The organism is Cytobacillus praedii, assembly GCF_001439605.1.
Taxonomy (GTDB): domain Bacteria; phylum Bacillota; class Bacilli; order Bacillales; family Cytobacillaceae; genus Cytobacillus; species Cytobacillus praedii.
On record NZ_LMBX01000017.1, the window covers coordinates 1 to 53,634 of the forward strand.

56 protein-coding genes and 2 pseudogenes are annotated in these 53,634 nt (G+C 35.5%); 14 read left to right on the top strand and 44 right to left on the bottom strand.

All coding sequences use genetic code 11. From position 1 onward, the window contains the following. Positions 1-96: 96 nt before the first annotated feature. From pssA to ASU02_RS17085, 10 genes are all read right to left on the bottom strand, one after another. Positions 97-786 carry a CDP-diacylglycerol--serine O-phosphatidyltransferase gene (gene pssA / locus ASU02_RS17045; RefSeq protein WP_057765800.1) on the bottom strand — a complete coding sequence of 230 codons (690 nt, stop codon included), beginning with the start codon at positions 784-786 and terminating at the stop codon, positions 97-99. Positions 787-1,200: 414 nt separating this feature from the next. Beyond that, positions 1,201-1,977, bottom strand: coding sequence for an alpha/beta fold hydrolase (locus ASU02_RS17050; protein ID WP_057765802.1), 777 nt, complete (start codon positions 1,975-1,977; stop codon positions 1,201-1,203). Between the two features lie 30 nt (positions 1,978-2,007). Then, positions 2,008-2,463: a MarR family winged helix-turn-helix transcriptional regulator gene (locus ASU02_RS17055; RefSeq protein WP_057765805.1), complete on the bottom strand. Its 456-nt coding sequence runs from the start codon at positions 2,461-2,463 to the stop codon at positions 2,008-2,010. A gap of 117 nt (positions 2,464-2,580) precedes the next feature. After that, complete coding sequence (locus tag ASU02_RS17060; RefSeq protein ID WP_057765808.1) at positions 2,581-3,684, bottom strand: CaiB/BaiF CoA transferase family protein; 1,104 nt, start codon at positions 3,682-3,684, stop codon at positions 2,581-2,583. Between the two features lie 75 nt (positions 3,685-3,759). Beyond that, a complete protein-coding gene (locus ASU02_RS17065) occupies positions 3,760-5,328 on the bottom strand; it encodes a fatty acid--CoA ligase (RefSeq protein WP_057765810.1) in 1,569 nt (522 codons plus the stop codon). 186 nt (positions 5,329-5,514) lie between these two features. Further along, positions 5,515-6,666 carry a thiolase family protein gene (locus ASU02_RS17070; RefSeq protein WP_057765812.1) on the bottom strand — a complete coding sequence of 384 codons (1,152 nt, stop codon included), beginning with the start codon at positions 6,664-6,666 and terminating at the stop codon, positions 5,515-5,517. A 14-nt stretch (positions 6,667-6,680) separates the two neighbouring features. Then, on the bottom strand, positions 6,681-7,826 hold the full coding sequence (locus ASU02_RS17075; RefSeq protein WP_057765814.1) for an acyl-CoA dehydrogenase family protein: 1,146 nt from the start codon (positions 7,824-7,826) through the stop codon (positions 6,681-6,683). A gap of 141 nt (positions 7,827-7,967) precedes the next feature. Beyond that, positions 7,968-8,132 (bottom strand): hypothetical protein, encoded by a 165-nt coding sequence (locus ASU02_RS26465; RefSeq protein WP_157684525.1) that lies wholly within the window; start codon positions 8,130-8,132, stop codon positions 7,968-7,970. Between the two features lie 224 nt (positions 8,133-8,356). Then, positions 8,357-8,572, bottom strand: coding sequence for a DUF5316 family protein (locus ASU02_RS17080; RefSeq protein WP_057765816.1), 216 nt, complete (start codon positions 8,570-8,572; stop codon positions 8,357-8,359). Between the two features lie 72 nt (positions 8,573-8,644). Then, the gene (locus tag ASU02_RS17085) at positions 8,645-9,304 is read right to left on the bottom strand and encodes a Type 1 glutamine amidotransferase-like domain-containing protein (protein ID WP_332307647.1); all 660 of its coding nucleotides are present in this window, start codon (positions 9,302-9,304) and stop codon (positions 8,645-8,647) included. Positions 9,305-9,458: 154 nt separating this feature from the next. On the opposite strand from ASU02_RS17085, the gene ASU02_RS17090 reads away from it, so the two are divergent. Both ASU02_RS17090 and ASU02_RS17095 read left to right on the top strand, forming a co-directional pair. After that, entirely contained in the window at positions 9,459-10,349 is an 891-nt protein-coding gene (locus ASU02_RS17090) for an aminoglycoside phosphotransferase family protein (RefSeq protein ID WP_057765820.1), read from the top strand. Positions 10,350-10,438: 89 nt separating this feature from the next. Further along, positions 10,439-11,314 (top strand): AraC family transcriptional regulator, encoded by an 876-nt coding sequence (locus tag ASU02_RS17095; RefSeq protein ID WP_057765822.1) that lies wholly within the window; start codon positions 10,439-10,441, stop codon positions 11,312-11,314. A gap of 91 nt (positions 11,315-11,405) precedes the next feature. On the opposite strand, the gene ASU02_RS17100 is transcribed toward ASU02_RS17095, so the two are convergent. Beyond that, positions 11,406-12,347: a DUF2268 domain-containing putative Zn-dependent protease gene (locus tag ASU02_RS17100; protein ID WP_057766039.1), complete on the bottom strand. Its 942-nt coding sequence runs from the start codon at positions 12,345-12,347 to the stop codon at positions 11,406-11,408. 97 nt (positions 12,348-12,444) lie between these two features. Continuing rightward, positions 12,445-13,062: an HAD-IA family hydrolase gene (locus ASU02_RS17105; protein ID WP_082631853.1), complete on the bottom strand. Its 618-nt coding sequence runs from the start codon at positions 13,060-13,062 to the stop codon at positions 12,445-12,447. Positions 13,063-13,519: 457 nt separating this feature from the next. Here ASU02_RS17105 and ASU02_RS17110 point away from each other — a divergent pair, with 457 nt between their 5' ends. After that, positions 13,520-14,077 (top strand): isochorismatase family protein, encoded by a 558-nt coding sequence (locus ASU02_RS17110; protein WP_057765826.1) that lies wholly within the window; start codon positions 13,520-13,522, stop codon positions 14,075-14,077. Positions 14,078-14,401: 324 nt separating this feature from the next. Here ASU02_RS17110 and ASU02_RS17115 read toward each other — a convergent pair whose 3' ends face one another. The 7 genes and pseudogenes from ASU02_RS17115 to ASU02_RS17140 form a co-directional block, all read right to left on the bottom strand. Then, on the bottom strand, positions 14,402-14,857 hold the full coding sequence (locus tag ASU02_RS17115) for a GNAT family N-acetyltransferase (protein WP_082631848.1): 456 nt from the start codon (positions 14,855-14,857) through the stop codon (positions 14,402-14,404). A gap of 48 nt (positions 14,858-14,905) precedes the next feature. Then, positions 14,906-15,559 (bottom strand): HAD family hydrolase, encoded by a 654-nt coding sequence (locus ASU02_RS17120; RefSeq protein ID WP_057765829.1) that lies wholly within the window; start codon positions 15,557-15,559, stop codon positions 14,906-14,908. A 61-nt stretch (positions 15,560-15,620) separates the two neighbouring features. Beyond that, on the bottom strand, positions 15,621-16,388 hold the full coding sequence (locus ASU02_RS17125) for a 3-hydroxyacyl-CoA dehydrogenase (RefSeq protein ID WP_057765831.1): 768 nt from the start codon (positions 16,386-16,388) through the stop codon (positions 15,621-15,623). An 852-nt stretch (positions 16,389-17,240) separates the two neighbouring features. Continuing rightward, positions 17,241-17,732, bottom strand: coding sequence for a hypothetical protein (locus tag ASU02_RS17130; protein WP_057765833.1), 492 nt, complete (start codon positions 17,730-17,732; stop codon positions 17,241-17,243). Between the two features lie 44 nt (positions 17,733-17,776). Next, positions 17,777-17,953, bottom strand: a pseudogene (locus ASU02_RS27020) (DUF2187 family protein); the annotation flags it as partial. Positions 17,954-18,461: 508 nt separating this feature from the next. After that, positions 18,462-19,565, bottom strand: a complete 1,104-nt coding sequence (locus ASU02_RS17135) for an ABC transporter permease (protein WP_232426278.1) — start codon at positions 19,563-19,565, stop codon at positions 18,462-18,464. A 46-nt stretch (positions 19,566-19,611) separates the two neighbouring features. After that, on the bottom strand, positions 19,612-20,361 hold the full coding sequence (locus tag ASU02_RS17140; protein WP_057765838.1) for an ATP-binding cassette domain-containing protein: 750 nt from the start codon (positions 20,359-20,361) through the stop codon (positions 19,612-19,614). Positions 20,362-20,532: 171 nt separating this feature from the next. Between ASU02_RS17140 and ASU02_RS17145 the strand changes: the two genes are divergently transcribed. After that, on the top strand, positions 20,533-21,234 hold the full coding sequence (locus ASU02_RS17145; protein ID WP_057765840.1) for a LytR/AlgR family response regulator transcription factor: 702 nt from the start codon (positions 20,533-20,535) through the stop codon (positions 21,232-21,234). Positions 21,235-21,244: 10 nt separating this feature from the next. Then, complete coding sequence (locus ASU02_RS17150; RefSeq protein WP_057765842.1) at positions 21,245-22,168, top strand: sensor histidine kinase; 924 nt, start codon at positions 21,245-21,247, stop codon at positions 22,166-22,168. 625 nt (positions 22,169-22,793) lie between these two features. Here ASU02_RS17150 and ASU02_RS17155 read toward each other — a convergent pair. Further along, on the bottom strand, positions 22,794-23,021 hold the full coding sequence (locus ASU02_RS17155) for a hypothetical protein (RefSeq protein WP_057765844.1): 228 nt from the start codon (positions 23,019-23,021) through the stop codon (positions 22,794-22,796). Positions 23,022-23,249: 228 nt separating this feature from the next. Between ASU02_RS17155 and ASU02_RS17160 the strand changes: the two genes are divergently transcribed. Further along, a complete protein-coding gene (locus ASU02_RS17160) occupies positions 23,250-24,380 on the top strand; it encodes an AI-2E family transporter (protein ID WP_057765846.1) in 1,131 nt (376 codons plus the stop codon). Between the two features lie 206 nt (positions 24,381-24,586). On the opposite strand, the pseudogene ASU02_RS17165 reads toward ASU02_RS17160, so the two are convergent. The 3 genes and pseudogenes from ASU02_RS17165 to ASU02_RS17180 form a co-directional block, all read right to left on the bottom strand. Continuing rightward, positions 24,587-25,060, bottom strand: a pseudogene (locus ASU02_RS17165) (DUF523 domain-containing protein). 561 nt (positions 25,061-25,621) lie between these two features. After that, positions 25,622-25,897 (bottom strand): nuclear transport factor 2 family protein, encoded by a 276-nt coding sequence (locus ASU02_RS17175; RefSeq protein WP_157684526.1) that lies wholly within the window; start codon positions 25,895-25,897, stop codon positions 25,622-25,624. 442 nt (positions 25,898-26,339) lie between these two features. Further along, the gene (locus ASU02_RS17180) at positions 26,340-27,512 is read right to left on the bottom strand and encodes an MFS transporter (protein WP_057765848.1); all 1,173 of its coding nucleotides are present in this window, start codon (positions 27,510-27,512) and stop codon (positions 26,340-26,342) included. Positions 27,513-28,134: 622 nt separating this feature from the next. Between ASU02_RS17180 and ASU02_RS17185 the strand changes: the two genes are divergently transcribed. Together ASU02_RS17185 and ASU02_RS17190 are read left to right on the top strand one after the other, a co-directional pair. Next, positions 28,135-29,001: a LysR family transcriptional regulator gene (locus ASU02_RS17185; RefSeq protein WP_057765850.1), complete on the top strand. Its 867-nt coding sequence runs from the start codon at positions 28,135-28,137 to the stop codon at positions 28,999-29,001. Between the two features lie 660 nt (positions 29,002-29,661). Then, complete coding sequence (locus ASU02_RS17190) at positions 29,662-29,997, top strand: 2Fe-2S iron-sulfur cluster-binding protein (RefSeq protein ID WP_057765852.1); 336 nt, start codon at positions 29,662-29,664, stop codon at positions 29,995-29,997. Between the two features lie 324 nt (positions 29,998-30,321). On the opposite strand, the gene ASU02_RS17195 is transcribed toward ASU02_RS17190, so the two are convergent. Next, complete coding sequence (locus tag ASU02_RS17195) at positions 30,322-30,864, bottom strand: NADPH-dependent FMN reductase (protein WP_057765854.1); 543 nt, start codon at positions 30,862-30,864, stop codon at positions 30,322-30,324. A gap of 641 nt (positions 30,865-31,505) precedes the next feature. Then, entirely contained in the window at positions 31,506-32,891 is a 1,386-nt protein-coding gene (locus ASU02_RS17200; protein ID WP_408607284.1) for an MFS transporter, read from the bottom strand. 276 nt (positions 32,892-33,167) lie between these two features. Between ASU02_RS17200 and ASU02_RS17205 the strand changes: the two genes are divergently transcribed. From ASU02_RS17205 to ASU02_RS17215, 3 genes are all read left to right on the top strand, one after another. After that, a complete protein-coding gene (locus ASU02_RS17205) occupies positions 33,168-33,614 on the top strand; it encodes a MarR family winged helix-turn-helix transcriptional regulator (protein WP_057765858.1) in 447 nt (148 codons plus the stop codon). A 234-nt stretch (positions 33,615-33,848) separates the two neighbouring features. After that, positions 33,849-34,238: a hypothetical protein gene (locus tag ASU02_RS17210; RefSeq protein WP_057765860.1), complete on the top strand. Its 390-nt coding sequence runs from the start codon at positions 33,849-33,851 to the stop codon at positions 34,236-34,238. Between the two features lie 171 nt (positions 34,239-34,409). Then, positions 34,410-34,877 carry a hypothetical protein gene (locus tag ASU02_RS17215; protein WP_057765862.1) on the top strand — a complete coding sequence of 156 codons (468 nt, stop codon included), beginning with the start codon at positions 34,410-34,412 and terminating at the stop codon, positions 34,875-34,877. Positions 34,878-35,023: 146 nt separating this feature from the next. Here ASU02_RS17215 and ASU02_RS17220 read toward each other — a convergent pair whose 3' ends face one another. From ASU02_RS17220 to ASU02_RS26470, 10 genes are all read right to left on the bottom strand, one after another. Then, positions 35,024-35,590 (bottom strand): NADPH-dependent FMN reductase, encoded by a 567-nt coding sequence (locus tag ASU02_RS17220; protein ID WP_057765864.1) that lies wholly within the window; start codon positions 35,588-35,590, stop codon positions 35,024-35,026. 227 nt (positions 35,591-35,817) lie between these two features. Continuing rightward, positions 35,818-36,873 carry an LLM class flavin-dependent oxidoreductase gene (locus tag ASU02_RS17225; protein WP_057765866.1) on the bottom strand — a complete coding sequence of 352 codons (1,056 nt, stop codon included), beginning with the start codon at positions 36,871-36,873 and terminating at the stop codon, positions 35,818-35,820. Positions 36,874-36,876: 3 nt separating this feature from the next. Beyond that, positions 36,877-37,821, bottom strand: coding sequence for a ring-cleaving dioxygenase (locus ASU02_RS17230; RefSeq protein WP_057765868.1), 945 nt, complete (start codon positions 37,819-37,821; stop codon positions 36,877-36,879). A gap of 52 nt (positions 37,822-37,873) precedes the next feature. Beyond that, entirely contained in the window at positions 37,874-38,317 is a 444-nt protein-coding gene (locus ASU02_RS17235; RefSeq protein WP_057765870.1) for a MarR family winged helix-turn-helix transcriptional regulator, read from the bottom strand. A 469-nt stretch (positions 38,318-38,786) separates the two neighbouring features. Then, complete coding sequence (locus ASU02_RS17245) at positions 38,787-39,338, bottom strand: TVP38/TMEM64 family protein (protein ID WP_057765874.1); 552 nt, start codon at positions 39,336-39,338, stop codon at positions 38,787-38,789. Between the two features lie 62 nt (positions 39,339-39,400). Then, positions 39,401-40,237, bottom strand: a complete 837-nt coding sequence (locus ASU02_RS17250; protein ID WP_057765876.1) for a C39 family peptidase — start codon at positions 40,235-40,237, stop codon at positions 39,401-39,403. Positions 40,238-40,414: 177 nt separating this feature from the next. Further along, the gene (locus ASU02_RS17255) at positions 40,415-41,518 is read right to left on the bottom strand and encodes a DUF4179 domain-containing protein (RefSeq protein WP_057765878.1); all 1,104 of its coding nucleotides are present in this window, start codon (positions 41,516-41,518) and stop codon (positions 40,415-40,417) included. Then, the gene (locus ASU02_RS17260; protein WP_057765881.1) at positions 41,515-42,081 is read right to left on the bottom strand and encodes a sigma-70 family RNA polymerase sigma factor; all 567 of its coding nucleotides are present in this window, start codon (positions 42,079-42,081) and stop codon (positions 41,515-41,517) included. The genes ASU02_RS17255 and ASU02_RS17260 overlap by 4 nt, the downstream gene beginning before the upstream one ends. Positions 42,082-42,395: 314 nt before the next feature. After that, positions 42,396-42,806 (bottom strand): phosphate-starvation-inducible protein PsiE, encoded by a 411-nt coding sequence (psiE, locus tag ASU02_RS17265; protein WP_057765883.1) that lies wholly within the window; start codon positions 42,804-42,806, stop codon positions 42,396-42,398. A 150-nt stretch (positions 42,807-42,956) separates the two neighbouring features. Further along, on the bottom strand, positions 42,957-43,127 hold the full coding sequence (locus tag ASU02_RS26470; protein ID WP_157684527.1) for a hypothetical protein: 171 nt from the start codon (positions 43,125-43,127) through the stop codon (positions 42,957-42,959). 451 nt (positions 43,128-43,578) lie between these two features. Here ASU02_RS26470 and ASU02_RS17270 point away from each other — a divergent pair, with 451 nt between their 5' ends. Together ASU02_RS17270 and ASU02_RS17275 are read left to right on the top strand one after the other, a co-directional pair. Further along, positions 43,579-44,076 carry a DUF6985 domain-containing protein gene (locus ASU02_RS17270; protein ID WP_057765885.1) on the top strand — a complete coding sequence of 166 codons (498 nt, stop codon included), beginning with the start codon at positions 43,579-43,581 and terminating at the stop codon, positions 44,074-44,076. Between the two features lie 172 nt (positions 44,077-44,248). Next, the gene (locus ASU02_RS17275; RefSeq protein WP_057765887.1) at positions 44,249-45,622 is read left to right on the top strand and encodes an MDR family MFS transporter; all 1,374 of its coding nucleotides are present in this window, start codon (positions 44,249-44,251) and stop codon (positions 45,620-45,622) included. A gap of 85 nt (positions 45,623-45,707) precedes the next feature. Here the strand turns inward: ASU02_RS17275 and ASU02_RS17280 are convergent, their stop codons facing one another. From ASU02_RS17280 to ASU02_RS17295, 4 genes are all read right to left on the bottom strand, one after another. Beyond that, positions 45,708-46,148 carry a PH domain-containing protein gene (locus tag ASU02_RS17280; RefSeq protein ID WP_057765889.1) on the bottom strand — a complete coding sequence of 147 codons (441 nt, stop codon included), beginning with the start codon at positions 46,146-46,148 and terminating at the stop codon, positions 45,708-45,710. 70 nt (positions 46,149-46,218) lie between these two features. Next, positions 46,219-46,470, bottom strand: a complete 252-nt coding sequence (locus ASU02_RS17285; protein ID WP_057765891.1) for a hypothetical protein — start codon at positions 46,468-46,470, stop codon at positions 46,219-46,221. Beyond that, positions 46,451-46,966 (bottom strand): RNA polymerase sigma factor, encoded by a 516-nt coding sequence (locus ASU02_RS17290; protein WP_057766043.1) that lies wholly within the window; start codon positions 46,964-46,966, stop codon positions 46,451-46,453. The genes ASU02_RS17285 and ASU02_RS17290 overlap by 20 nt, the downstream gene beginning before the upstream one ends. Before the next feature lie 16 nt (positions 46,967-46,982). Then, on the bottom strand, positions 46,983-47,354 hold the full coding sequence (locus ASU02_RS17295; RefSeq protein WP_057765893.1) for a hypothetical protein: 372 nt from the start codon (positions 47,352-47,354) through the stop codon (positions 46,983-46,985). A gap of 917 nt (positions 47,355-48,271) precedes the next feature. Here ASU02_RS17295 and ASU02_RS17305 point away from each other — a divergent pair. Continuing rightward, the gene (locus tag ASU02_RS17305; protein WP_057765897.1) at positions 48,272-49,219 is read left to right on the top strand and encodes an SDR family NAD(P)-dependent oxidoreductase; all 948 of its coding nucleotides are present in this window, start codon (positions 48,272-48,274) and stop codon (positions 49,217-49,219) included. Between the two features lie 86 nt (positions 49,220-49,305). On the opposite strand, the gene ASU02_RS17310 is transcribed toward ASU02_RS17305, so the two are convergent. The 5 genes from ASU02_RS17310 to ASU02_RS17330 all read right to left on the bottom strand — a co-directional run bounded on the left by ASU02_RS17310 (position 49,306) and on the right by ASU02_RS17330 (position 52,908). Next, positions 49,306-49,644 (bottom strand): DnaJ family domain-containing protein, encoded by a 339-nt coding sequence (locus tag ASU02_RS17310; RefSeq protein WP_057765899.1) that lies wholly within the window; start codon positions 49,642-49,644, stop codon positions 49,306-49,308. A gap of 66 nt (positions 49,645-49,710) precedes the next feature. Further along, positions 49,711-50,412, bottom strand: coding sequence for a hypothetical protein (locus ASU02_RS17315; protein ID WP_057765901.1), 702 nt, complete (start codon positions 50,410-50,412; stop codon positions 49,711-49,713). A gap of 244 nt (positions 50,413-50,656) precedes the next feature. Beyond that, a complete protein-coding gene (locus ASU02_RS17320; protein WP_057765903.1) occupies positions 50,657-51,202 on the bottom strand; it encodes a GNAT family N-acetyltransferase in 546 nt (181 codons plus the stop codon). 414 nt (positions 51,203-51,616) lie between these two features. Continuing rightward, positions 51,617-52,198: an ATP-dependent Clp endopeptidase proteolytic subunit ClpP gene (gene clpP / locus ASU02_RS17325; RefSeq protein ID WP_057765905.1), complete on the bottom strand. Its 582-nt coding sequence runs from the start codon at positions 52,196-52,198 to the stop codon at positions 51,617-51,619. A 17-nt stretch (positions 52,199-52,215) separates the two neighbouring features. Continuing rightward, the gene (locus ASU02_RS17330; RefSeq protein WP_057765907.1) at positions 52,216-52,908 is read right to left on the bottom strand and encodes a sigma-70 family RNA polymerase sigma factor; all 693 of its coding nucleotides are present in this window, start codon (positions 52,906-52,908) and stop codon (positions 52,216-52,218) included. Positions 52,909-53,634: the final 726 nt, after the last annotated feature.

Consider the following 53,634-nt stretch of genomic DNA (forward strand, 5'->3'; position numbering starts at 1 on the left):
TTGTTCTATTTCTATTTTAAAACAAAAAAGACTGTAGGCAAACTCGATTTTCATCGAGTTTGTCTACAGTCTGAAAGGAGGCTCTGCCTCCTTTTTTTATTCTTTATCTTTTTTTCCTTTCACAAAACGATATGCAAGGTATGCAATATATAATGGAGTGGCGATATAGATCAAATAAGGAAATTGGCCATGAGTTCCCTTGACTATAATAAATAGAACGCAGCCAAGAAAAATGGTTACAATTGTACCGTATTTTGGAAGAGGCACTTCTTTTAAGCTGGGAATACGGATTTTACTCACCATTAAAAAGCACATGCCTGTAAAAACAACTGTCGTAATAATTTGCGGAATGATATGGCCAAATAATGTAAGTATGGCTAATATTCCACCTGCAGCTGTTATAGGAACACCAACAAAATAGTTCATCGATGTTTTCCCTGAGCTAATATTAAATCTAGCTAATCGATAAGCACCGAACAATGGAAATAGACCAGCAACAACGAAACCTAACATGCCAAATTGATAAAAATATGTATAATAGACTAAAAATGATGGCGCAACTCCAAATGTAACGATATCTGCAAGGGAATCCAACTCTTTTCCTAAAGTACTATCAGCATTTAACATTCGCGCAAGTCTTCCATCCATACTGTCGAGCATCATCCCAATTAAGATTAAAATCGCTGCATTCTTAAAACCCCCATTTGCAGCGAAACCAATAGACAAAAAACCACAATATAAATTTCCTAATGTTACCATATTAGGAATTGCTTTAGTAAATCTCACGAGGGTGTATCACTCCTTTTTTTGTTATTTTATGTAAGAAACTATTATTTCACACAAATGATTACCAACCATTAGAATTATAACATTATATTCCTTTTGTTAAAGGATTATATATAAAATAATGGCAATCGGGAAAAAGTGTGAAAAGAGTGGAAAAGCACCCTCTCCATAGTTTAGTCCGTCCAGAAATTTTTGCACCATTGATTATTTCACACACTCATTCATAACCGGTCGTCTCCATAGATCTTTTCATTAAAGTTCATTACACTTTATGCAGATTGCGTAGTTCCTCAATACAAGTTGACTTTCTGGTTTCAATATCCTAGTAATGTTCCATTTCCCTTTTGTTACCTTTTACGAGAGAAATGCCTTTAAATTTATTTAAAAGGAATCTTAAAATAATGGTTTTTCTAACTAATTTATTATTTTTCCATCTGGAATCTTCCCGTCAATAATCCATTTCTCTACCATTTGATTAAAAAACTGCGGCTCAGCTAATGATACACCATGCCCAACGCCAGGTAAAATGACCCCTTTACAATTCGGATTTTTCTTCACGATATCGGCTGCTGATTTTTTCATAATCGTTCTTTCTTTATCGCCTACAGTTACTAATATTTTTCCTTTTGCTTGACTAAATTTTCCTGGTAATTCAAATGCCATATTTTCTTTTAATACGCTAATAAGAGTATCTCGTCTCATGTTAGAACTTTCTTCATAATATTTTTCAAAGTAGTCTTTGCCTATATAAAGAGTTTTTGCTTGGACTTTTGAAAATAGTTTATTTTTGATTAAAGGATATGTTAGTTTAACAGAAGAGCTAATAAAATAGCTTGAAAATGGAATAGGTCTTACTAATGCACTATTAATGATTGCATAATCAATTAAATGCGGCTTTTTACTCACCATTTGGATAGCCACTTGTGCACCTAGCGAAAAGCCAATAATAATTACTTTTTTACCTTTTGCTTTTTTTTCAATTAACTTGAGCAATTGTTCTGCACTATTTCCTATAGAAAATCCCTCAAATCCCATCTTCTTATCTTGCTTTAATAAGTCCGGTACAACACAATGAAAATCAGTAAAGTATTGAACTTGTTTATCCCACATCCATCCACTTACTCCTCCACCATGTATAAAAAGCATCAATGGACCGGACTTATCACCATATTCTTGAAAATATATAGCCAAATTATTCACCTCAATATAATAGAACTGTTTTTACTTTTTCTTATCGTACGAGTTTGATTGGTTACTATCAGTTGCAATAATTTGTAATTTTTCTAAAATATCCTTTAGTTGTTTCAAGTCATGTGTTGATAACCTTCCATAAATTTCTTTATTGATTTGCTTTTTCAAAACAGCTAATTCTTTGAAATATTGATGGGCTTTATCAGCAAGGTATAAGATAATTTCACGTCGGTTTTGAGGATTATATTTTCTCTCGATATATCCTCTGTCTTCTAATTTATTGAGTATTTGACTTACCGCACTAGTAGAAACATTTAATTTATCTGCGATATCTTTCGTTGAAGTAACTCCTTCCTTGATTAATTCTAACAATAGTACTTGCTTTGCAGTTAATTGATTATCTAGTTTTTTTTCAAATTTTTTTGCTACTAAGATATTAAAGTCGTTTTGTAGAATATTTATTTGATGAATATATTCATCTTTCACTATATACACCTCTTTAATTAAGCTATCTTAATTATAAAGATACCTTAACTATTTTACAAATAAACATGAGGTTTTCTCCATATATCTGAAATCGAAAATAATTAAGTAAAGCACCGGTTATTCCGATGCTTTACTTAATATTTTTGTTGCAATTTCTTCTGTATGTTCACCTAATAAAGGTGATGATGCCCCGTTCTGTTTTTGATCTCCGTGCATTTTTACAGATAGACTTCCGGTGTGAGTTTTGTATATTATTTCCATTTTATTAAAAAGTTCAAATGAATACAATTCATTTGGTTCTAGAACAGGTGCTAGACAGCAATCTATTTTCTTTCCGAATTCTATCCATTCTGCTAAATTTCGGCTTCGAAACAAATCACTTACCTGCATATATACTGGATTGTTCATTTCTGCCTTAGAAAAATGAGCATTCATCCATTCTTCTCTTCCAAGTGCCTGACAGAAATTGACCCAAAATTTTGGTTCAAGTGCACCTAATGTCACATAACGGAGATCTTTCGTTTCATAGATTGCGTAGGAGACAAACTTCCCATTTATTTCTTTTATTCCCGTTTGATCACCTGTTTCTTGCTCGATGAGAAGGTGATTTCCCATGATTGAAGCCACTGTCTCTGCAATAGAGATGCAGTGATAGCTTCCCTTGCCAGTTAGTCTCTTAGAAACAATCCCCGCTAATATACGTTCGCTCGCAGCCATCCCTCCCAGATAATCTGCGATTTGTATCGATGGGTGGACTAGCTTCCCATACTCATCCTTTAATTGAGAAAGAACCCCGCTAACAGCAATAAAATTGATATCATGGCCTCCAAGATGAGAGAATGTGCCAGCATTCCCGTAACCAGTCAAGGAGCAGTAAACAATATCTTCTTTATGTGTAATCACTGTTTCATAATCAAGACCAAGCTTTTTCATAACACCTGGGCGAAAGCTTTCTAGGACAGCATCCGCTGTCTTGATTAGCTGCAGCGCCTGCTCTCTTCCCTCTATTTCTTTTAGATTAAGGGTGATACTTTTCTTCTGGCGGTTGTTAGCTAAGAAAACAATGCCAGTATCATCTTTTTTGACTCCAAACTCCCTTGCTAGGTCCCCTTTGATGGGCTCTATCTTAATTACTTCAGCACCAAGCTCTGCTAGTCTCATCGTTGCATAAGGTCCCGGAAGATAATTAGTAAAGTCGATGATTCTTATCCCATCTAACATCGAATCATCCTTTCATAGCTAGAGTTGAGTATTTAAAAAAGTATCTTTTCTTTTAATACGATTAAAATAGTGGCCTTACAGTCCGTTCATCTGAGATAAGTCCTCAAGCCGTTTTCGCAGCATAAATTTTTGAATCTTCCCGCTGGCATTTCTCGGCAACGCGTCACAAAAAATATATTGCCGCGGGCGTTTATAGTTCGCAAGTTCTTCACTGTTTTTACAAACTTCATCAAGCATCTCTTCTGTAAGAGACAAATCCTTTCTAACGATAAAAGCAGTTACCGTTTCACCCCAGCGATCATCAGGCTGACCAATGACTGCCACATCAAGGACATCGCTATGCGTATACAAAACATCCTCTACCTCACGAGGATAAATATTCTCCCCGCCACTGATAATCATGTCATCCACACGATCCTTTACAAATAGATACCCTTCTTCATCCAGATAACCAATATCACCAGAATGGTACCAACCCTTATATAAGGAACTAGCAGAGGCTTCTTCATTATTATAATACCCGCTCATCATACACGGTCCCTGAACGATGATCTCACCTGTTTCACCAGCCGGGACTGTATCATCTGGATCTGATGGACCATACTCATTCGGGCGGACAATTCTTATTTCATGATTCAGGCATGCTTGCCCTGCTGATCCAGCTTTTCGAATTTGATCTTCATCGAATAAAAAGGTAATCGCAGGACCCATTTCTGTCATGCCATATGCTTGAACGAGGGCTATTCCTAATTTATCTTTACATGCATATACAAGTGTTGGCGCCATTGGTGCAGCACCGTAAAGCCCTAATTTTAGGCTATCCAGCTGATACTCTTTGAGATTTTCCTGCAGCAGCATATTCCACATTGTTGGTGCAGCAAACAACTTGGTGATCTTTTCATCAGTGATTAATTGGAGTACTTGCTTTGGATCGAAATGATGGAGAATAGTATTTTTTGCACCGACATGCACACGGGGAAGGAAGGCACAATGAAGTTCAGCGCAATGGAACATTGGTGCGGTTACGAGGCCATTATCATTGGTGTCTAGTTTTGTTGCGCTAATGACAATTAAACTCTGTTCAACAATTTCCCTGTGCCGATGAAGAACACCCTTTGGTCTTCCGGTCGTTCCGCTCGTATACATAATGGCATATACATCATTTTCATCAATAGCAGCTTTAACCTTGGATCTTGGTGCAGAAGCCACCTTTACTTTGTAGCTTGCTGCATAAGCCGGAGCATCTTCATCTATATACCAGAACGCAGTTTGCGGGAAACGATTAGCGATGGGACCAATACCAGATTCAAGCATTTTTTCGAACAGGACAACCTTTGGGTTTGCATCTGATAAGATATATGCTACTTCTTCAGACATTAAACGAAAATTAATAGGATTGAAAATCGCCCCTATTTTGGCACAGGCGAAAAAGGCAGTTGCAAGTTCTTCTGTATTAAATAGATAGACTGAAACAATATCCCCTTTTTTCACTCCCTCTTGTAATAAAGCATTAGCTAGCTTATCAATTTCTAGACTCCACTCTTTATAAGTGAGACGCAAGTTTTTTCTGACATCAAAAAGAGCTTCCTTGTTTGGATATTTCCCAACCGTTAGATCAAATATTTTCCCAATTGTTGTCGCCATATAAACTTTCCTCCTTTTTTTATAATGCCTTTTCGTTCCCTACATATATATTTTTTAATGACAACGGCACACTCTCCCACTTATTCGCAATCATCTGTTTCTTTTGTTTCACGACTGCCATGTATTTTACATTTCTTTGTAGAGGGATACTGGTTTTCTAAAAAGCAGCTGCCCTCCACATTGCAATTAATTTAATCGTTCAATGATTGTTGCATTGGCCATTCCATGACCTTCACACATTGTTTGTAGCCCATATCTACCACTTGTTCGTTCAAGCTCATGCATCATGGTTACCATTAATCGGGCACCGCTCCCGCCAAGTGGATGACCAAGTGCAATCGCCCCGCCGTTAGGATTTAGCTTTGCAGGATCTGCTCCAGTATCCTTCAACCAAGCTAGCGGGACAGGTGCAAAGGCTTCATTGACCTCGAAAATATCAATTTCATCGATAGACAAACCTGCCTTCTTTAATACCTTTTCTGTTGCTGGAATCGGTCCCGTTAGCATAAGTGTTGGATCTGATCCGACTACAGAACGGGCGAGGATGCGAAATCTTGGCTTCAATCCTAATTCCTCTGCTTTTTCACGGGACATGATTAATAAAGCAGCTGCCCCATCACTAATTTGGCTGGCATTCCCTGCATGAATCACGCCACCTTCCTTAAAAACTGTCTTTAGCGAACCCAGCTTTTCAACAGTAGTCTCCTTCCGCGGACCAGCATCTTCGGTGACGATAAATGTCTCCCCATCTGGTAACGTTACTTCAATTGGAGTAATTTCTCTATCAAAATAACCGTACTCCTGTGCTTTCAAAGCCTTCTGATGACTTTCATATGAAAACTGATCCAATTCTTCCCGAGAAAACCCATATTTTTCAGCAATTCTCTCAGCGGATAACCCTTGATGAATGATCTCATACTGGTTTGTTAATTTTTCGCTATAAGGAACACCTTGATAACTTGACCCAATCGGAACTCTTGACATGCTTTCGACTCCACCTGCGATGACAACATCCATATCACCAGAGAGTATCGCTTGTGCGGCAAAATGAACTGCCTGCTGGCTTGATCCGCATTGACGATCAATTGTCGTACCTGGAACTTCTATAGGCAGTCCCGCAATTAGGGCTGCAACCCTTGCAATATCCCCGCTTTGCTCACCAATCTGTGATACACATCCCATAATGACATCTTCAATGATTTCTGGGTCGATTCCTGCTTTCTCTACTAATGCCTTTAAACAATATCCAGCTAGATCATCTGCCCGAATATCCTTTAAATAGCCATTTTTTCTCCCTACCGGCGTTCTGATTCCTTCGACAATGACTGCTTCTCGCATATTTCTCTCCCTCTCTACAAACCGATATTTTTCGCGATAATAACCTTCATAATTTCATTCGTTCCTGCATAAATACTGGCTACTGGTATATCCCGATATCTCCTTGCAATCTCGTATTCTTCCATATAGCCGTACCCCCCATGAAGCTGCATACATTCTGCAGCTATTTTCCTTGCATTCTCTGTTAACTTCCACTTTGCCATCGATACTTTTGTAACGACATCCTTGCCAAGCATATGCTCGGTTATCAGCAGATCAAGAAAGGCTCTTCCCATTTCAATGTCTGTCGCCATTTCAGCAATTTTAAATTGTGTATTTTGAAAACGGCTAATTGATTTTCCAAACGCTTCTCTCGCTTTAACATAATCAATCGTCATTTTTAGCATTTCCTCAGCAGCAATCTGCGCAGCGATCGCTACAACAAGCCGTTCCTGCTGTAATTTTTCCATTAAGTAAAGGAAGCCTTTTCCTTCTTCACCAATTAAATTTTCCTTAGGTACAATGCAATCCTCGAAAATCAGCTCGGCCGTATCCTGGCAGTGCAGTCCAATTTTGTTTAGCTTTCTTCCTCTCGTTAAACCAGGTGAATCTCTTTCAATCGCAAGCAGGCTGATGCCTTTATGAGCTGGGACTGCATCAGGATTTGTTTTACATGCAACAATAATTAAATCAGAATGGATCCCATTCGTGATGAAAGTTTTCTGTCCATTTACAACATAATGTTCTCCCTCAAGTCGTGCGGTTGTTTTGATTCCGGCTAGGTCAGAGCCTGTACCTGGTTCAGTCATCGCAATCGCTGTGATCATATCACCAGTTGCACAGGACGGCAGCCATTTCTGCTTTTGCTCCTTAGTTCCGTAACTAGTTAAATATGGAACGACAATATCATTGTGTAGACCGATACCAACTAAGCCAGATCCAACTCGCTCTAGCTCTTCATTAATAACAACAGCAAAGCCCCAATCAACCTCACTGCCGCCATACTGCTCATCAATGGTTGGGCATAGAAACCCCTGCTCGCCCATTTTCAGCCAGAATTCTCTAGGAATGATACGGTCCGCTTCCCACTGTTCATAATATGGATACGCTTCCTTTTCTAAAAACTTTCGCAATGATTTCCGAAAGATTTCATGTTCGTCCTTTATATATGGAGCTGTCATATCGTTCTCCTTTCAACTGCTATTTTTTTTATTGTACCTTAATTATGTTTTTTTGAACATTCAGAATTCATAACTTGAAAAATATTTACTGTAAGCCACACAATACAAATGGAGTCCAATTTTTTATATAAATTGAACTCCTCATTTTTTATTATTTTTCTGCAGATTATCTATTTTTGCTTCCAACCTTTTTAATTGTTCATTTCTTTTTTTGGATGAGCGCACAATAAAGAAAATCATAATGATCAGTGCCACCGGTATTAATATCGCAAACATTTGATAGATAACATCAGTTATATTAATCACAAGTATCTGCCCCTCTCTATGAATATGCTAATTTAAACTTTTAATAATAATACAAATGCAGTGATGTTTTTGTAAGATCTCTAAATCAGATAGGGCAAGGGTATCCAGTGAAACAAAACCCATGCTCTATACCATGTACCAAAGTTCTGCAACATCTTCGTTTAGAACATTAAGCAAAGGCTTATCAGAAGCAATAAAACAATATTGACTCATCTATTATCTCCTTAGATCGTTGTGAAGAAATACCACATACCGGCTGCTATTAATGAAACAATCCCTCCTATTCCAGAATACAAAGATATTTTAGTTCTAGTATTTTTTTTCGGATCTATTTCAGAATAGATATTTCCTCTCTCTCTTTCTCCATCCGTCCAAGCACCGATAGAAATACCTGAGATTAGGATGCCAACTGCCCCTATGATGAGTAAAAATTGAACCATTAAGAGTCCCCCTTTTACGCAGATATTTACTATTTAGCCCTGCTAAATCAATCGAAAATTTCTATACATTTATTAATCTCCTAAAAACGCTGTTTCTATCTCAGTTTCCACAAGTTCGTCATTCTCATTTTGCACGGCATAAGCCTTTGCTTCCGGTCTCGAACTTACAGTCCTAATTAAAGCTTCATCAATAAAATGCAGCGCTGCCCCATCATCTACCCCATATCCTTCTTTCATTTCTCCTTTTAAGATTAAATGATGATAGGCTGGCTTTCTTTTATTTTCTCCTCCATAATGAGGACAATTGCTTCCCTTTATTAAATCTAACCCTATTATTTTATGTAATGGTGCATTTATTGGGTCTGTTAGCCCCTCTTCAAACCAACAGATGGCCCCCGCGCTCATTCCACAAAGAATCGTTCCATTTTCATACGCTTTTTTCATAGCAGTGTCTAATCCTGAGTCCTTCCATAACAAAAGCATATTCCTTGTGTTGCCGCCGCCGACATATATGATATCCTGGTTAAGTATAAAGTTTTCTAAGTCATCGAAGTTTGGTTCGAACAATGATATATGAGTTGGCTGACAAGGCAATTTATTAAATGCCTCATAAAATGCTTCAATATAATTTGCTTGATCTCCACTTGCGGTTGGAACAAAGCATATTTTCGGCAGTTCCTTATTTACCTGATCTAAGACATATTGGTCAAGCAGCAGATTTTCTGGTTCCATAGAGAAACCGCCTCCACCCATCGCTTATAATTTGTCTCATATTCCCAATCCTTCCAAAATAGTATGCTTTAATTATACTTTAAGCTAACATTGAGTAGCACCCGCATTCTACAGTATTGCTATGGTAAACTAAATAAAAAGGGGGCCTTCTTCCGTGTTAGGAGAAAAACAGTTATCGCTTGTTAAAAAGACATTTCCGCATTTAGAAATAAATGAAGTACAAATTAATAATAATGGCTGGGATCATGACATTTTAATCATAAATAATGAAATCGTCTTCAGGTTCCCAAAATCTCAGCACATTTTAACAAAAGTAATAGATGAAATGCATATACTCGATCGTTTAGCATTGAAAAGGCCGATTATCAAAATACCAAAATATGAACCTGTATATTGGAATAATAAATTTATTGCTGTTACATATGCCTTTCTCAAAGGACAGTCTTTAAGTGACTATATTGATTTTCCTATAAATGAGGATCCTGTAAATGCAAAGTTAATTAGTGATTTTCTGACTAAACTGCATAGCATTGATATTTCAGATATGAATGATACCAATTTAGAAACGATTCACACACTTCATTATTGGGAAAAGTTATATGCTTCAGTTAAAAAGAATGTTTTCCCTTTTTTAAATACGTACCAGCAAAATGAGATCAGCGAAGTATTTATTCCTTTTATAAATAACTACACAACCATTACCGATAAAAAAACACTAATACACGGAGATTTAACCGCTTCAAACATTATTTTTAATAAAACCAGAAACCAAATATATGGAATTATTGACTTTACTGACGCTCAATTCGGGGATCCAGCATTTGATTTTGCAGGATTGTATTGGACATTTGGTCCTGATTTCACCCAAAAGGTCCTATCTGGGTATAGCAGTACTGAATGCACCGCCTCCATTTTTAATAGAGTGCGTGTATTTTATGGCTTACAGCCTGTTTTTCATGAATTATTACATGCTGTGAAAAATGGGCAAAAGATTAATTGGGAATCTGCCCTTAACAGATTCTCTCAGCTTAAATCTTTAATATAGACTATATCCAAACCCCGCAAAATCGTGCACGAAAAGTCGGATCCGATTTTTGTGCACCTGCTATTCTATTGATGAAGGAGGTCATATTGATGGATTTGCTTAAACACATGAATGAGGCACTCAAGTATATTGAAAATAATCTAACCAATGAAATTGACTATCAAGAAGTCGCTCAGATTGCATTATGCTCAGAATACCATTTTAAAAGAATGTTTTCTTTCCTATCAGGCATTACACTTGCAGAATATATTCGTCATAGACGCCTTACCCTTGCAGCATTTGAGGTTAAGGAAAGCAATGTAAAAGTCATAGACCTTGCGATGAAATATGGGTATACCTCACCTGATTCATTTACAAGAGCTTTCCAGCAAATGCATGGAATGACACCATCAGAAGCAAGACATACTGCCCATTCACTTAAAGCTTATCCTCCAATGACCTTCCATTTATCAATTAAAGGGGGAAATGAAATGAACTATCGTATTGTTGAGAAAGAGGCATTTCACATTGTTGGTCTAAAGAAAAGAGTACCTATCATTTTTAATGGAGTAAACCCGGAGATCGCCTCTATGTGGGAAAGTCTAAATAGTGACACGATCACTGAACTTAAAAATCTATCTAATGTTGAACCGATCGGACTTCTTAGTGCATCTACGAACTTTTCAGAAGGGAGAATGGAAGAAAAGGGCGAGCTTGATCACTATATTGGAGTTGCTTCAACGAAGGAATGTCCTCCTAGCTTAACACTGCTTGAAGTCTCTGCGTCCACTTGGGCAGTTTTTGAAGCAGTTGGTCCATTTCCAGATACATTGCAAAATGTGTGGGGAAGAATTTATTCTGAATGGTTTCCATCCTCTCATTATGAACAAGTAGAAGGTCCAGAAATCTTATGGAATAAAGATAAGGATGTAACCTCACCTGCTTTTGTTAGTGAAATATGGATCCCCATTAAGAAAAAGAAATAAAGTATAGTTACTTTTGGACCTATATAGCACTCTCTATAACCTGAATAATATCCTTCATAAGGACATTATTCAGGTTTTCTTGTTTTATACTTCACTTATATTTTTCTGCGTATTTCCCTTTTTGGAATATGTCCTTTCCACTCATGGCTGTCCATTCTTCAATTGTTGCATTTGGGTTCAAATCTAAGTATGATTTAACCATTTTGTATCCTTCACTATATCCGTATAAAGGTGGAAGCTCCTTTCCACCCATAATAATTTCAAATGATCGATTAATATCATATATATCAAAGTCAGGCTCAATTTTCGACCAATATGCCTTATTGTAATCCATATTTATAGGAGTAAAGGAGATTTCTGGATAAACTAATTTTTCAAACATGACTGCCTTCCCTTCAAAAATAACATTATCTAATACAGACAAGGGTAAAGCTTTTCTTAAATACTTTTCTGTCCAAACACTGTGGTGGTATTCATGAGCAATTCCTGCCTGTATTTTCCCATCAGTATAATACATATCATATAAAACGATTATTTTCCCAACACCAACATTTATCATTGCATAATTCGATTTTGCAGCAGGAAATACACATACTGTTGTTTCATTGTCAGAAGGCAAATAGGATGCGGATTTTTCTAATGCTTCTTTGATTATTTTATTTGTATCTTCTTTTTCAAGCTTTTTGATTATTTTTTTCAATTCAGTATAACGGCTTGGTGCCTCATTAAGGAGAGATTCTGCCATATGAATATATTCTGCATCTTGAAAACAATCATTGTAAATCGGATCAAGTACTTCTTTTTTATATGTATCAATCTGAGAAGCTTCTGGATTTTTTTCCATGACATCTATGTAATTAGAAAACAGCTTATACACATTAACTATTTTATCCGTTTGACCTGTTTGTGAATTATTAAATGATTCAAACAGTTCTTCAGAAATCTGCTGTTCTTTCATTTCTTTTTGATCATTAATCGAGGAAGTCTCCTTTTGTTCACAAGAAGCCAACATAGTAACGGTTAGCAAAATCATACTTATATAGATATAGAATGAAATATTTGTAAGATACTTCACCACTTCCCCCTCCTATTTTGCGAGCTTTCTCTATAAATGAAATATCTCTATAAGTTCAAATTAATTGCATAATCTCTGCCGGTGATGATGCCTTGTAATCAGGTTCTTCCGCTTGGACAACCTCAATAGAATCATAGCCCCATTCAACCCAAATAATCTTAATTCCTGTTTTTTTACAGGCAATAATATCTCTTTGCTCATCCCCTACGTAAATAACCTCATCTGCATCTAGCTGTTTCAGTTTTAAAAATCTTGATAACAGCTTGTCCTTTCCAAATATATGGCTTGAACAGATTATATCTTTAACACTTTCTATATTGTTTCTTTTAAGGAACAGCTGAATATTCTCCTCTGAATTAGAGGAAATAATTGCCGTGTTAACGCCCTTTTTATTCAGTTCGGTTAATACATCCTTAATCCCATCAAATAATTCTAAATCATTAATTGACTGACGATATAACTTATACAGCTGTGGAATGATGATTGGCAATTTATACATTGGAAAATTCAGCATTTTACAGCGTTCTTTTATTGTCAATTTTTTTATATTTTCTAATTCAGTTAACTTCATTTTTTCGAAATGATATTTTTCAGCAATTTTATTCCACGCTGAGATAAACACGATTTTTGAATCAGCAATTGTCCCATCAAAATCAAATATGACATATTTCACCAACGGTTAATCCTCCAATCAATAATCATTAACATTTTTTTATCATCTTAATTAAATAAAAGATTTGTGAAATCAAGACTGACTAAAATCATTCCGAAGATAAAAACTACTTCTTCTGTAGAATTGCCTCCCATATTACTGCCCCTAAAATCATTAAAAGAATGACTAATCATTAGTTAGAAAGAAAATGGTAATGTACTTTGACAGTTGCCTCACACCTGGACCACTTAAAAACCCTAATAAACCTATCATTCTAGGTGAATATTAAGCTTCGCAACAGTTATTTACATCTTCCATTTTTTCCATTTTATCACATACACAAAGATTCTCCCTAATCTTGTAATTTAATTATTTTTAAGAACAGCTTCCTCCACTTATTTTTATGGAATTAAAGGATTTTATCCCCTCAATGACGAAAAAAGTATGGCACAAACTTAAATGAAAAGAGGTCATGCTTTTGAAGCAAGCACTGTTAGTTATCGATGCCCAACAAGAATTAATTGATGGGAATGAAAAAGAAGAAAGTGTTTTTAATAAAGAAAATCTATTAAAAAATATCAATAGTACCGTTGAAAAAGCGTTAGAATCAGAGGCGATGATTATTTTTATTAGAGATACTGATGTCGCTAATGGCGAAGGAGCAGGATTTCAAATCCATCAAGAAATTAAGATCCCTACAATTGCCCAAATATTTGATAAGAAAGCTACAAATTCTTTTTACGGCACCCCATTATTGAATTTTTTAAAGGAAAACCAGATTGGACATCTTGTTGTGATGGGCTGTAAAACAGAACATTGTATAGACACAGCTGTCAGGACGGCAACTGTAAATCATTTTGATGTCACATTAGTTGGAGATGGTCATTCTACAACTAATTCTTCCATTCTAACATCCGAGCAGATCATTAATCATCATAATAAAATACTTCATGGTCATTATAATGTTGATCATTTTTCTATGGTCAGAAATACTGAAGAGGACTTGTTTAAACCAACTCATAATGACTACCGTTGAGTGAACTTTGTGGAAGACCACGAAAAAACAGGTGAAAATAGGAAACGGGAAAGATGCTGAACAATGTTTGGAGTAAGTTAAACAGCCGAGGATGAGAAGAGAGTACAATTGATATCAGCAAAGATCACAGGAAATTTTAAAAGAGGAAATGAGCATTTCTGAACAGCTTAGAAGACCATTGTAAAAATCGTTAGAGAGAAGGAATGTTTTGCTCCTGCTCCCTAACGATCATACAAAGTGAATTTGTACCACTAACCCATAATCTTTTTTACCTCAACAAATCCTGTTAAAAATATAGAAGCTCCCCATAAATAAATTTAGTTCTTATTTAATTTCATAAAATAACCATTCAGATAAATTTCCACCCAACTTCTTGTAAAGAGCTTGAGCTGCAATATTATCTTTTGCTGTTTCCCAAGTCATAGATGAAAAGTCATTTTCACGAATGTAGTCAACATTCCTTTGAAATAACCGTTCTCCAATCTTTTTGCCTCTAGCATGGGGAGCAACAAATAAATCATTGAGTATTGCTTGTCTTTTGACCTTTAAGGTACTAAATGTAAAATAAAGCGTAGAAAATCCAAGTAACTCACCATTTTCTTCTGCGATAAACTGTAAACCTACTGACGGGTTTTCCAGCAGATGAGTAATTAATCCCTTTAATTCATTTTCATTCGGTTCAGACTGTTTGTAAAAATCGACGATGTATTGCATCATTAGTATATAAAGCTCATTTACGTCTTGATTCGATGCAGGCCTAATATCAATTGATTGATTCAATTTGTTTCACTCCTAAACAAGGATCATATTCTTTCAGTTTTTAATTAATCATAGGAGTATTTTCTTTTTTACTAGTACATCCTTGAATTTTGATACACTATAAAAGGTGAAGTTAGGTTGGAATGAGAAAAATGAAGTTTGATAATTTGGCAGCCATTGCACACCGATTGTAAAAACATTTGCTTGAATTCCCGCTTGAATATCAGCATCACTGTCACCTAGGAAAATAGCTTCACTAGCCGAAATTCCAAGGTGCTCAAGTGCCTTTATGATTCCTTCAGGATGAGGTTTTGGTATGCTTACATCATCGCCAGTTATAATGACATCAAACATATTTTCCATATTAAGATAATTCAATGAAATATTTAAACTTCTTCTAGCTTTCCCTGTTACGATTCCTAATTTGTAGCCTTCCTTCTTTAGATACTGCAATAAATCATTAATTTCTTCATTGCTGTAATTATTATTGCTATGTCCCTCATCATACTTTTTATAAAAATGTTCAATAGCCTGATAATGATTTTTATTTTGCAGATTTTTAATAATAATACCGGTCTCCGACGGTCCAAACATCGCTTTAATTTCATCATTCGTACATTCCATGTTGTCAAAATCCTTAAATACTGCTTGAAATGCATAAAAACAAACTGGTAGAGTATCTGCAATTGTTCCATCAAAATCAAAGATTATAGCTTTTAGCATGTATACACCCCGAATAATTTATTGTTTTCAATTGATCATACATTAGCTTTTCTCCATCTGTTTACCTTGGCTGCATCCGAATCCCGCCATCCAATCGAATCGTTTCCCCATTCAGCATCGGGTTCGTTATAATGCTCTCTGTCAGCATGGCATATTCTACTGGTAATCCTAATCTAGACGGGAATGGCACCATCTTCCCAAGTGAGTTTCTTGCTTCCACTGGAAGTGAATCGAACATTGGAGTATGGAATAACCCTGGAGCAATCGTCATGACTCGAATGCCATATGCAGCAAGTTCCCTTGCAATTGGCAAAGTCATACTGACAACGCCACCTTTTGATGCACTGTATGCCGCCTGCCCGATTTGCCCTTCGAATGCAGCAACGGAAGCCGTATTAATAATGACCCCTCTTTCGCCATGTTCATTCGCTTCATTTTGAACCATTTGATCCGCTGCCAGCCGAATCACGTTAAAAGTTCCAATCAAATTAACCGAAATTACTTTAGTAAACATCTCTAGTTCATGAACGCCTTTACGCCCTAGAAGTTTTGCAGCATTTCCAATACCAGCACAATTTATCACTGTGTTGATGTACCCTAATTGTTCATACCCATAGTCAATTGCATCTTTTACTTCTTCTTCATTTGTTACATCCGTTATTTTGTAAAGAACAGGATCTCCAAGCTCCATTTTAAGCTTTTTTGCGTGTTCTTCTGATACATCAAGAATAACTGCTTTGCCTCCATTTTTCACAATATTCCTAACGGTTGCTTCTCCTAGCCCTGAAGCACCTCCAGTTACAATTGCCCGACAATCTTTTATGTTCATTTAATAACCTCCAAATAAATTGCTTTCTTACAGTTTTCCATACCTAATGTGTATTCTCCTGCAATAATATTAGAATTTTAAGACCTATAAATTCCCACAGTTTGTTATGTTGTTATGCCATATTAAATGTGGAAGATTATTTATGTATTTTGATGAGATCCTGTGATGGATATTTTAAACTAGCTAACGATGTTAGATTTGATGAACGACCTTTTAATTGTATTCAGAACCTGTTTGGGAGTTCATTCTTTTGATAAAGGGGTCTCATCTTGCTTTTTGATTTCTTTGATGAAGGACCTTCTTCTTGCTTTCTGACCATTTTAGGACTTTCATTCCTTTGATGAAGGACCTTCCTCCTGTTATCTGACCATTTTAGGGCTTTCATTTCTTTGATGAAGGACCCTCTTCTTGCTTTCTGACCATTTTAGGGCTTTCATTCCTTTGATGAAGGACCTTTCTTTTGCTTTCAGACCATTTTAGGGCTTTCATTCCTTTGATGAAGGACCTTTCTCTAGCTTTCTGACCATTTTAGGGCTTTCATTCCTTTGATGAAGGACCTTCCTCTTGATTTCTGACCCAATATATACGAATCATTTAATGTTTCGAATCAATAAAATGAATCCGGACCGAAAAACGAACGCACTATCGCAACATAGAGTCAAAAGCGGGCGGTTTAAGGAGGTCCAATCGAACCGACAAAGAAAAAATATGAATTCTAGTGCTTTATACCAGGAGAGAGATATGCTGAGGAATGCTGCCAAGTGTAGATATATTCTATCGAGGTCTACTTTGTAATATATATGAGAGGGTTGTTCTTTCATCTATGGCGATTTCTTCCCCCTCTGGAGCGGATTACAAAGGATCAATTGCTAATTTATTCTCTCCTTTTTGTAGATGATTAACCAGGAATCGTGCCCACCGGAAAAAGGAGCGGGACCTTACCTTCGGTAGCATCTTATCTGGTAGTTCTTTTTTCAATTGATTAAGGTCCCTTTCGTTTAAATACACATGTATGGATTTAATATTAGTTATGGGGCTAAAAAATTCGATACTTATTACCACTCTACTTTCTTCGTTTTTTATCGTTCTGATTTCTTCTAATGAATATGTCCAATATGTATGAGCCAATATCGCTCGAATTAATTCTTCTTTTTCTATTTCTTCTATCTCAAGCGAATTATTATCCAGCTGATGAACGGTAAGTAACTCTACATCAAATGAAGCAGCATTCGAATGCCTTATTAGATCGATTAAAATTCTTTGAACTTTTGTTAGAGATTTCTGTAGGTATAGTTTATTTTGGCAGTCATTCAATTCAATTGAATGTAAGAATTCTTGAATCATTTTTACTTACTCACTAGGGAGTATTCCACCCCTTTCTTCATTTTTTAGAGCCTAAAACCCCTATACAATGTTTTATTCTTTTTTAATAGCAAAGTATAGTTTTTATGAGCAACCACTGTTTTATTGTTCTCTAAATTTAAAATCGCAGTGTCCTCTTGAGATATTTCAACTAAAACGCTATTATCTCGCGTAAAATATACAACGCCTATTGTAGGATGATCCTTCTTTTGGAATTAAATTGTATCTCCGATACCTGCTTTTTTTGACATATTAGTAACCTCCTTAGATTCCTTTGAAAAAACAAAAAGGCACCGAATAGAAGGGACTCCCCTTCCATTCAGTGCTTCTGAATATTCATATTTTACCATTCTAGTAGATAATATTCAATGGTTGTTAGCGTTATCAACTATCATGTTGTATAGAGATAACAAAGTTGTTAAATTTACATAATCAAGACCAAAACCAAAAAAAGTCTTAAAAAGGAGCGATACATATTTAAAGTATCCAATTTATTCCCCTTATAATAATAGCAATTATCGTAATTCATATTAACGACATTATATATTTCTTTATAAAACCCAACATTCTTTTTCTAATTTTGTAATCTACAAGATATTCAATGATTGCTATATCATAGGTTGTGTTGGAATAATCCTGCAAAGCATACAATTCTTTCAATACTCTTTTCTCTGCTAATAGTTCATTATCCAGGTACATTGATAAAACCTTTTATTTCGCAAGTACCCATTTATCTTTTAAGAATAGTATTCGTCCGATTATAAAGATGACAAGAGATACTATTAAATTTGAAGCAATAGTTATAATTATATGTTCTGCATTGACGATACCTAAGAATAGTTCTTTAAAGACGGTGAAAATATTCATCACAGGTACGGTGAAATGTGTATATGTTAACTCATTCATACCTACATTTATCATGTACATTGCAGGTAGCATGGCGATCATTGTAATCGGAGTGCCATAGCTTTGGGCTTCTTTTACGGTTTTTGCTAAAATGCTTGTCATCATTAACGCTGAGGCCATAATTGCTGAATAGCTAATAATAACCAATAAAGAAACTATCGCAATTGGTATAGCGTTATTGCCAAATGAGATACCAGCTTTTAATGTTTCCGTAAAGAATTGAATTTCAACAAATACAATGGCTAATGTAATAATACCTGTCATACTTGCAATGATGACCATTGTTAACCATTTTGCAGATAACAACGAACTACGGTTTACAGGTGTCATAAGTAAGGCTTCCATCGTACGACGTTCCTTTTCACCAGCTATTAAATCAGTTGCAGCAGGTGATATACCTATACCGACAGCGATGGTTAGCATTAAAGGTACTAAAAAGGCAATCATCATCATTGAATCATCCCCTTCAACTATTTGTACTTGTTCAAGAGTAAATGGAGTTAGAACAGATGAGTCAACATTATTTTTTGCTAAACGTTCTTTTACAATGACTTGACTATATTGCATAAAAGCAGCTTCGATTAAATTCGTTGCAAGGACACTATTTTGACTATACGTATCATTTAAAATTTGTACTAATGGTGTCGCTCCATCTAATAATTGCTTTTCAAAATCAGAGGGAAGGATAATACCCGCTACAGCCTTCCCTTCTTCAATAGCCTCTTTAATGTTGTCATTAACAGACAAGTGTAAGTTTTCATTTTGTGCTATTAGCTTTTGTACAAGATTAAATTGTGCGTCCTGCACGACAATTTCATACGTTTCTTCTTCATGCGATGATAGTAAATTCTCGTAGAAGAAAATTAAGGCTGACATTAATATAAGTGGTAATAGTACTGTTAGTAGCAACGTACGTCGATCGCGTAAACTGTCCTTTAGTTCCTTTTTTAGTATATTAAGCATACTCATTTCCCCCTTGCACTAATTTGCTCATAAAAATGTAGTTTAAGTCGGTTGAAGCTTCTTCTTCATATAACTTTTCAAGTGTTCCTTCATAAACAAGCTCACCCTGGTGAATCATCGCCACACGGTCACACAGCAGTGTCACTTCTTCAACGATATGACTTGAGAAAATAATTGTTTTGCCTTCGCGCTTTAGCTGATGCACAAGCTGACGGAATACGTTTGAGGAAGTGATATCAAGGCCTGTTGTTGGTTCATCGAATAAAATAATTTCAGGATCATGTAATATCGTGCGGGCAATTGCCACCTTTTGACGCATTCCTTTTGAAAAACCGCTAACACGACGGTCTAAATAGTCCCGCATACCAAACATTTTTGCAAGCTTTTCAATTCGCACCTTCGTTTCATGCTTGCCTAAACCGTAAAGTGAAGCAAAGTACTCTAAGTTCTCACGTGCAGTTAAGCGATCGTAAAGGCCTGTTTCACTCCCGAATAATACGCCCAGTCGCTTTTTTACTTCTGCTGACTGTTGTACCGTGTCATACCCCGCTATATGAATCGTGCCACTTGATGGTTCAATTAATGTTGAAATGGAACGAAGTAGTGTCGTTTTGCCAGCACCATTTTCACCAAGTAAGCCAATTACTTCTCCTTCCTGAACGTTTAAAGATACATGCTTTAGTGCCGTTACATATTTTTTCTTATCCTTAAATTGTTTTGTCACTTCATGAATTTGTATCATATTTGTCACTCCTGCGCTTATTTGTTGTCTTTATGTTACAAAGAGAACGGGATGCTGTCTGCAATGATGTCGCGAAAATGCCTTTTCTTGTTGCGAAAAGGGATAATTATTGTTCGTCTACTCAGAAAACCTGAAATAATGTAAACTTGTATTTATATAGAGGTGAACGTATTGATAAGAGTTGGACTTGTTGATGACAGACAAATAGATTTAGATAAATTAAAAGCCATCATCGAGCGGATAGAGCAGCTGGAGGTAGTATTTGCTACGACAAATGCAAATGAAGCATATGAAGAAATAAAGAAGCAATCGATTGATTTACTGATTGCAGATATTGAAATGCCAGATTTATCGGGATATGAGTTAGCCGATATTATTTATTCCCATGCATTGCAAATAGCGGTCATCTTTGTAACTGGAAATAGTGGCTATGCCGTCCATGCCTTTGAGTTGAATGTACATGACTATATTATGAAGCCTTATTCAAAAGAGCGGTTAGTGTCATCAGTAGAGCGGTTACTTGCTAAGCATCAAAAGGCGGAGTTAAATGGGCGTTTATTTATTAAGCAAAAAACGGATATACATATTGTACAGAAGAAAGACATCATTTTTATTGAACGTTCAGGGCGAGCAACGACCATTTTTACGAAAAATGGTCCTATTAAAACATACCAGACATTAAATGAATTAGAAGGTGAACTACGAGAACGCTTATTTATACGTTCTCATCGTTCGTTCATTATTAATATTCAATACATCACTAACTTCTCGTTATACGCAAAAAATTCTTATCTAGTATTATTTGAAGGAATTGAGGAGAAAGCAGTAATTACAAAGGAAAATTTAGATTATATCCAACAACATTACTTCTGAGGTGAGGCTTTTGCGAAATCGAATCTTATATATAGGTCTATGTATCACACATATAATGCTGGCAACAAATGGTCTGCTGCCATTTGGGGTATCTAGCATTATAGCAATTGTGATAGCAGCAAGTACTTGGAAGTTTGTACAACTCGATAAGAGCCTATGGATTCACTTACTAATCATCGCAGTATATTTCATCAACGGAGCCAAAATTGTAAATATTGCATTGTTAATGTGTGGTGCGACAATCTTAATTTATAGTACTGTGATGCAACGGCGACTAATGATTCAAACTTTAAATCCAAATATGGATGTGCAGCTAAAACAATTCAATGAAACCTTTCAAATGGTTCGAAAAGAACGTCACGATTACTTAAAACACGTAGCTGCAATTCAGTATTTACTGGAAAAAGAACAGTTTGAGGAAGCCAAAAGCTATATGGCGAATCTACTAGATAACTATGAGGTTACGAATTTATCAATAAGAGGGGAGCTAGGCGCCATTGCCTCTGTCCTTCATGCAAATTACAAACAAGCGCGGACTGAAAACATTGCCATCAATTATCAACTAGACGTACCGGTCTCTCAATTACCGATTGAGTCATCACAGCTAGTAGTGTTAGTTGGAAATATCCTTGAAAATGCGGTAGATGCTTGCAGTGAATGGCAACGTGAAAGCGGAGAACAGGGCTTTATAGAGCTAAGTTTACAAAAACGTAGTGGGCTCTATTTGTTATCATGTCAAAATAGTACACTTCCTTTAGAGAAAGATATTGCTGATCAACTGTTTCTGAAATCAGGAATATCAACCAAAGCGCATCATACAGGATTAGGTACCTCAATTATTCAAGAAATTGTCTATAAACATCATGGATTTTTAGATTTTACTGCAGAAAAAAATACATTTTCAATCACTTGTAAAATACCAAGTGTCGTTTGAAATGAGGATCTAAGTTGATACTAGTGAAAATTAAAAGAAATTGATATTTTTCTAGATAAAAAAGCTATTAGACTTTTAACTTCAGGTTTTTTATTTGTCCTACTATCATATATTTTCTATTCTTCATAATAGAAAATTGAAGAACCTAATAATATGGACATAAAGGGCTGACCTAAATGAGGTGGTTATATGTTTTGTAGTAACTCAGAACGGTAAACCGCCAATTGCTTGCAGGCTCAAGGGCGGTTTACTTTTTTTGATAACTCGATAACAGCAACAAACAAGCTTGATAAGCTTATCGTAATTACTAACGCTTGAAATACGCTCACACAAGCACCCTTTACGCCTTGGATTCTCTATAAAAGAGGAACAAGAAACGGGAATGCTAATCACCCTTGAGTCATTCTAATCTTTACTTCTACTTTTCTATCACAGGTCCTTCTAAAATACGTTCCTATTATTATGCTTTGAATGTAAACAACGCTTCAATATCGTTCTGAGCTTCCTTCAGCAATCGATAAAATTCTATCCTCTTCATATCTATTCCAATTGTTCCTACCAATGTTTTTTGTATAATTCGGTATTTTCGTTATAGGGAGTTCGATTAATTCAGAACATATTGGTTTCACACTTTTAAAGATTTCGAATTATTATCAATCCGGTATTTCTTTATAATGAGAGCAGCATGTAAAAATATCATTTCTCCTCTATGCCCTTCCTTATTAATACTTTTTGTTCGTGTATAAACATATTCATTCCACATTAAATAACTCATCTCTTTATTATTCATTCTTTTCTCTCCATAAAAACACCCCCATACGATCCCAATAACCATAGTTAATGGGATTCGCATGAGGGTGTTCCTCTTCAAAGTGTATTATTTTATATTTATATATTAGCAAATATACCAAGTAGTGTACATTTAACTTTCAAGAAACCGATTACGATTTACAGTTCTACAATGCCTCTTTATTTTTTTTTCTATAATTTCATATTTGAAACTAGCACACCAAATTTTTTATTGGTAAACTAGTTTTTGAGTTCTTGAAAAAGATCTATTACTTTGACAGGAGATTCATTTATGGAACATTCTGGAAGTTGGACTGAAAGGTTCAAGAAATTCTTCTTAAACAATAAATTCGTTGTGTTTTTATTGATTTTATTACTTATCGGTATAAATATACTCGTATACACAAAAGTCTCGTTTATTTTTACACCAATCGAGGTATTAATCAAAACTGTTCTCTTGCCTATTATCCTGGCTTCTGTTGTTTTTTATTTGCTTAACCCGATCGTGGACTTTCTTGAACGGAGAAAAGTAAAGCGAATTTACTCAATCATCCTTCTTTTTTTAATCATCATCGGGATTATCACCATGTTAATCTTGTCTGTTATTCCGTTTCTTCGTGCGCAAGTTATGAGTCTCATTGATAATTTCCCAATGTATTACCAAAAGATGGAGGCGCAATTTGAACACTTAATTGGAAGTAAGTTTTTTGACAGAATACAAAATACAATTGAGATCAATCCAACTGATATTATAAATAAACTTTCTGAACAAGCATCGACCATATTGAACAATACTTGGCAAAACATTGGGTCATTCGTAGGTGTCGTTACTGAGGTTGTTCTTGCCATTGTAACATTGCCATTTATCTTGTTCTATCTGTTAAAAGACGGGAAGAAGCTCCCCCACTTTATTCTTAAAATGGTACCAACTGCCTTGCGTGAACAAACCTATAAAGTCATGACAGAAATGAATCACCAAATCAGTTCTTATATTCGCGGGCAAATCATTGTAAGCTTCTGTATTGGATGTTTATTGTACATTGGCTACTTAATTATAGGAATAGACTATTCATTGCTGCTAGCCGTAATCGCCTCATGTACGAGTGTCGTTCCATATTTAGGTCCAGCGATCGCAATAACGCCTGCATTAATTATTTCACTAGTTACTTCACCTTATATGTTATTAAAACTAGTCATTGTGTGGACAATCGTTCAATTAATTGAAGGAAAATTCATTTCTCCGCAAATTATGGGGAAAAACCTTCACATCCACCCTATTACAATTATCTTTGTTATTTTAACTGCGGGTAATTTATTTGGCGTTCCCGGGATTATCTTAGCCATTCCGGGCTATGCTGTGTTAAAAGTGATTATCATTCATTTATTCGAATGGATGAAAATGCGCTCTCATTTGTACGATTAATTCATCCAAAATAAAAATCCGGTACCTGCAATGAATAGGTATCGGATTTTTATTTACTAGAAGGGTTAGCGCCAGGAAATAGATGTTATCTTAACTTCGATGTGAGAACTATTAGAATATCAATGGTTCTCACATCGTTTACATGTATTCATTGTAAATTTTGATTTTTTAAAAGTTGATCATTTTATCATGTCAACGTTCGCTTATTAAGTTTTTAATTCCTCCTCAAGAAAATCAGTAATTCTCTCTTCTGAAACAACTTGAATGCCATTTCTTTCAAGTAGAGCAGTTGTCACTCCATTTCCAACAATTTTCTTACCTTTAAATTCACCGTTGTAAATCATTGTACTTCCGCAGGAGGGGCTAAATTCCTTTAGAATAACTACTGTGGCGCCAACCTCTTGAGCTTTTCTCAGTGTTGATTAGGCTCCTTTTATATACAGTTTTGTAACGTCCTTACCCGATTTTTCGATCACTTTAGCCTTACCATCAAGGACATCTTCCCCATTACCACCAACAATCTCAGCTGGTTCTCTTGGTGTTGAAAAACCGCCAAGTAATTCTGGACACACAGTAATTGCTAGTTTATTTTCAATCATTTGACGTATCTTTTTATCAAAACAATGCGTACCATTATATCTTACCTCTAACCCTGCTAAACAAGAGCTAACTAATATCATTGATATTACCTCAATCTAATACTAGCGTATTTCCTTCTTCAACTAAATTGAATCCGTACAATAATAATGTTATTAATCTCAAAGTTTATCGTAAACCATTCCACGTAATTTTTAATAATTCATCCTTCAAACATTTGTTTTCATCTTCAAGCTTTTTTATTCGGTTATTTTTAGCATCGATAAGCGAATCTTTACTGGCATCCGTCATATTACGTTTTATGGTTTGCGATGTATTTACCCCTTCTTGCTGCTTCCGTAATCCGCTCCATCTTTACAGAGTCCAAATTAAGGCGTATATATTCCCATTCAATGATATCTTTATTTTCAATATCCGTAAGTTCAACTTTAAATGGTCATTTATTTTCAATGTCAATTCGAAATATGCCTTGTTTTGTAGTTTCTTCCCACGATTTACGCGATTAAGAAATCTGATATTCTCCAACCAGTAGCCCGAAGTAATACAACAATCAGTATGTTCTTTGATGTTTTAAGATCTATATTAGAAGTTTAAGTTGTTATTTAGTTATTATAGAACTATAGATATTGCATGTCATCTGGGTCCTAGTAGGCTTGCATAGTAATAATATTACTGTTGGAATCAAAGGTCATTACGTCTGTAACATCGATACGAAGTGAGCCAACCTCCATTTGTTCATGAACCGGAAAAGTAATCATTGCTGCTTTACCGTAGGAGCCCCATGATGATGCCAATAGTTCTAGTTTATTTCCTCCTGACAAACTTTTGGAGTAAAACTTCCTTACCTCCTTCCTTCCTATTTTTGGTGGTGTCCCAACAGGATCTTCCACCCTCGCCTCATCTGCGAACAGCGACATCAATTATTATTGACAACCTTTGCTATCCACCATAGAAAAGAAGGCGTAAATTTTCGCCTTCTTTTTACGTACTATCAAGTTTTGCAAAAGTCTCTCTAACTCTTGTTTCACTAACCCTCGACGTTACTTTAAATAAAATAAAGCCCCCGTTTGTTTAAGTGTAATTGTTCACAATCTGTGCATTTATCTCCACTTATTACAGGAATACTGCCCCTTTTGCAGAAGAAAGCAAGGCTCTAGGTTAAAGAAAAATTAGATTCACTCAAGTCAGCTGATTTTGAACTGAGTAAGTATCGTCAAAAAATAACCAACCTCCATTTAGACAAAAAAACTGCACCTCGATGGTTGGGTCAAACCATTAGATGCAGTTTTTGTAGGCTGTGTTTAAGAGGCAATATTCAAAGATAAACGTACAATGGCAGAGTCCCTTTTTATACCGGATACCTTAATCCGCTGATTGAAGCACCGAATGCCGTGATGCCATGCTGGACAATACAATCGTTGCAATAATGGCGATGAGTACACCGAGTGCCCCGAACCAGGTAATAGATGCCAAAGAAACTCGGTTAACGATCAGCCCGCCAATTCCTGCACCGACAGCCATGGCAAGCTGCATCATGGAACTGTTCAAACTCAGCATGACGCCCGAGGATTCAGGAATAAGCGAAATCAAGTTAAATTGCTGCGCCGGAGCGGATGACCATGCGGCAAAAGACCAGAGGATCAAAATGGCGAATATGGCAATAACCGACTGTCCGACTAAGGATAGCAAAATCAACGAAATGACGTGAAGCACCATCCCTGATACGAGCGTATATTTGATGCCCTGTTTATCCGCGCTGTAGCCGCCGACTTTCGAGCCAATCAAACTGGCAATGCCGAATACGAACAGAGCTGCGCTAATTAATGATTCATTTAAATGAGTCACATCTAGCAGAAAAGGAGAAATGTAAGTATAGGCGAGGGAATATCCTCCCAGCCAGAAAAAAGTAATCGCTAAAGCAACCAATACCTGAGGTTTTTTTAACAAAGCAAATTGTTTGATCAAAGGGACAGGCTTGTCGCCCTGCATACGTGGAATAACCGCAGCAACGACAAGCATGGCGATGACCCCGACAATTGCGATGGCCAGAAATACCGTTTTCCAACCAAAAGCCGAGGCTACCATTCTGCCGAGCGGGACGCCGATAATAAGCGATGCGGTTATGCCCATGGTGACGTTGGCGATGGCGCTGGCCTGCTTACCTGGTTGAGCAATTTTGGCGGCGATGCTGAGCGCGTTAACTGTGACCACCCCTGCTCCTAACGCCGTAATGATTCTCGCGGCAATGAAGAAACCGAAGCCGGACATTATAAATGTTAGTAGATTTGCTGCAATAAAGAGGCCCAGCGAATAAAGGAGGAGCTTACGCCGGTCCATTTTGGCTGACAGCGCCATCAAAATAGGCGTGCCGACCGCATATGCTAGGGAATAAACCGTAATGAGCTGACCTGCTGCCGCAACGCTAGTTCCCAAAGTCTCTGCGATCCGGTCCAATATCCCGGAAATGATGTAATTGGATGTTCCAACTAAAAAACTGATCAAGGCTAGAACGTAAACTTTCCATGTGTTCTTCATAATTCACTCTCCTGATATGTTTAAATAGCTATATTGTTAAAAATACAGAAATTATTCTGACGTTTTGTTAGATGTCCGGTACTGTCCGTTCATAACAAACAAAATGCTCGTACTGGCTGGATATTATGACTTCCCAGAACAGTACGAGCATCTACGTAAATTGCAGGTAAATGATTGCACCGCCGTATAACGAACGGTACGTACGGTGGTGTGAGAGGTCGGCTACACAACTAATGGATAGCATCCTACTTGATTAAACCTTTGTTTTGGGTTAATCGAGGATTGGGTCAGCCTCTTCTAATTAATACACAATTTCATTTTCATCACGTTTTTCGTATAATTCCCAATACTTCTCTGCGATTAAATTGGAGCATAGTAGGTATCTGGTTTTACAAAACCAGTAACAATTACTGAACCTACAAAGATCCCTTGTTATATAATTATATGTTTTTATAAAACTTTATAGATTTGACATAACAGCTAGAGCTAATAAAATTCATTCCCCTAAAAATAGTATCCGGATACAATTAGATTTCAACTTATTATTCTTGCTGTATATCTGTAGTTTATGTTATATATACATATAACTCAAATACATGTATCGTTATGAGGTGATAACAAAATGGTTATGACAACTAACAATTTAAAAATCTTTATTAAAGTTGCCGACAAAATGAGCATTACAGAGGCAGCAAATGATTTATATATATCACAACCTGCTGTTAGTAAAGCTATTAAAAACATCGAAAATGATCTTAATGTAAAGATATTTCATCGAGATAAAAAAACAGGACTTATACTTACAGATGTAGGAAAAGAAGTATTACTTCTTGCGAGACAAATGATGAATATTGAAAATAAAATTTTTCAAATTTCAAATAGAGAAAATAACTTGCTTGGTGGAGGAGTAAAAATTGGTTCTTTTCCAGCTGCATCAACTATTTTTCTTTCAAAAGCAATTGCTTTATTTAAAAAGAAATATCCTTTAGTCAGTATCGACCTAATGGAAGGTTCACCAAATCAGATAAACAAATGGGTTGAAGAACGAGTGGTTGACTTTGGAATCGTCTTGTCTCCTATTGAAGGATATGAATATAAATTTCTTATTCAAGATAAGATGGTTGGGATATTACAGGATCAACATGAAGTGAAAAATAATATAGATTTAATTGCTCAACAGAATAACTTAATATTATGTAAAGCAGGTTATGAAAAAGTCGTATCTGAGATTTTTAAAGATAACAAAATTAACTTAAATAATAGTTTTATTGTCCAAAATGCTGACACATTAATTAATTTGGTGAAAAATGGCGTTGGAATTGGTGTTATGTCTGAGTTTATCTTAAGTTCAATTTCCCACGATTTTGTAATTTGTAGTATTCATCCTCCAATAGAGATGGAAATAGGTTTGATTGCTCATTCTTTTAAAGAATTAACTCCTGCAGCAGCGGCGTTTGTAAACGTTATAGAAAATAATAATATTAATTAACTCAACTTTCGCACCTAAAATATCAGCTAAAACCCTTGAGGTTGTAAGAAGAGTTCAACATATTTATCATTTTGACAAGAAAGGTGCGAAAAGTGCATTCATTTTATACATTAATATTTCCTCATTATACTGGACACATAAAATTATTAGTACCTGCTATATATTGTTTTGCATTAACAGCTAATATTAATTCCAGATTATCAGAAATAAATTAAAAATTCTAAATATCGAAGTGGATTACCTTAAAGTAAAATTTAGAGAAGAATATATAGTAGATATTAAATAAACAACTAATATAAGCTGATTTTCCTTTTTAGGATAATCAGCATTTTTATATTTTGTGAATAATTTACTTAAACTAACCTGCCCGTTACTTTAAGTACTTATTTTCACAATCTCCTTTAAAATGTAGCTTAGAAATCTAAATTTTCATTAAAAGAGTTACTCCACAATCTGGCTCGTTTGTTGAATAGAATGAATCGCATTTTTTAACAACTTTATTATTTTTTAAAAGACTTTATTGTAATTAAATAACTTAATTATCTTGTACTTTATTTGTAAAAAATTTCTTTTTTATGTCTTAACAATGCAAAGTATGAGAATAACTAATTTTAGAATAGAACCATTTTCATCTATCATTTTATTTGAGGTGGAAAAAAGATGCCCTTTATAACTGTAATTGGTCAAGGTACTTTTGAAGTGGAAACGGGAGAAAAGTTAGTCCTAGCTTTGGAAGATAACGGTATTAACATTCTTCATCGCTGTGGAGGAAAAGCAAAATGTACAACTTGTAGAGTGGAAGTTATGTCAGGTGATTATCTTGAGGTCACTAGCAATGAAAAAAAAGCTTTTGAGGCAAAAGGATTGAATGATCAATTATTTGATGATTATCTTCGTTTATCTTGTCAAATTTTTGTAAATGGAGATATTACTGTTCGTCCTATTATGACCGTAGAAAACTCGGGTCTTACTGTTGGTCCAAGACCATCAGATTAAATTATGCAGAAGTATATTTAATGATCTACAGTTCAAATCGCCCAGGTAGGTTTCAGTCCAGGAATTACACTATTTTACGTTTCCTGAACTATGTAACCTGTTTTTGGGGTTCAACGTACAACTATAAAGTTAAATTTAAAATACAATACTTCAGTAATATTTCCTAATTTACAGGATTTTACATCAAAGCATTCCATTTCATTATATATATTAGTTTCTTCAGGGACAATAATATTGGATTATTGCCTGCAAGCTTCATTCTAAAGCCTAATGCACAAGTAGGAGGATAAATTAGTATCCTCCTACTTGCTTATATATTTACTTTTATCGTAAACTTTTTAATGCGCCGCTCCAAGCAATCACTTGGTCTAACATAAGATTCACATTATTAAGATGTAATTCAGCTGGTTTAAAGGTACTAAAGTTTTCAAAGTCAGTAAATAAAGATAAGGTTGGATGTGTACGAACGTCTGCAACTTGAAGTTCACCTAATATTCCACGTAAATGTTCAGCTGCACGAGCACCACCTGTTGATCCATAACTTACCATTCCTGCAGCCTTGTTGTTCCATTCTGCATATGCTGAATCAAGTGCATTTTTCAAAGCACCGGTTATACTGTGGTTATATTCTTGGACAATAAACACATACCCATCTAAACTTGCAATTTTTCCTGCCCAATCTTTAGCTTCTTCCCCAGTACCAGTTCCCAAAAATGGCAAATTAAAATCAGCAATATCTAATAATTCATAATTCGCATCGCCACGATTATCGGCAATTCCTTTAACCCATTCTCCCACTTGTGGACTTACTCGCCCTTTACGTGTGCTACCTAAAATGATTCCTATATTTAACTTTGCATTTGTCATTATTTGTACCCCCAATATTAGTCAATCCATTGATTATTATTTGTTTGAACCCCATGCTTATACACTTATCCAAAAACTTTAGTCAACACATTCCCCCTTTCAAAGTTAATCAACTAGTCGATAAACTTACTTATATTCTTTTTAGGAAATAAGCAAAAATAAATTCGATTATAGACGTGGTAGTAGGCACAATAAAGTATCTTTCAATCCCCTAAATATGTGTCTTATTTATAACTTCAAATTTTATAAAACATTATTTATACCACTTTAGATTTGAACCGAATACACAATTACTCTTTTTGTGCCTGCGTCCGTTTTACCAACATTACTAGAATAAAAGAGATACATGCTCGGACAAAACCATACATAAAAGCATTTCTTACACCCAAAATCAGACCTTCTGACATTTGGGCGGGTGATGATAGATTTGAAGACTGCTCTAGAAAGACAAGCTGTCCAGATGTCATAATACCAATGAAATATGCAACACCTATTGCACAAGCTATCTGAGATAGTGTATTTAATATAGCCGTACCATGTGGATAGTAACGTGGAGGAAGCTGGTTAAGCCATTAAGCGAAATCATAATCGGCAGCCTCTTAACATTAGTAGCAGGCTACGTGTTAATCATTGCTTTTTGACTACTCCCTTCCCGAAATGTTTGCCAGCATAGACTTATTGGCGGCCGAAAATTGTACCCGATATAGCACCAGTATTCCAATAGTCAAAAAGCACATGACAACAAAAATGTTACTAAACACATAGGCATTTTCATTTGTCACAAATGGATTTAGATGTAGGGCAATTTCCTTTGTGTCGAGGATCTTTCCAATGACACTCATGGAAATTGCACCAGATATGAAGTTCAACATGGAGAATAACCCCATCCCTACCCCGACCTGCTCTTTAGCTAAAGTTTGAGAAATCGTATTAGACATAGTGATCTGCATGAAAGTTTGACCGACGTTCCCAGCTATTAAAATAACTGAAATGACATAAGGTGAATATCCGACAAAGAATGAGAGTAAAACGAAACATAGTAACAGCATGATTGATGCAACGGACAAAAGAAAACTGTTTCCACGCTCATCAGCCAATATTCCACCTTTACGTCCCAACATAGCTGAAATGATTGCTGCTGGGAACAATACAAAACCTATACTTCCTGGATTCAGATTATTCAACTCAGCCAAATACTGGGGGGTCATAAATGTGATACCGAAATTCATCGATGTTGTCATAAATGCAATGAACAATCCGATCGAATAGCTTTTATTTGAAAAAATACTTGGTTGTATAAACGGATTCGAGGCAGTCTTGATTCTCACGATAAATAAAACCAACATGATACACCCGATAACAAACAACGGCCAATTGCTTTGGGTTATCGCTAATAGAAACAACGCCACAGTCCCTGCCAGCAAGCTTCCTCCCAAAATATCGATTTTACCTGCTTCACTTTTATCATCGTCCAAATATTTACGAAAAAGAGGGAGCGTGACCAAAGTTAAAAGAGAAAATAAGAATAGAAGCCTCCAACTACCAAAGCTTGAGATTAGTCCTGCAACTACAGGACCTAGTGCACTCCCTAGAGCCAAACCGATTGCGGATGTTCCTAGTGCTCTTCCACGATTCTCAGGTGGAAAATAACGAATAGGAATAATCATTGCTGTAGCAGGTAAAACCGCTGCTCCTGCAGCTTGAAATAGACGTCCAAGAATAATCATCCAGTATTCAGCTGCTAGTGCGCCGGTGATCGAACCGATTGCAAACAGAAAAAGCCCAAAAGTTAACAAGTCTTTTAGCCTGTATCTGTCCGCAAGCTTACCATAGACGACAGAACCGATTGCATAAATGACCATATAACTAGTCATTACCCAACTAACCTGCGACGGAATAAGATTGAAATCTTTACCTATAATTGGCAGAGCAACATTAAACATTGTGCCGTTCATAACAGAAAATACTAATGCAAAGACAAGAACTCTCAGTAATTTATCAGAATTTTCATTAGTTATATGATTCATAATACCCTCACCCCTTATTATTTAATTATTCAACTTTTTAAGAAATAGATTTAGATACCCTCTCTGAAAAGGTTGTATACGCAATTAATTAACCACCTTATTTTGAATGGTTTTTTTGCAATTTTATAATACATTAGTTGCTTATGCAACTAATATTAAAATATAATATAAAATGATTCAAGTCTTTTTTTATGTTAAAAAACGGAAATAAAGATTAAAATGGTGATTAGTATATTACTTTTGTATAGTATTATTACACAGGAAAGGGGGATAAAAATGTTCACCGATAATAAGGAGTCAATTGGTCGTTGGATTTCATTACTACATAGATACGGTAATGTATATATAAATGAACAATTAAAAGAATATAGTCTAGGTGCAGGTCAATACCAATTCCTAGCTATTTTATATCAAAATGAAGGATTATCCCAAGATGAGATAGCATGTTTATTAAAAATGGATAAAGGGACAACTGCCCGAGCAATCGCAAAATTAGAGAAAGAAGGATATGTAGTTAGAAAGGTTTTTAATGTGGATAAAAGAATAAAAAAATTATATCTCACAGAGAAAGCACATGCGTTTGAATCAAAGTTAACTTCAATTTTGTTAAGTTGGATAAATATTATCACTAAAGATTTGTCAGTGAATGACCAAGAGTACGCTTTAAGGCTACTTAAAAAAATATCTTTAAATGCGGAAGATTACCTTGATAAAATGAAATAACAACAAGTGTAATAACTATTGCTTGATTTAAAAAGACGTTGAAAATCAACGTCTTTTTTTATTTTTAAATAGTGAAGAACTTCTATCATTAATATTGGGTTAATAATGCAGGTCGAGTAGAAGTGTCTAGGTACCATTAGTTTATCAGTTTTTAGTAATTATGATTTTAATCAATTTAAGTTTTAAAAAAACGGTAATACTAATTTAAATAATTACAGTTAAAGGAGCAAATTTATGTTTAATTACAATAAAAAAATAATATTCTCCCTTGCAATGGTAATCATTCCTTGGCTGTCAGTTCCTTTCATGGGGAAAAACTCATTTTTTAGGTTCTTGCCTGTAGCAAGTTTTACCAATTTGTTTATAAGTTTACTTAGCGTAATCGCAAATAAGAAAAAATGGTGGATAAATAAAAATCCACTGTCTCCAGGTCTTGTTGATTTCACTTATATTTTAGGACCGTTTTTTGTAGCAACACTTTGGATTTTTAAATTCACCTATGGCAAATTCCCGAAATACTTAATAACAAATATAGTATTAGACGTTATTAACGCCTACCCTTTTGCCCAAATGTGGGAAAACATTGGTATTTTTAAATTAAAAAAGATGAATCATACTGTTTGATACTTTATTTGTGTTGGCTTTGCAATTGTTATTTATGGATTTCAATACATAATAGAAAAAACAATTAGGAAAGCTTCTACTTCAGTTGCTGTATGCGGAAAAATCAAAGAGTAAATAAGCAACAATTTGCTGGAATCGTAGTAATGATAGCTAGGGTGAGCTTGTTGAAAGATGAGAAAAACGAACAAAATAGAAGCTCTATTTTGGAGCATTGCTCTTCCTGGTTTTGGTCAACTTCTTAATGGGCAAATCATCAAACGAATAATTTTCATATTCTTAGAATTTCTTATAAACGTGATGAGTTCTTTTAATAAAGCAATCATGCTTAGTTTTTTAGGGAAAATAAGTGAGGCAATTCAAATAATCGATTATCAATGGCTGATGTTTTATCCATGTGTTTACATGTTTGCAATGTACGATGCCTACAAGTTTGCTGGGGATAATACTTCACCTTTTTCTTTTTTTCCTTTTGCTTTTGGAGCTTATTTCGTTACAGTTGGTCTAATGTTTTCAACAAAACTAACTATTTTCGGTGTATTATTCGGTCCAATTTTCCTTCCAATGTTATTTTTAATACCTGGATTATTAGTTGGATTCTTATTTCGTTATATATTTAAAGAAATTAACATTTCACACTAAAAAAAGAAAATGATTCCTTAACATAGGAAACATTTTCTTTTTAGCAAATCATTGGGTTTTCATGACATTCCTAACGTATCCAGTTAAAAAATGATGACAGAACCCTACAGGTCAATTACTTTTTTTAGGCTCTATAGCCGTTCTCCTTAAAAATCATATTCTTTGTCTTTTTTCGCACGAATGGACTCGAAAGCTTCAACTGTTAATACTGTATCTTCGACTAGCCTTTCTAAACGGAAAAGGATATCATCATTTACAATTTCCTTACGTAAAAAGTCTTTTTCTTCAATAAATACATATGTTGGAACGATATGAGCTTTCATATAGGCTAAGACTGGTTTTAATTGTTGCTCCACCATCAAATAGTGCTTCGCTGTACCAGCTGTCACAACACTACTTACGACTTTGTCACGGAATGCGTTGACTGGCAGCAAGTCGAAGATATTTTTGAGTGTTGCCGGAATGGATGCTTGGAATGTTGGTGTCCCAATGATAAGGGCATCTGCTGTCATTATTGTTTCTGTAACGTATTTTGTATCCCCTTCATATTCAAAGTAATTACGTCCATCACTAAATTCCACTGTATATTCTGCTAAATCTAAAAGTTTAACTTCATGCTCAGGGTACTTTTGTTTAAGCATTTCAACTGTTTTAAGCATGGCTGTTTTTGTCTTTGAACCAACGATAGATCCCGCTAGTGCTACAATTTTCATGAAATTCGCCTCTTTTCTAATGGTTGTATGTTTTTTGATTGCTAGAATGAAATTGTTCCGCAAGATTCCAAAATACCTCTAATACCAATTGATTTTCTATTCATTTAATTGTTGTATTAAAGTTAATCGTCTCCCAGAAATCCCCTTGATTTTTATCACTTTTATTATTAATTTGTTTCCGCGCCTACGATTAGGTCTGTGTGCGAGGGTTTTCATGATGTTCCCTATTATTTAGCTGTATATTTTTTGATAGCTGGTATGATATCGTTCCCGATGATTTCGATGTTTTTCATAATTTTTTCAAATGGTACGCCCCCGAAGTCAATTTGTGCCATAAAGCGCTGCATATCGTAAAGTTCATTTTGATATAGGATTTTTTCAATTATTTGTTGTGTACTGCCCACCATTAATGCGTCACGTGTATCAGGTGCTTGAGCAAACTGCTGTTTAGGGTAGCCGTCACCACGAATCGCCTGGAATCCACCATTGATATGTGGATACATGCCTTGTAATGCTTCTTTAGTTGTATCTGCTACATAGAACAAGCTTGTTGTTGCAATTGGTAATGAATTTGAATCAAAGCCACTCTGTTCAGCTGCCTCACGATATGCATCAACGGAGTGCTTAAAGTTGACTGCTGGACCGCCTAATGTAGTTAGCATCATTGGAATTCCCATATGGCCGGCTTTTATGGCACTCGCAGGTGGGCCACCGACAGCACGCCAAATGGGAATTGAGCCTTTTTTTGGCTGTGGCAGAATATGTGCATTTTGTAATGGAGCACGGAATTCGCCTTGCCATGTAACATGATCTTCTTCATTTATTTTTTTGAGAAGTTCTAATTTCTCCTCGAAAATTTCCTCATAATCCTGTAAATTAATGCCAAGTAAGTGATAAGCACCAACACGAGAACCACGACCTGCAACGATTTCAGCACGGCCGTCTGAAATTAAATCGATTGTGGCGAAGTCCTCATACACACGTACTGGGTCTGATACGCTTAATACCGTTGCAGAACTTGTAATTTTAATTTTACTTGTAGCTTGTGCTATGGCACCAAGAACTACGGTATGAGCTTGAGTTGTAAAGTATGTTTGATGACTTTCACCAACACCAAAAACATCAATACCAGCTTGTTCTGCTAGCTTGCTTGCCTCAATTAATTCATTAATTCGTTGACTCGCTGATATACGCTCACCTGTAATTGGGTTGGGAATATGGTCTCCCAACGAGTAAAGTCCAAATTCCATGCCTTTTGATGGATTGATTCGATATTGTTCCATAAATTAATCCCCCTCAATTGGTTGTAACTTTTCTTCAATTTCAGCACGACGACCTTCTAAAAACGGTGGTAAATCTAATTTTTCACCCAGTGTTTCAATTTCTCCATCGATTGTAAAGCCCGGTCCATCTGTAGCAATTTCAAATAGAATGCCGTTTGATTCGCGGAAATATAAGCTCTTAAAGTAGAATCGATCCACAATACCCGATGAATGAAAACCACGTGCTCTAACTTGTTTATCCCAGTAAGCAAGTTCAACCTCATCTTTAACTCGAATGGCTAAATGATGAATACTGCCACGTCCTGGTTTTTCAGAAGGACCGTCTAAAGTTTTCACAACGATTTCTCCTAATACTTGGCCCTGTATCGATTGGAAAATTGCTTCATTTTTCATACGTGATACTTCTGTATAGCCAAAAACTTGAGTAAGTGTATCTGCTAATTTATCAAGTCGGCGAACAGTCATTTCCACGGAGCCCATCCCCTGAATTTGATAATCTATTGGTACGTTTGATTTTTGCCACGTCTCCCAATGCTGGGCTTTCTCACCGTTCGACACAAGTAGCACCAATCGGAGGCCTTCAGAATCTTCAAAGTGAAGAGCTGGTTTATTGGCATACGTTGTGATGTCACTGTGTTGTACACCGTATTCCTCAAATCGGTCTTTCCAATAGATTAAGCTCTCTTCTGTTGGTACAAGCAAACCGATTTGGGTGATAGCATTTGTGCCACGGTATGTGCGTCCAGCGAGTGGTATCTCAAAGAATGATAACTCTGTGCCAGCACTTCCTGTTTTATCTCCGTAAAATAAGTGATACATCGACGGATCATCTTGATTTACCGTTACTTTCACACGCCGTAATCCTAGTACATCGCGATAAAAGTAGTTATTTTGTTTTGCATTTTTTGTAATCATTGAAATATGATGATGTCCTGGTATTGTATACATAAGTTTTTCCTCCTAAATATCATTTGAATAGTCAAGTGATAGGGTAAAAAAATTACCTTTTCGGCAATTTCTTTTCTTCACTATTTTTTTGTACACGTGACATGAGCGAATACAACATTTTTTGTTCCTCTTCTGATAAACACTCATCAAAGAATGAGGATTGAAATTCAAGTTGATCTTCAAAGGCGCTATCTAATTTTTCTCGTCCCTTATTCGTTAACGAGATCGTTTTCGTTTTCCACTCTTGCTTGCGTTCAATGAGTCCTTCTTTTTCAAGTCGAGCGAGCATACGCGAAATACCGCCTTGTGTCACTGTGACTTTCTCAGCAAGCTCACTTTGTGTTAATGGTTCATATGTTGAGATTTGCATTAATACATCAAATTGTGCAGTTGTTAAATCAAATTGCTTTAAAAAGTCATTTGATAGTAAATTACTTTGATGTGTGAATCGTGTAAGCCTCAACCAGATTAAAGACCCGCGAGTATTTTTTTGCATATTGTTTATCACTCCCTTTCGATAAACTCACTTTACCACTCAATTGATAAAAATACAAGAGAAATATCTCAAATTCGAAATACTTTACTCTTTTTCTATCCTAAAATAAATCCATCATCCCTACATCTGATCAAATATTTGCGTTTACTATTTTTTCAATACAATTCGTAATAAATTATATAAACTCATAACGTTTTTTAAAGCATAAGTATGCCACCAAATAAAAAAGTAAAAGTTTTCCTCTTATTAAACCAAAAGTTTGCCAGAGCTAATTTAACCAGTAAACATATGTAGTTATCAATTTTAAGTTTCCCTCCTAACTTGGGCAATCTTTTGGTTTTATAAAAAACTTTTGACACCTTTATGGTTTTTATCAGTAACGGTAAACTCCATAAGGAAATTCTTTTACAAGATAAAGTATCTAACATTTAGATTCATCTTTCCCACACCCTCTATAAGAAAATGCCATCTAGCCATTTGAAACTATTTTAAACATTAAAAATACAAGCAGGAAAATTGATAGTATTCCAAGGATTATTTTTCCTTGTAATGTCCATTCTAGAATCTGCTGAATAGAGTACGCTTCTATAAATAGAGCAGGGATTTTCCCTACGGTACTAGCAATTGAAAAGTTCCAAATACCAACCTTGCTCCCGGCACTCACTAGCGTCACGATACCAGATGGGATATATGGGAAAATTCTAAGTGCTAATATTAGCAAGAAAGCCTCCATCCCTTTAGTCTGCTGCAATCTAATTAAATATTTATTTTTAATTGATATCTTAGTTTTTACTTTATTAATACCTTTTCGATATAGATAAAAACTAATTATCGCTCCCACTGCTTCCCCTAGTATAGACATCAGTAATCCATTCCTAAATCCAAAATAAGCTATATTGGCAGATGTTATAAAAACACTTGGGATTACACCAAAGACACTAATAATAATATTTAATAAGATACTTATGAGTACTGCGTATATGCCGCTTCCTTCAAACCATTGTAAAACCTGTATTTCCATTCAAATCACCGAGTTTCATTTATAAATTAAAAACACTGCTTTTATACCTAATTGCTTCCTATCTATTGGTATTCTTCATTGCAATGATTAACTACATCAAAATTGCTATTCTCTTGTAAGTTTACTGGAGCATTGAAAAGCTCTTCGGTACCATCAATATACCAGGAATGTCCAATTTTAGGTTTACTTAAATCAAGTGTTACCCATATGACAATGGGATTACCTTTATTTAATTGCTCAAGAGTTTCTTCCCTATTACTACCACTTAGATCTTTCGCAACTTTTTCCCCCTCAATTTCTTTAAGAAATTGATTAGCTGCCTCAACAATTGGCACAAAAAATCCTCTTTGTTCCCTCGGATTCCCAGCGTATGCTTTATAGGGATCTGCGCCGTATATCTTGCCATTTTTCTTCTCAAATGGCGCCTTTGGTAAATATTTATCAGCCATTTTAGTTTTCGTAACATCATATCCATAATAATTTAGTACAGAAGTTAATGAAGTTATTTCACATCCATTGGGCAGTTCCGGATACTGCATTAGGCTTTTAACAGGAATAAATACGTAAGTATGATCTGCATTCCCAACACTTGTTTCTCTACTTATTTCATTACCTAAAGATATATGATTTGTAGTAGTAATCTCAAGGATTTCCTGATCGATTTTAACAGGTATCTCATTTCTATCTAATTCATATGGCTGCATTACCATATTTTGCTGAATTATATAACTAGTACCCATATCAAGTGGTCCTGAAGTTGCCTTACCTGCTTCATCAGTTGTTAACGATTCAATTATCTCCCCAGATTTCAAATCTACTATTGTAAATCCAGAATTATTTATAGGAACTTGTGTATACGTATCTCTATTAACAATGATTATTCGCCCTTGTTTCGTCATTTTTTGTTTTCCATTAGAAGGAACTCTAGCAATAAAAAAAAAAGCAGGAAGAATAAGGTTACAATCTTCCTGCTTTTTTTATAAGCTACTCATTACCAAACAATAAGTATTTCCATATAGATATTCACTTTTCACATTTACAACAAAAACCAGTACAGCCAGACTATTTCTCTCCGCTTATTTTTCCAACTCTATTACAATATCCTCTAATACAAACTCTTCTTTCCCTTTTCCTGGTTTTTCAGGGATTGGGATTTCCTTTGGTCCATCATTTGTCATTTCAACAGAGCCGAAATTTTCAGCAGTATGTTCTCTAAACATAATATGAGGGGTTATAAATAACTTTGATGCATGTTCATCTAGTTTTTCAAAGGTCTTACTCCAGCTCATGTTATAGCCGTCACCTGAACCGCCATTTCCCTCACCAGTATATAAGTTTCCTAAGTCATCCCTGATCTCAATTTCAACATCTACTGCATGCCATTTGTTGCTGACTTCCTTGGATATTATCTGATCGTAATATACGATGAATGACATCGGTGTAAAGGATATTTTTCCAATATTCACCTTTACCCCCTTAAGTTCTGAACTTCCCTCACTAATTACATCTTTTCTTTCCGTTGCCTCTAAAGCAAGAGCAAACTTCCAGCTGCCATTAATTTCTTTATATTGTTGATCTGGCAATGTTATACGATCGATCTCCCACTTAATCTTAGCCCTATCAACTTGATCCCGATCTAGATTGCTTGCTGTAACGATGCCGACATATTGGTGATCATCCACCTTTGAAATGCGTGCACTTCCTGATTGGCTGCCTACTCCTTTAATATCTAAGGAATCTTCTAAGATCGGATTATCCCCTAAATCATGCTCGCTAACGATTGAATAAGTTAATGAAATCGTTTTGCCATCAAAGATTGCATCGTTTAGCGTGACTTTAATGCCATTGCTATCATCAGTCATATTGATTTCTGTCGAATATTCTTTATAATCATCATAAAGACCAGTCCGCCCATTATCCAAGAACCTAAAAATATCCCCGATTACCGGAATGCTGCCCGCATAGGCTGGCATAGTCAATCCAATAGCTGTCACTGACAATCCGCAGAGAATAGCGGCAGCAGCTACATTTTTCTTCCATCCCTTCACCTTTTTCTCTTGACGAATCGATTTTCTTAACGCTTTTTTCACTCTTGCCTTCTCCAGTTCATCTATTTCAATTTCTTCATATTCAGTTTCGTCGATGTCAATATCATTTAAAAGTTCATAAATATCCTTCATACAAGATTCCCTCCAAGGTCAAGATTTGCAGCTTTTATGTGCAGCTTCTTTTTCCCGCGATAAATGCGATTGCTTATTGAAGATTCCGTTAAACCAAGTCTAAGTGATATTTCCTCTGTTCTTAGCCCTAAAAAGAATTTCATTATAAAAATCTTCCTATCAACAGGTTCTAATTGATTGATTAGCCGGATTAAATCTGATTTATCTTCCATAAGTAATAGTTCATCCTCAGCGGATTTCTCAACATGCTCCACAATGATGTCTCTAGCAAATTCCTTCTTATTAGTTGTTCTTCTGTAATAGTCAATCGCTTTGAACTTTGCAATCGAACAAATCCATTTTCTAAAGTCTGTTTCATCTCCGTGAAATTTCTTTGAATGGTTCCAGATTGATAGAAAAATATCGTTAATACATTCTTCAATGATCCCTTCATTCTTCAGCGGCGCAAGTATTTTATGGGAAATCCCCTTCATTAATGGTAAGTATTTATCAACAATAAACTCTAACGCATCTTCCTTTTGATGCTGCAATCGTTGAATATAATTGTTTTCATTACATTTCATGTCAATTCCCCTTATTCTTTTGTAAAAGCTTTTACACTGTATACAACGTTATGAAAAAGAATTTTTCTCACAGATTTAGAAAATATTTATTTTAACCGATATTATTTTTCGGAGAAAGCTTTGTATCAGTATTATGAATCTTAGAGACTAACACCGTTTGAATACATATCAATGTGTTTTTTCAGCTAAAAAACCCTGCCAATAAATTATTAGGCAAGGTTTTACTTAAAAATACAACCACTTATTAACTTCTTACATGTCAGCAAATCGCGGTCACATTTTTGGCATAGGATTGAGGAGGATAAATTGCGAAACTAACTCCTTTCACGAGGGGTAATATACATGATGAAATATCCAAATATCAAAACTAGGATAACAATTGAATAGAGTAAGGTATTCATAGGATTATCATGGTCGACAATAATTAACCTAATCATCGCGGTAATACCAATATAGATAAAGTATCTCAGCGGGAAATGATAATTCTCCTTGAAGTATTTCACAATCATAGATATAAATTCAAAATACAAAAAAAAGATAAGTATATTGGCAAGAAAAAGTTTATAATCATTGCTGTCATTATTGAAAAGCAATTCAATAAAAACAATTAACTCCTTTACCAGTAAAGCAGATAAAATGCCTGCTAAAATAACAAGTGAAACATTCAAAATCAATTGTAACATTAAAGGGATCCACCTTATAATATTTTCAACAGCACTTTTCATCCTCTCACCCGCCTATCTTCAGTTCCTTAATTTTAAAAAGATATTAAGACAAAAAGATAGACATATTTCGTAAAGTTTATGTAAAGAGGATTTAAAATTAAGCTTATTTTTTCATAGATTCCATTATTTATTGAGTAACGCTGAGATAATTTAACGAATGACTTCATTATTACTAGAATACCCAGGCAGATTATCCACAAATATATTTAATGCCTGCTTAAATTTCCCATCAATCATAATTGTAATATCCTCAACTTCTTCACCTGTTTCCCTATTTATAAATGTATCATCTAACATTCTTAGCTTATTATTGTTTTCCATAGGATCTTCCTTCACTAACAAATACGGAATATCGATGATGATATTTATCCGATTCTTATATGCTAATTGTTAAAGGTCCGCCACTGAAAATATGTGATCCCTAAGTCTAAAAATCGCTTAGTCTTCCACGTGCCGGTGCAATAGGAAACAACGTCCCATAGCGTTCAACGTTCATATGCAAGTGTTGAATGTCTGAGCCATTTAACTAAACTACTCTATCAGCAATATTTAGTTTGCAAGCTGTTCGAAATTTTTCAGTTATTAATAATATCGATCTATTTACCTTTAAACTAGTACATCTTAACTCTAAATTTATACATATACCTCATAGGAAATAAGTATCTGTGTATTATTCATCATTTTATCAGGAGAGTGGAAAATACTTGTAAAAGATTCTTCGAGGGACTACCATAATTCATATAGAATGAGTCGAAAATAGGAGCGATTGCAAATGAAAGAATTAATTCATGAATTATGTGGCAGGTTTTATTTCGAAGAAGACCAATGCGTATGGAGGCAAGATCAAAAATTAATCGTATTTGATAAAGAATTTGAAGCGGTTATTGACATTCTAGAATATGACGAAGAATTTGATCAGGTCATAGAATTTGCTGAAGATGTAAAAGGTCATTTTCAAGATGAGCAAGTAGAAGCTTTGTTGAAGTTTTACGAGAATAAGAATGAAATTATTTTAAAGCTAGAGACGGCCATATTCGAATACTATCAAAACAATCGTAACATGTATGATGCACCGATTATTAAAGACAAAAATGAACTTGGCTGTTTTTTAACGGATATGGGCATTTTTATAGCCGAAAAGGAACAAGCTGGCTTAAGAAAATTGGGGATTACATTTGAATGCAGTTGGGACCCTGGTCATGGATTAGGTATCCTGCTAAAAAACGAGGAAATAGTTGCCATTGGTACGATAGATGATGCGATTGTTTAATTATCAGAGAAAGTCGATATATAAATCTATTAATGTTAATTGAAAACATTTTTTCAATAAATTTTTTCAGTAAAACATGCTATACTATATAATGCATATTAAACACCTTCCAGTTTACATAAATTGGAAGGTTTTCTATTGGCGAATCAAGTAAGAAAAGAGGAGACACAAATTGAATAACGAAACAAAGCATAAATCCGTTATTATTGCCTTGTTAATTGCAACCTTTCTTACTGCAATTGAAGGGACAATTGTCAGTACGGCTATGCCAAAAATTGTAGAAGACTTAGGCGGAAGTGAATTATATACGTGGGTGATATCTGTTTACCTTCTAGCTACAGTTATCAGTACACCCGTATTTGGAAAACTCGCTGACTTATACGGCAGAAAACTGATGTTTGCCATTGGAACAATAATTTTTCTCATTGGTTCCATGCTTTCCGGTCTATCACAAACGATGGAACAGCTTGTTCTATTCCGCTTAATTCAAGGGATCGGAGCTGGTGCGTTAACTACAATTCCGTTCACCATAATAGGGGATGTATTTGAATTTAAACAGCGAGCGAAGATTCAAGGGTGGATCAGCAGTATGTGGGGAATCGCAGGAATTGCAGGCCCACTTGTTGGCGGGTTTATTGTCGACACCATATCGTGGCACTGGATTTTCTACATGAACCTTCCATTTGGAATTATTTCATTAATTTTATTATGGGTTTCTTTAAAAGAGCAAATAGAAAAGAAAAAGCAAGTAATCGACTATGCCGGGATTCTCACATTTGCCATTTGTATGACATCATTCTTATATGCATTAACACTGTTAAAAGAGCACAAACAAGTTACAGGAAGCATTACTGCATTCCTAATTATTGCGTTCATTGGCCTTTGCTTATTTATTTGGATTGAAGCAAAAGGGAAAGAGCCGATGCTGCCACTTTCACTATTTAAGAATTCACTTATTACTGTTTCAAATATTGCCGGATTTCTATTAGGCTTTATTCTTGTAACGGTAACTTTCTACATTCCATTATGGGTGCAAGGAGTAACCAATTTAAATGCCACTTATTCGGGAATTGCGATGCTGCCAATGTCTGTCACATGGCCGATTGGAGCAATCTTTTGCGGAAAATGGTTAGGCAATAAGTCAATTGCCCATGTTACCCTAATAGGTACTTTAATTGTTATACTCAGCTGTACCGGCTTTGTTTTCTTCCAAACAAATACGCCAGTGCTCATGATGATGGTGGTTACCGCATTTATTGGACTCGGTTTTGGATTAGCCTTTACCGCATTTACGGTTGCCGTGCAATCAGCTGTTGAATGGCATCTGCGCGGTGCCGCGATGGGATCTCATAATTTAATGAAAAACCTAGGACAAACGATTGGGATCGCCGTTTCAGGTCTATTGCTAAGTGATGAACTAAGAGGACCTGCATTAGAATCCAGCTTACATTCTGTATTTATCTTACTCGTTGTTTTAGCCATCTGTTCCTTTGTTGTAACCGGTGTGCTTATCAGGAAGAAAGAGTCTGAACTTGCCGTAAGATAACGAATCAAAGGGGCAGGTTCACTGTCTCATATAACCAAAAATAAAATGGATGGAACAAGGGGCCGAACTCCTGGTCCCATCCATTTTATTTATTTTCTTTCATTGCAGGCACTCTCGCCCTTAATTCTGATAAGAATGCATCCTTATCTTTAGGGGAAATTTTTATCTCACCCATAAGACCTGACCGATAGGAAATAGCTATTGCATCCATTGAGGATAAAATACGATAGCCTGTAAAAATATCTTTTGTGGGGCGAATGCTTGTTATTTCTATATATTGGACACGTTTTTTAAAGGGTCCGGTCTTTACAAGCAAATGATTTTCCTGAAATGAATAACTGATTGAAAAACTTATCCAAAGCAAAAATCCCACTGTTAGGAAGAATATAGAAAGCATACATACAATACCGAATAAATCTATTTGCTTATCAAGAAAAAGAGGTAAAACACATGCTATCCCGATAATTACTATGGCACTAATAAGTACATACAGATAATATTTATCAATTTTGGATTGAAAGACCATGTTGCCTCCCCCCAGTTTTATATTATTCATATAAACAGGATATGAACTTTTCTAGATTCATCATTCCTTTTTAAAGAAAAAAGAATAGCTGTAAAATAGAGATAACTGCCATTCCTATAATTGGTGCCAATTTTAATACAGCAAACCCTGCTGTTGTTGAAATGAGTGGCTCAATTGGGTCTTTCGCTGGCGAGGCAAGAAAATTAATAAAACGCTCCCATCTTTTCCCCCGCGACTGCATTGGAAAATCAGGAATTTCCACATGATATTCATCTAACTTTGTACGAAGATGATGTTCCTTTTTAAAGGGATCGTGATTCATTGAAATCACCCTCCAGTTCTACTTTTAAACTTTGGATTGCTGTGTGTAATCTCGATTTAACTGTTCCTTTTGGGATATTAAGGATCTCTGCAATTTCTTCGTGTTTCATATCATGATAATAGAATAAAAGAATGACTGCGCGCTGTTTATCTGGGAGATTTGAAATGGCTTCCCGAATCGTCAGCCGATCGGTATGATGAAATTCTTCTTTCGTTATTGGTGCAAGAAAAGGCATAAACGATTGCCATTTTTTCCGCCGATTTAATTTATCTATCAGTAATCGGTAAGCTATTTGAAAAAGATAAGATTTAACCTTCCCTTTACCTGGCTGATAATGATGTTTATAACGCTGAAGCTTGACAAATGAATCTTGAACAATATCAATCGATAATTGTTGATCCCTTGTATAGCGATAAATAAATGAATATAGAGCAGGCTTTAAAAGGGTATAGATGCTTCCCAATGCTTCGTCATCTCCCTTTTGATATGCAATCATTAACTCATCTGCACGCTCAATCAATTTGATCTCCCCAGCGCTCTTTAATCGCCTTCAGCGTTAGTGAAACTCTTGAAATTAAATAGATCATCGAAACAAGCGTCCATACCTGTGCTTGATTCGTGAAAAACTGGACAAAAGCATTTTCTACATTTTCGCCCTTCGAAATTAATAGATTTAATACTTGAACACAAATAATTGAATAAATAGCTAGACAAAGTGTAAGAGTATCAAAAACATTCCAACGTAAATATATTTTTGTCTTTTTAAAATTAATTTTGCCATTCTCACGTACAATATGTTTTCGATCCATCGGAATCGCAATCGCTAATATGAGCACCATTAACACTCCACCAATTACTAGAGAAATGATCCAGCCAGTATCCATAATAAACTACCCCTTTTCTCTCTTTTCTTACTTTACATGCGAGAAGGGGAAAAAGTTCATTTTAAGTGAAAAAATTTTTCAAACTAATGAATGCTGCTAAGGATCAGCTATCAAATTTTTTACTATCCCCAAATGATCTATGTAACAAGTGCCGTTAGCCAATTGAATTGAAAACGAGATCATTTTCTCAAAATTCTTTACGGTTCATTACGATTAAAGTCTAGCTTTTCATCATGCCCATCATTTTTTATCCTTCAATCATTACATCCAGTCCAGTTAGTTTTATTACTTTTAGAGGTACTTCAATGCTTAAGTAATAATTGTCTATAATAGTCAAACGGCTTTTCATCCTAATTTGTTCTCTATCCACTGTATTTGGAATGAGATAAAAATCATGAATTAAGCAATTAATACCTCGCATACTAACTTTCAATCTATTTTACTTAAATTTTCTTTTTTTTAGATAAAATAATGCTGCCAGTACGACTTGAATTAGAGGAACAAATATTGCCCATGGAAATCGTGGGGACCCGCTAAAATACCAAGCATCCGGATATAGTAAAATTGCACTAATCAGCATAAGCTTCCAAGATTGCTTAATAAGTGCATATATAAAAAGAACGACGGCAGCAATTAGCAAAGGATAGAACAGTTGTAAAGTACCTAACAAAAGACCCATAAATTCTTCGATGGTATACTCCCCCCATAATAACTTAATTATTTTGCAGATCCTTCTTTCCTTGCGTTTCTACAACCGATATATAATTTTCTTGGTATGATTTCCCCCTATGATCTCACCATCATAAGAAAATAAAACCGCTATGAAAAATTATTCACTCATATTAAAGTGCAGCAAGCATAAAATTTAAAAGATTTTTAACAAATAGATACATTGGTCCATAGGAGGGATTATCCAAATGCATGAACGATGTGTAATTATTACTGGTGCTAATTCAGGGATTGGAAAAGCAGCAGCAATACAGTTTGCATCAAAAGGCTACACAGTCATCATGGCTTGCCGAAATTTAGAAATTAGTAAAACTGCACAAACTGAGATAATAAAAACTGCCAATAATAGGAATGTCCATCTAATGGAGGTGGATATGTCCTCCTTTCATTCGATTCGAAGCTTTTGCACTCATTTTATAAATAAATTTGAGAAAGCAGATATTTTAATTCATAATGCCGCTTATTTTAATCATGGAGAAAAATATCAGCTTAGCCCTGATCAAATTGAACTCACTTTTGCTACTAATGTGTTCGGTCCTTTTTTAATGACTGCCCTCTTATTGGATCCATTAAAAAAATCGGACGACGCTAGAATCCTTTTTGCTGGCAGCAACATTATTAAACATTTTTTCAATGAAAAAACAGAGATTCATTTTGATAATTTACAAGGAGAATATAAAGACAGCCGGAGTCATCGGGTGTATAAAATGTATTGCCAATCAAAAATGGCTTTGCTTCTTCTTACATTTAAATTGGCCGAAGAATACCAGGAAGACGGAATCAAAGTGAATATCCTCCAAATCAATGGAGCTAAAATGTCCAAGCAAACAATTAATAAGGTCAAACCTTGGTGGAGACCCATTGCTATGGTACAAAACCTTTTCTTCCCGCCTGCAGCTTACATGGCAAATAACTATTACGAAATATGTACCTCTGATGAATTTCTGCAAACATCTGGAAAGCTGATAAATGATAAGCTAGAAATCATGCAGCCTGCACCAAATGAACAACTTGGTTTATATAAACAGCTGAAACAAATTATTGGTTCCACTCTCTACCCATTTTACGCAGAAAATCTTGAGGTGAAAGAGCAGTTATGGGAATTATGCAAAAAACTTACTGATCACAAGCTTTGAAAAAAATTCATGAAATGATTGTTCAAACAAATCACACTATCGATTCTCAATAATAGAAAATTTCATTGAAGAGCATTATCGGTCCTTTACCAAATTTTCTTATACTTTTCAATATTCTCCAGGCTTATAAATGCCTTCTGTAATTGATGTGGACAAATCTTATTGTATTTTTTGATTTTTTTATTAATCTCTTCTACTTCACTTTTTGTTTTACACGATTGGACTAATTGGGAGATTTCCTTTTGCAGCTTCACCCATTGCGGCAAGTATCCAGCATCCTTCGCAATCTTTTGAAAGTGCTGGAATGTATCCATCTGCAAATATTCCTTAGATAACGGCTTTCCTTTGCCTTTATTATTAAAATTATCTTTCTCACCGGCACGCTCCAAAATCTCACCTATTAGATCATTGTATTCCCTGCTCATGGAACCACTCCTTATTATCAAATTAGTCAATCCTGTTTTTAAGCCTATTTCATTAATTTTTCTACTTTACTCTTGATCTGTAAACCTTTGTATGTCATTTGATAGGATAGCCGTATCCCATGGATGCCAAAAGTAGGTGGCTCCATCAAACTGTATGCCGAATTTAAAGGCAATAGGGTCTTCTGAGTAAAAAATCATTTCGTAATATGTTGGATCTCCTTTTTCTGTATTTGGCTCAAAAGTAGAATTTACTTCACTGCTTACTAACAAATGAAGAAGGCTTTTTACTTCTTCAACTTGTGTGATTTCAGAAATCAATTTGTTTCCTTCAGATGTATAAGCCTGATAAACTTCAATTTTCTTAACTTTTTCTGTGGGCATATCTTTGAAATGCCATTTATAATCTATCTTATCTCTAGAATAATAGACTTGGTAACCATTTATCGAACTCTTCGACTTCACAGCAATTAAATTCGGATGTCCCTTAATATTAAATATTTGTGTCCCCTTCTCATGGAAGGCTGCATCCCCATTTTTGATTTTATAATTTGGATTTGTTACATTATCCGCAACTTTGAATTGAACTGTACCAATCATCTTATTGACAAGATTTTGATCAGCTAAAACACCAGAGTATACTCCATCATACGTTTGACCGTCTAATTTGATAAAATCAACCCAATCAATGACACTATGTTGTTCAAATGGCATCGAACGGCACCCAGTTAATAAAAGTAAACTTACTATAAATAAACACCACTTTTTCATTGATATCGCCCCTTTTTATAATCGACGAATTTCAAGGAAATCAGTTTCGTTTAGAAAGGAAAAAGAGACATGTTGGCAGTTCCGTACATTCAATACAAATGGATGGGACAAGGAGCCTGAATCTGAACTCTTGACTCGATCTCATTGTTCCAGCATCTATCCAGTATATGCTGAAAATGGTGAGGGAAAAGAGCTATTATAGGAATAATGCAGAAAATTAATTATGAGCAAAGCTATGAAAATATCACTCTTTAAATCTTCCCATAATAATTGTGTTGTAATAGTTGCCATCAGAGAGGATTTTGTCCTTCTTTAATATCCCTTCAATTTCAAAACCCAGCTTTTGATAAAGTTTGATGGCTTTATCATTTGTTTCTAAAACTTGTAAGGTGATTTTTTTTAAGCCATTGGAATCTGCCCAGGAAATAGATTCTTTTAGAAGGTTTTTCCCAATCCCATACCCCCAGTACTCTTTTATTACGCAAACTCCGAATTCAATTTTATGTGAGAATCTTTTTAATTGATTCCCTTCGCATCGTGAAAATCCAACCACACGATCACGAACCTCAGCAACTAGAAATAGGTTTCTATTACTTTCAGTATCCGTATGAATTAGTTTTTCAAATCCCGCTGCATCTATGAAGCCCTCCCCTTTTTCTCTATCCATATTTTCGGTTTCACCGTCTATTTGTACTCTTAAATTAGACAATGCTTGTGCATCATTAGCGGTTGCCGATCTTATAATATAGGTAACTCCATTTACTTCAAATTCTTGTTTAGTTATTAGCATTCATTTAAATCTCCTTCCATCACTAAGTTTAGCTTTTCTAAGATGATTTTCCATACAGCTCCCACTTAATATTTAGTTGTTTTCGTTGGCCTATAAAGCAAAGTTTTGGTACATTTTAATCATTTCTGCAAGGATATCAAACCAACCAGCCTTGTTGTATTCATTTTTCACTCGATAGTTGAAAAGCGGGAACCAATCCAATAAGGGATGTCCTTATTCCTAATCAGCTGCCCAATTAATTTCTTTATCATACATTTCGTTTTCATGATCTTAGGCATTTGGATTATCATATTCTTCAAAATAATCCGCCTGCACACACACATCTTTTTTCTAAATTTTACCACAATTTACGACTTTTAGCTTTTATCACAAAAAAACGCTTTACTCATTATCGAAGCAAAGCGCGATTAAACATTATTTTTTAGTAATAATTTTATCGATAATCCCGTATTCCAGTGCTTCCTCGGCGGTCATATAGAAATCACGATCACTGTCTTTAGCAATTTTTTCTACTGGCTGTCCTGTACGATCGGCAATAATGCGATTGACATGATCCCGGAGTTTAAGAATTCTTCGTGCAGATATTTCAATTTCTGTTGCCTGCCCTCTTGCACCGCCAAGCGGCTGATGGATCATAATTTCGCTGTTTGGAAGGGCAAACCTTTTCCCCTTCGTACCAGCAATTAGCAGCAATGCTCCAAATGAGGCAGCCATCCCCATACAAATGGTGCTTACATCTGGTTTAATGTACTCCATTGTATCAAAGATCGCAAAGCCAGCAGTTGTCGAGCCGCCAGGGCTATTAATATAAATGGAAATATCTTTGTCTGGGTTATCAGCTTCCAAAAACAAAAGCTGGGCAATGACACTGTTAGCAACTTGCTCATTAATTTCTTCCCCAATAATGATAATTCGATCCTTCAATAGACGTGAGTATATGTCATACGAGCGTTCCCCACGATTGGAATGTTCAATTACATATGGAATGGTACCCATTAAAATTCCTCCCTTTATTATGCAGCGATACAATAAAGGTCAAGAGAAGATGGAGAATACTTTTTCTCAGCCAGCTTGGGGACATTTGCCAATGAAGGAATATCCGATACATACTCAATTAATATGGATGGGTCTTCAGATTGTAAGGATTGATATATCAGGTTACCTAACAGTTCCCTTTCTTCCTCACACCAGTAGGAATCCACTGATTGCAGATTTGTTTCTTTCTCCAGCCGCTTCCTTGTTCTATGAATGAGCGCTTTCACAGCCATTTCCGATGTATCCATCAAATCTGCAATTTCCTTTGCTTGGTAGCTGAATGCCTCTTTCAATAAGAAAATGATTGCTTGTTTAGGTGTTAACCTATTTACTAAAAGCATTACTGTATCAAGCAGGTCATCTGTGTTTAAAGAAACAGCATTTGCTAATTGCTCCTCATGAAAGCCAACAACTTCACGATTTCTTTTTCTAATTGTATCAATCCATTGATGATAAGCAATTTTGTTCAAAAGTGCAGGACTTACATCTGAAGAATGATAGTGCTGGATCGCTTTTAAGACTGATTCCTGAACAAGGTCGTCAGCATCCCATTTGTTCTTCGCGAGAAAACGGCAATACCGCAAAAGACCTGGATACAGTTGATTCAATTGATTACTCCCTTTCTCTATCTGAACCCTTTCATTAGCAAACAAGCTTTTATAAGAAACCATTCTATTCACTCCTTTTGAACCTCCTTGCCTTTATAACGGATAGAGGAGGGAAGAAAGATACGGGCACAAAAAAAATTTTTTATTGTAATTATACTCATTTTGTTTTGAAGAGTGAACAAGTCGATATATAGTTAATAAAAATCTGTGAGTACGTATTAACAAGTAGTTGATATTGATAATGAAATGATTAATAAATACTTACTGCTGTTTCGCTGCATGCCTACTTACCTGGTAACGTGCATCATAGCTCTCGGTTGGGTACCGATGAGCTCTATTTTTCCTGTTTGCGGGCATCATACACCTCGGTTGGGTACCGATGAGCTCTTTTTTTCCTGTTTGCGGGCATCAAACTACTCCTATGGTTACCGTTGAGCGCTATTTTTCCTGTTTGTGGGCATCATACACCGCATTTGGTTCCCGCTGAACGCTTTTTTTCCTGTTTGCGGGCATCAAACTACTCCTATGGTTACCGTTAAGCTCTATTTTTCCTGTTTGTGGGCATCATACACCTCGGTTGGGTACCGTTGAGCGCTATTTTCCCTGTTTGCGGGCATCATACATATCGTTTAGTTACCGCTGAGCTCTCTTTTCACTGTTTGCAGGCATCATACACCTCGGTTGGGTACCGCTCAGCTCTATTTTCCTTGTTTACGGGCATCATACACCTCGGTTGGGTACCACTGAGCGCTATTATCCCTGTTTGCGGGCATCATACACCTCGGTTGG

What these genes read in the sequence shown, in the direction of transcription:
- ASU02_RS17330 (WP_057765907.1), bottom strand. Translation starts at nt 52,908, where the DNA reads ATGGTTTCTTATAAAAGCTTGTTTGCTAATGAAAGGGTTCAGATAGAG.
- clpP (WP_057765905.1), bottom strand. Translation starts at nt 52,198, where the DNA reads ATGGGTACCATTCCATATGTAATTGAACATTCCAATCGTGGGGAACGC.
- ASU02_RS17190 (WP_057765852.1), top strand. Translation starts at nt 29,662, where the DNA reads ATGCCCTTTATAACTGTAATTGGTCAAGGTACTTTTGAAGTGGAAACG.
- ASU02_RS17230 (WP_057765868.1), bottom strand. Translation starts at nt 37,821, where the DNA reads ATGTATACAATACCAGGACATCATCATATTTCAATGATTACAAAAAAT.
- ASU02_RS17220 (WP_057765864.1), bottom strand. Translation starts at nt 35,590, where the DNA reads ATGAAAATTGTAGCACTAGCGGGATCTATCGTTGGTTCAAAGACAAAA.
- ASU02_RS17250 (WP_057765876.1), bottom strand. Translation starts at nt 40,237, where the DNA reads ATGACGAAACAAGGGCGAATAATCATTGTTAATAGAGATACGTATACA.
- ASU02_RS17080 (WP_057765816.1), bottom strand. Translation starts at nt 8,572, where the DNA reads ATGGTTCAATTTTTACTCATCATAGGGGCAGTTGGCATCCTAATCTCA.
- ASU02_RS17215 (WP_057765862.1), top strand. Translation starts at nt 34,410, where the DNA reads ATGAGAAAAACGAACAAAATAGAAGCTCTATTTTGGAGCATTGCTCTT.
- ASU02_RS17310 (WP_057765899.1), bottom strand. Translation starts at nt 49,644, where the DNA reads ATGAGCAGGGAATACAATGATCTAATAGGTGAGATTTTGGAGCGTGCC.
- ASU02_RS17305 (WP_057765897.1), top strand. Translation starts at nt 48,272, where the DNA reads ATGCATGAACGATGTGTAATTATTACTGGTGCTAATTCAGGGATTGGA.
- ASU02_RS17200 (WP_408607284.1), bottom strand. Translation starts at nt 32,891, where the DNA reads ATGAATCATATAACTAATGAAAATTCTGATAAATTACTGAGAGTTCTT.
- ASU02_RS17155 (WP_057765844.1), bottom strand. Translation starts at nt 23,021, where the DNA reads ATGCGAATCCCATTAACTATGGTTATTGGGATCGTATGGGGGTGTTTT.
- ASU02_RS17295 (WP_057765893.1), bottom strand. Translation starts at nt 47,354, where the DNA reads ATGGATACTGGCTGGATCATTTCTCTAGTAATTGGTGGAGTGTTAATG.
- ASU02_RS17070 (WP_057765812.1), bottom strand. Translation starts at nt 6,666, where the DNA reads ATGCGAGAAGCAGTCATTGTCGAAGGAATCAGAACGCCGGTAGGGAGA.
- ASU02_RS17225 (WP_057765866.1), bottom strand. Translation starts at nt 36,873, where the DNA reads ATGGAACAATATCGAATCAATCCATCAAAAGGCATGGAATTTGGACTT.
- ASU02_RS17260 (WP_057765881.1), bottom strand. Translation starts at nt 42,081, where the DNA reads ATGAAATGTAATGAAAACAATTATATTCAACGATTGCAGCATCAAAAG.
- psiE (WP_057765883.1), bottom strand. Translation starts at nt 42,806, where the DNA reads ATGAAAAGTGCTGTTGAAAATATTATAAGGTGGATCCCTTTAATGTTA.
- ASU02_RS17285 (WP_057765891.1), bottom strand. Translation starts at nt 46,470, where the DNA reads ATGAATCACGATCCCTTTAAAAAGGAACATCATCTTCGTACAAAGTTA.
- ASU02_RS17130 (WP_057765833.1), bottom strand. Translation starts at nt 17,732, where the DNA reads ATGATTCAAGAATTCTTACATTCAATTGAATTGAATGACTGCCAAAAT.
- ASU02_RS17185 (WP_057765850.1), top strand. Translation starts at nt 28,135, where the DNA reads ATGGTTATGACAACTAACAATTTAAAAATCTTTATTAAAGTTGCCGAC.
- ASU02_RS26470 (WP_157684527.1), bottom strand. Translation starts at nt 43,127, where the DNA reads ATGGAAAACAATAATAAGCTAAGAATGTTAGATGATACATTTATAAAT.
- ASU02_RS17100 (WP_057766039.1), bottom strand. Translation starts at nt 12,347, where the DNA reads ATGATTTTGCTAACCGTTACTATGTTGGCTTCTTGTGAACAAAAGGAG.
- ASU02_RS17160 (WP_057765846.1), top strand. Translation starts at nt 23,250, where the DNA reads ATGGAACATTCTGGAAGTTGGACTGAAAGGTTCAAGAAATTCTTCTTA.
- ASU02_RS17075 (WP_057765814.1), bottom strand. Translation starts at nt 7,826, where the DNA reads ATGACAGCTCCATATATAAAGGACGAACATGAAATCTTTCGGAAATCA.
- ASU02_RS17060 (WP_057765808.1), bottom strand. Translation starts at nt 3,684, where the DNA reads ATGTTAGATGGGATAAGAATCATCGACTTTACTAATTATCTTCCGGGA.
- ASU02_RS17140 (WP_057765838.1), bottom strand. Translation starts at nt 20,361, where the DNA reads ATGATACAAATTCATGAAGTGACAAAACAATTTAAGGATAAGAAAAAA.
- ASU02_RS17235 (WP_057765870.1), bottom strand. Translation starts at nt 38,317, where the DNA reads ATGCAAAAAAATACTCGCGGGTCTTTAATCTGGTTGAGGCTTACACGA.
- ASU02_RS17270 (WP_057765885.1), top strand. Translation starts at nt 43,579, where the DNA reads ATGAAAGAATTAATTCATGAATTATGTGGCAGGTTTTATTTCGAAGAA.
- ASU02_RS17280 (WP_057765889.1), bottom strand. Translation starts at nt 46,148, where the DNA reads ATGGTCTTTCAATCCAAAATTGATAAATATTATCTGTATGTACTTATT.
- ASU02_RS17125 (WP_057765831.1), bottom strand. Translation starts at nt 16,388, where the DNA reads ATGAACATAAAAGATTGTCGGGCAATTGTAACTGGAGGTGCTTCAGGG.
- ASU02_RS17065 (WP_057765810.1), bottom strand. Translation starts at nt 5,328, where the DNA reads ATGGCGACAACAATTGGGAAAATATTTGATCTAACGGTTGGGAAATAT.
- ASU02_RS17245 (WP_057765874.1), bottom strand. Translation starts at nt 39,338, where the DNA reads ATGGAAATACAGGTTTTACAATGGTTTGAAGGAAGCGGCATATACGCA.
- ASU02_RS17290 (WP_057766043.1), bottom strand. Translation starts at nt 46,966, where the DNA reads ATGATTGCATATCAAAAGGGAGATGACGAAGCATTGGGAAGCATCTAT.
- ASU02_RS17255 (WP_057765878.1), bottom strand. Translation starts at nt 41,518, where the DNA reads ATGAAGGATATTTATGAACTTTTAAATGATATTGACATCGACGAAACT.
- ASU02_RS17320 (WP_057765903.1), bottom strand. Translation starts at nt 51,202, where the DNA reads ATGCTAATAACTAAACAAGAATTTGAAGTAAATGGAGTTACCTATATT.
- ASU02_RS17180 (WP_057765848.1), bottom strand. Translation starts at nt 27,512, where the DNA reads ATGAAGAACACATGGAAAGTTTACGTTCTAGCCTTGATCAGTTTTTTA.
- ASU02_RS17195 (WP_057765854.1), bottom strand. Translation starts at nt 30,864, where the DNA reads ATGACAAATGCAAAGTTAAATATAGGAATCATTTTAGGTAGCACACGT.
- ASU02_RS17085 (WP_332307647.1), bottom strand. Translation starts at nt 9,304, where the DNA reads ATGGAACCAGAAAATCTGCTGCTTGACCAATATGTCTTAGATCAGGTA.
- ASU02_RS17095 (WP_057765822.1), top strand. Translation starts at nt 10,439, where the DNA reads ATGGATTTGCTTAAACACATGAATGAGGCACTCAAGTATATTGAAAAT.
- ASU02_RS17120 (WP_057765829.1), bottom strand. Translation starts at nt 15,559, where the DNA reads ATGCTAAAAGCTATAATCTTTGATTTTGATGGAACAATTGCAGATACT.
- ASU02_RS17205 (WP_057765858.1), top strand. Translation starts at nt 33,168, where the DNA reads ATGTTCACCGATAATAAGGAGTCAATTGGTCGTTGGATTTCATTACTA.
- ASU02_RS17210 (WP_057765860.1), top strand. Translation starts at nt 33,849, where the DNA reads ATGTTTAATTACAATAAAAAAATAATATTCTCCCTTGCAATGGTAATC.
- ASU02_RS17315 (WP_057765901.1), bottom strand. Translation starts at nt 50,412, where the DNA reads ATGAAAAAGTGGTGTTTATTTATAGTAAGTTTACTTTTATTAACTGGG.